This window comes from Bartonella sp. LJL80 (genome assembly GCF_054871565.1).
Map to the genome: position 1 here is coordinate 217501 of NZ_JBTXLM010000001.1, position 57671 is coordinate 275171.

General features: G+C 49.0%; 56 protein-coding genes and 3 tRNA genes (2 of these 59 only partly in view). 20 read left to right on the top strand and 39 right to left on the bottom strand.

What is annotated here, in order from left to right:
• Nucleotides 1-1487, top strand: the 3' portion of a protein-coding gene (locus ACYSNS_RS00890; RefSeq protein ID WP_461721243.1) for a M23 family metallopeptidase. The gene continues 487 nt to the left of window position 1, outside the view; 1487 of the gene's 1974 nt are visible here — the last part of the coding sequence; the start codon falls outside the window, past its left edge; it ends in the stop codon at nucleotides 1485-1487.
• Between the two features lie 3 nt (nucleotides 1488-1490).
• Here ACYSNS_RS00890 and ACYSNS_RS00895 read toward each other — a convergent pair whose 3' ends face one another.
• The 3 genes from ACYSNS_RS00895 to ACYSNS_RS00905 all read right to left on the bottom strand — a co-directional run bounded on the left by ACYSNS_RS00895 (nucleotide 1491) and on the right by ACYSNS_RS00905 (nucleotide 3922).
• The gene (locus ACYSNS_RS00895) at nucleotides 1491-2897 is read right to left on the bottom strand and encodes a sensor histidine kinase (RefSeq protein ID WP_461721244.1); all 1407 of its coding nucleotides are present in this window, start codon (nucleotides 2895-2897) and stop codon (nucleotides 1491-1493) included.
• A 259-nt stretch (nucleotides 2898-3156) separates the two neighbouring features.
• Complete coding sequence (locus tag ACYSNS_RS00900) at nucleotides 3157-3711, bottom strand: RNA polymerase sigma factor (protein ID WP_461721245.1); 555 nt, start codon at nucleotides 3709-3711, stop codon at nucleotides 3157-3159.
• Entirely contained in the window at nucleotides 3704-3922 is a 219-nt protein-coding gene (locus tag ACYSNS_RS00905) for a NepR family anti-sigma factor (RefSeq protein WP_461721246.1), read from the bottom strand. Before ACYSNS_RS00905 ends, ACYSNS_RS00900 begins: the two co-directional genes overlap by 8 nt.
• A gap of 163 nt (nucleotides 3923-4085) precedes the next feature.
• On the opposite strand from ACYSNS_RS00905, the gene ACYSNS_RS00910 reads away from it, so the two are divergent.
• The 4 genes from ACYSNS_RS00910 (at nucleotide 4086) to ACYSNS_RS00925 (ending at nucleotide 7340) form a co-directional block, all read left to right on the top strand.
• Entirely contained in the window at nucleotides 4086-4880 is a 795-nt protein-coding gene (locus tag ACYSNS_RS00910) for a response regulator (RefSeq protein WP_461721247.1), read from the top strand.
• Between the two features lie 21 nt (nucleotides 4881-4901).
• Complete coding sequence (locus ACYSNS_RS00915; RefSeq protein WP_461721248.1) at nucleotides 4902-5915, top strand: sensor histidine kinase; 1014 nt, start codon at nucleotides 4902-4904, stop codon at nucleotides 5913-5915.
• Between the two features lie 463 nt (nucleotides 5916-6378).
• Entirely contained in the window at nucleotides 6379-6705 is a 327-nt protein-coding gene (locus tag ACYSNS_RS00920) for a hypothetical protein (RefSeq protein WP_461721249.1), read from the top strand.
• Between the two features lie 113 nt (nucleotides 6706-6818).
• A complete protein-coding gene (locus ACYSNS_RS00925) occupies nucleotides 6819-7340 on the top strand; it encodes a hypothetical protein (RefSeq protein WP_461721250.1) in 522 nt (173 codons plus the stop codon).
• A gap of 116 nt (nucleotides 7341-7456) precedes the next feature.
• On the opposite strand, the gene clpB is transcribed toward ACYSNS_RS00925, so the two are convergent.
• From clpB to ACYSNS_RS00980, 11 genes are all read right to left on the bottom strand, one after another.
• Complete coding sequence (clpB, locus tag ACYSNS_RS00930) at nucleotides 7457-10063, bottom strand: ATP-dependent chaperone ClpB (protein WP_461721251.1); 2607 nt, start codon at nucleotides 10061-10063, stop codon at nucleotides 7457-7459.
• Between the two features lie 200 nt (nucleotides 10064-10263).
• A complete protein-coding gene (locus tag ACYSNS_RS00935; RefSeq protein ID WP_461721252.1) occupies nucleotides 10264-11064 on the bottom strand; it encodes a glutamate racemase in 801 nt (266 codons plus the stop codon).
• Entirely contained in the window at nucleotides 11061-11273 is a 213-nt protein-coding gene (gene yacG / locus ACYSNS_RS00940) for a DNA gyrase inhibitor YacG (RefSeq protein WP_461721253.1), read from the bottom strand. The genes ACYSNS_RS00935 and yacG overlap by 4 nt, the downstream gene beginning before the upstream one ends.
• Nucleotides 11274-11275: 2 nt before the next feature.
• Nucleotides 11276-11917, bottom strand: coding sequence for a Maf-like protein (locus tag ACYSNS_RS00945; protein WP_461721254.1), 642 nt, complete (start codon nucleotides 11915-11917; stop codon nucleotides 11276-11278).
• A 22-nt stretch (nucleotides 11918-11939) separates the two neighbouring features.
• Entirely contained in the window at nucleotides 11940-12158 is a 219-nt protein-coding gene (infA, locus tag ACYSNS_RS00950; RefSeq protein ID WP_461721255.1) for a translation initiation factor IF-1, read from the bottom strand.
• A 147-nt stretch (nucleotides 12159-12305) separates the two neighbouring features.
• Nucleotides 12306-12746 carry an arsenate reductase/protein-tyrosine-phosphatase family protein gene (locus tag ACYSNS_RS00955; protein ID WP_461721256.1) on the bottom strand — a complete coding sequence of 147 codons (441 nt, stop codon included), beginning with the start codon at nucleotides 12744-12746 and terminating at the stop codon, nucleotides 12306-12308.
• Nucleotides 12747-12748: 2 nt separating this feature from the next.
• Nucleotides 12749-13219, bottom strand: coding sequence for a UPF0262 family protein (locus tag ACYSNS_RS00960; protein ID WP_461721257.1), 471 nt, complete (start codon nucleotides 13217-13219; stop codon nucleotides 12749-12751).
• A 24-nt stretch (nucleotides 13220-13243) separates the two neighbouring features.
• Nucleotides 13244-14536 (bottom strand): histidinol dehydrogenase, encoded by a 1293-nt coding sequence (hisD, locus tag ACYSNS_RS00965; RefSeq protein ID WP_461721258.1) that lies wholly within the window; start codon nucleotides 14534-14536, stop codon nucleotides 13244-13246.
• 24 nt (nucleotides 14537-14560) lie between these two features.
• Complete coding sequence (locus ACYSNS_RS00970) at nucleotides 14561-15004, bottom strand: DUF2948 family protein (RefSeq protein WP_461721259.1); 444 nt, start codon at nucleotides 15002-15004, stop codon at nucleotides 14561-14563.
• A gap of 35 nt (nucleotides 15005-15039) precedes the next feature.
• Nucleotides 15040-16329 carry a UDP-N-acetylglucosamine 1-carboxyvinyltransferase gene (gene murA / locus ACYSNS_RS00975; protein WP_461721260.1) on the bottom strand — a complete coding sequence of 430 codons (1290 nt, stop codon included), beginning with the start codon at nucleotides 16327-16329 and terminating at the stop codon, nucleotides 15040-15042.
• A 104-nt stretch (nucleotides 16330-16433) separates the two neighbouring features.
• Entirely contained in the window at nucleotides 16434-16601 is a 168-nt protein-coding gene (locus ACYSNS_RS00980) for a hypothetical protein (RefSeq protein WP_461721261.1), read from the bottom strand.
• 167 nt (nucleotides 16602-16768) lie between these two features.
• Here ACYSNS_RS00980 and ACYSNS_RS00985 point away from each other — a divergent pair.
• The 3 genes from ACYSNS_RS00985 to ACYSNS_RS00995 all read left to right on the top strand — a co-directional run bounded on the left by ACYSNS_RS00985 (nucleotide 16769) and on the right by ACYSNS_RS00995 (nucleotide 18800).
• Nucleotides 16769-16843: transfer RNA gene (locus tag ACYSNS_RS00985), tRNA-Thr, on the top strand.
• Nucleotides 16844-17027: 184 nt separating this feature from the next.
• Nucleotides 17028-17360, top strand: a complete 333-nt coding sequence (locus ACYSNS_RS00990) for a hypothetical protein (protein WP_461721262.1) — start codon at nucleotides 17028-17030, stop codon at nucleotides 17358-17360.
• A gap of 180 nt (nucleotides 17361-17540) precedes the next feature.
• Nucleotides 17541-18800 (top strand): L,D-transpeptidase, encoded by a 1260-nt coding sequence (locus ACYSNS_RS00995; protein WP_461721263.1) that lies wholly within the window; start codon nucleotides 17541-17543, stop codon nucleotides 18798-18800.
• Between the two features lie 58 nt (nucleotides 18801-18858).
• Here the strand turns inward: ACYSNS_RS00995 and ACYSNS_RS01000 are convergent, their stop codons facing one another.
• A complete protein-coding gene (locus ACYSNS_RS01000) occupies nucleotides 18859-20856 on the bottom strand; it encodes a hypothetical protein (RefSeq protein WP_461721264.1) in 1998 nt (665 codons plus the stop codon).
• A gap of 89 nt (nucleotides 20857-20945) precedes the next feature.
• Here ACYSNS_RS01000 and ACYSNS_RS01005 point away from each other — a divergent pair, with 89 nt between their 5' ends.
• On the top strand, nucleotides 20946-21659 hold the full coding sequence (locus ACYSNS_RS01005; RefSeq protein ID WP_461721265.1) for an NAD-dependent deacylase: 714 nt from the start codon (nucleotides 20946-20948) through the stop codon (nucleotides 21657-21659).
• A 190-nt stretch (nucleotides 21660-21849) separates the two neighbouring features.
• On the opposite strand, the gene ACYSNS_RS01010 is transcribed toward ACYSNS_RS01005, so the two are convergent.
• From ACYSNS_RS01010 to ACYSNS_RS01020, 3 genes are all read right to left on the bottom strand, one after another.
• Nucleotides 21850-22941 (bottom strand): phosphatidate phosphatase App1 family protein, encoded by a 1092-nt coding sequence (locus ACYSNS_RS01010; protein WP_461721266.1) that lies wholly within the window; start codon nucleotides 22939-22941, stop codon nucleotides 21850-21852.
• 42 nt (nucleotides 22942-22983) lie between these two features.
• The gene (gene arsC / locus ACYSNS_RS01015; RefSeq protein WP_461721267.1) at nucleotides 22984-23352 is read right to left on the bottom strand and encodes an arsenate reductase (glutaredoxin); all 369 of its coding nucleotides are present in this window, start codon (nucleotides 23350-23352) and stop codon (nucleotides 22984-22986) included.
• A gap of 60 nt (nucleotides 23353-23412) precedes the next feature.
• Nucleotides 23413-23497, bottom strand: a tRNA-Leu gene (locus ACYSNS_RS01020).
• A 178-nt stretch (nucleotides 23498-23675) separates the two neighbouring features.
• Between ACYSNS_RS01020 and ACYSNS_RS01025 the strand changes: the two genes are divergently transcribed.
• From ACYSNS_RS01025 to ACYSNS_RS01040, 4 genes are all read left to right on the top strand, one after another.
• Complete coding sequence (locus ACYSNS_RS01025) at nucleotides 23676-24263, top strand: YqaA family protein (protein WP_461721268.1); 588 nt, start codon at nucleotides 23676-23678, stop codon at nucleotides 24261-24263.
• A gap of 21 nt (nucleotides 24264-24284) precedes the next feature.
• Nucleotides 24285-24818, top strand: coding sequence for a disulfide bond formation protein B (locus ACYSNS_RS01030; protein ID WP_461721872.1), 534 nt, complete (start codon nucleotides 24285-24287; stop codon nucleotides 24816-24818).
• Nucleotides 24805-25683, top strand: coding sequence for a tRNA glutamyl-Q(34) synthetase GluQRS (gluQRS, locus tag ACYSNS_RS01035; protein WP_461721269.1), 879 nt, complete (start codon nucleotides 24805-24807; stop codon nucleotides 25681-25683). Before ACYSNS_RS01030 ends, gluQRS begins: the two co-directional genes overlap by 14 nt.
• A gap of 88 nt (nucleotides 25684-25771) precedes the next feature.
• Nucleotides 25772-26272, top strand: a complete 501-nt coding sequence (locus tag ACYSNS_RS01040) for a GNAT family N-acetyltransferase (protein WP_461721270.1) — start codon at nucleotides 25772-25774, stop codon at nucleotides 26270-26272.
• Nucleotides 26273-26434: 162 nt separating this feature from the next.
• Here ACYSNS_RS01040 and ACYSNS_RS01045 read toward each other — a convergent pair whose 3' ends face one another.
• Nucleotides 26435-27154: a GH25 family lysozyme gene (locus tag ACYSNS_RS01045; RefSeq protein ID WP_461721271.1), complete on the bottom strand. Its 720-nt coding sequence runs from the start codon at nucleotides 27152-27154 to the stop codon at nucleotides 26435-26437.
• A 309-nt stretch (nucleotides 27155-27463) separates the two neighbouring features.
• Between ACYSNS_RS01045 and mbfA the strand changes: the two genes are divergently transcribed.
• The 3 genes from mbfA to ACYSNS_RS01060 all read left to right on the top strand — a co-directional run bounded on the left by mbfA (nucleotide 27464) and on the right by ACYSNS_RS01060 (nucleotide 30441).
• The gene (mbfA, locus tag ACYSNS_RS01050; protein WP_461721272.1) at nucleotides 27464-28450 is read left to right on the top strand and encodes an iron exporter MbfA; all 987 of its coding nucleotides are present in this window, start codon (nucleotides 27464-27466) and stop codon (nucleotides 28448-28450) included.
• A gap of 92 nt (nucleotides 28451-28542) precedes the next feature.
• Entirely contained in the window at nucleotides 28543-29013 is a 471-nt protein-coding gene (dut, locus tag ACYSNS_RS01055; protein WP_461721273.1) for a dUTP diphosphatase, read from the top strand.
• A gap of 141 nt (nucleotides 29014-29154) precedes the next feature.
• Complete coding sequence (locus tag ACYSNS_RS01060; RefSeq protein ID WP_461721274.1) at nucleotides 29155-30441, top strand: MFS transporter; 1287 nt, start codon at nucleotides 29155-29157, stop codon at nucleotides 30439-30441.
• 130 nt (nucleotides 30442-30571) lie between these two features.
• Here the strand turns inward: ACYSNS_RS01060 and ACYSNS_RS01065 are convergent, their stop codons facing one another.
• From ACYSNS_RS01065 to fdnG, 3 genes are read right to left on the bottom strand one after another with little or no spacing between them, the layout of a single operon-like run.
• Nucleotides 30572-31255, bottom strand: coding sequence for a formate dehydrogenase subunit gamma (locus ACYSNS_RS01065; protein ID WP_461721275.1), 684 nt, complete (start codon nucleotides 31253-31255; stop codon nucleotides 30572-30574).
• A complete protein-coding gene (fdxH, locus tag ACYSNS_RS01070) occupies nucleotides 31245-32192 on the bottom strand; it encodes a formate dehydrogenase subunit beta (protein ID WP_461721276.1) in 948 nt (315 codons plus the stop codon). The genes ACYSNS_RS01065 and fdxH overlap by 11 nt, the downstream gene beginning before the upstream one ends.
• Nucleotides 32189-35287 (bottom strand): formate dehydrogenase-N subunit alpha, encoded by a 3099-nt coding sequence (gene fdnG / locus ACYSNS_RS01075; RefSeq protein WP_461721277.1) that lies wholly within the window; start codon nucleotides 35285-35287, stop codon nucleotides 32189-32191. The genes fdxH and fdnG overlap by 4 nt, the downstream gene beginning before the upstream one ends.
• 312 nt (nucleotides 35288-35599) lie before the next feature.
• Between fdnG and selD the strand changes: the two genes are divergently transcribed.
• Both selD and ACYSNS_RS01085 read left to right on the top strand, forming a co-directional pair.
• The gene (gene selD / locus ACYSNS_RS01080) at nucleotides 35600-36643 is read left to right on the top strand and encodes a selenide, water dikinase SelD (RefSeq protein ID WP_461721278.1); all 1044 of its coding nucleotides are present in this window, start codon (nucleotides 35600-35602) and stop codon (nucleotides 36641-36643) included.
• 406 nt (nucleotides 36644-37049) lie between these two features.
• Nucleotides 37050-37724, top strand: a complete 675-nt coding sequence (locus ACYSNS_RS01085; protein WP_461721279.1) for a DUF4167 domain-containing protein — start codon at nucleotides 37050-37052, stop codon at nucleotides 37722-37724.
• A 237-nt stretch (nucleotides 37725-37961) separates the two neighbouring features.
• On the opposite strand, the gene ACYSNS_RS01090 is transcribed toward ACYSNS_RS01085, so the two are convergent.
• The 7 genes from ACYSNS_RS01090 to ACYSNS_RS01120 form a co-directional block, all read right to left on the bottom strand.
• Nucleotides 37962-38057 (bottom strand) — tRNA-Sec (locus ACYSNS_RS01090).
• Nucleotides 38058-38220: 163 nt separating this feature from the next.
• Nucleotides 38221-40179, bottom strand: a complete 1959-nt coding sequence (gene selB, locus ACYSNS_RS01095) for a selenocysteine-specific translation elongation factor (protein ID WP_461721280.1) — start codon at nucleotides 40177-40179, stop codon at nucleotides 38221-38223.
• On the bottom strand, nucleotides 40176-41561 hold the full coding sequence (gene selA, locus ACYSNS_RS01100; protein WP_461721281.1) for an L-seryl-tRNA(Sec) selenium transferase: 1386 nt from the start codon (nucleotides 41559-41561) through the stop codon (nucleotides 40176-40178). Before selA ends, selB begins: the two co-directional genes overlap by 4 nt.
• The gene (fdhE, locus tag ACYSNS_RS01105) at nucleotides 41561-42475 is read right to left on the bottom strand and encodes a formate dehydrogenase accessory protein FdhE (RefSeq protein ID WP_461721282.1); all 915 of its coding nucleotides are present in this window, start codon (nucleotides 42473-42475) and stop codon (nucleotides 41561-41563) included. The genes selA and fdhE overlap by 1 nt, the downstream gene beginning before the upstream one ends.
• An 89-nt stretch (nucleotides 42476-42564) precedes the next feature.
• Entirely contained in the window at nucleotides 42565-42996 is a 432-nt protein-coding gene (exbD, locus tag ACYSNS_RS01110) for a TonB system transport protein ExbD (RefSeq protein WP_461721283.1), read from the bottom strand.
• Between the two features lie 5 nt (nucleotides 42997-43001).
• Nucleotides 43002-43934 (bottom strand): tonB-system energizer ExbB, encoded by a 933-nt coding sequence (gene exbB / locus ACYSNS_RS01115; protein WP_461721284.1) that lies wholly within the window; start codon nucleotides 43932-43934, stop codon nucleotides 43002-43004.
• A 173-nt stretch (nucleotides 43935-44107) separates the two neighbouring features.
• Nucleotides 44108-45385: a glycerate kinase type-2 family protein gene (locus tag ACYSNS_RS01120; RefSeq protein WP_461721285.1), complete on the bottom strand. Its 1278-nt coding sequence runs from the start codon at nucleotides 45383-45385 to the stop codon at nucleotides 44108-44110.
• Nucleotides 45386-45554: 169 nt separating this feature from the next.
• On the opposite strand from ACYSNS_RS01120, the gene ACYSNS_RS01125 reads away from it, so the two are divergent.
• Nucleotides 45555-45872 carry an ElaB/YgaM/YqjD family protein gene (locus ACYSNS_RS01125; protein ID WP_461721286.1) on the top strand — a complete coding sequence of 106 codons (318 nt, stop codon included), beginning with the start codon at nucleotides 45555-45557 and terminating at the stop codon, nucleotides 45870-45872.
• 3 nt (nucleotides 45873-45875) lie between these two features.
• Entirely contained in the window at nucleotides 45876-46313 is a 438-nt protein-coding gene (locus ACYSNS_RS01130; RefSeq protein ID WP_461721287.1) for a phage holin family protein, read from the top strand.
• A gap of 141 nt (nucleotides 46314-46454) precedes the next feature.
• Here ACYSNS_RS01130 and ACYSNS_RS01135 read toward each other — a convergent pair whose 3' ends face one another.
• The 10 genes from ACYSNS_RS01135 to tolR all read right to left on the bottom strand — a co-directional run.
• Nucleotides 46455-47183, bottom strand: a complete 729-nt coding sequence (locus ACYSNS_RS01135) for an outer membrane protein (protein WP_461721288.1) — start codon at nucleotides 47181-47183, stop codon at nucleotides 46455-46457.
• 166 nt (nucleotides 47184-47349) lie between these two features.
• Entirely contained in the window at nucleotides 47350-48702 is a 1353-nt protein-coding gene (gene glmM, locus ACYSNS_RS01140) for a phosphoglucosamine mutase (RefSeq protein ID WP_461721289.1), read from the bottom strand.
• A gap of 218 nt (nucleotides 48703-48920) precedes the next feature.
• Nucleotides 48921-50891 carry an ATP-dependent zinc metalloprotease FtsH gene (gene ftsH, locus ACYSNS_RS01145; RefSeq protein ID WP_461721290.1) on the bottom strand — a complete coding sequence of 657 codons (1971 nt, stop codon included), beginning with the start codon at nucleotides 50889-50891 and terminating at the stop codon, nucleotides 48921-48923.
• A 93-nt stretch (nucleotides 50892-50984) separates the two neighbouring features.
• Nucleotides 50985-52346 (bottom strand): tRNA lysidine(34) synthetase TilS, encoded by a 1362-nt coding sequence (tilS, locus tag ACYSNS_RS01150; protein ID WP_461721291.1) that lies wholly within the window; start codon nucleotides 52344-52346, stop codon nucleotides 50985-50987.
• Nucleotides 52337-53341 carry a tol-pal system protein YbgF gene (ybgF, locus tag ACYSNS_RS01155; RefSeq protein ID WP_461721292.1) on the bottom strand — a complete coding sequence of 335 codons (1005 nt, stop codon included), beginning with the start codon at nucleotides 53339-53341 and terminating at the stop codon, nucleotides 52337-52339. The genes tilS and ybgF overlap by 10 nt, the downstream gene beginning before the upstream one ends.
• A 209-nt stretch (nucleotides 53342-53550) precedes the next feature.
• Nucleotides 53551-54084, bottom strand: a complete 534-nt coding sequence (gene pal, locus ACYSNS_RS01160; protein WP_461721293.1) for a peptidoglycan-associated lipoprotein Pal — start codon at nucleotides 54082-54084, stop codon at nucleotides 53551-53553.
• Between the two features lie 242 nt (nucleotides 54085-54326).
• Complete coding sequence (gene tolB, locus ACYSNS_RS01165) at nucleotides 54327-55637, bottom strand: Tol-Pal system beta propeller repeat protein TolB (protein WP_461721294.1); 1311 nt, start codon at nucleotides 55635-55637, stop codon at nucleotides 54327-54329.
• 65 nt (nucleotides 55638-55702) lie between these two features.
• The gene (locus tag ACYSNS_RS01170) at nucleotides 55703-56251 is read right to left on the bottom strand and encodes a cell envelope integrity TolA family protein (RefSeq protein ID WP_461721295.1); all 549 of its coding nucleotides are present in this window, start codon (nucleotides 56249-56251) and stop codon (nucleotides 55703-55705) included.
• Nucleotides 56248-57300: a cell envelope integrity TolA family protein gene (locus tag ACYSNS_RS01175; RefSeq protein ID WP_461721296.1), complete on the bottom strand. Its 1053-nt coding sequence runs from the start codon at nucleotides 57298-57300 to the stop codon at nucleotides 56248-56250. Before ACYSNS_RS01175 ends, ACYSNS_RS01170 begins: the two co-directional genes overlap by 4 nt.
• A gap of 20 nt (nucleotides 57301-57320) precedes the next feature.
• Nucleotides 57321-57671, bottom strand: partial view of a protein TolR gene (tolR, locus tag ACYSNS_RS01180; RefSeq protein WP_461721297.1) — the 3' portion only. Its footprint extends 111 nt past the window's final position; 351 of the gene's 462 nt are visible here — the last part of the coding sequence; its start codon lies beyond the right edge, outside the window; it ends in the stop codon at nucleotides 57321-57323.

The window sequence follows — 57671 nt, forward strand, 5'->3', positions numbered from 1 at the left end:
AAAGTAGTCTGCAGATTTACGGCACTAAAGTCGAATCGGAGATTACGCTCAGAAGTGTTGACTTCCTCGTCAACTCCGCCAAGCTTGATGGATCAGATACGCTGACATCTGACGAGGCGGAACAAAATATCCGATCTGCCGGTTTGGTACTGGGTAACAATGTCACCCGCGTTGCCGCTCTCCATTATATTGATCCTGCCCAATTTGGAAATTTCAACACTTCCGTCAAGTTTTCTGAAATGCCTGATGTCCGTATTATTCAGGAGAACGTTAGCATATCGCCACGGATCACCAGTGATGATGGTTCAGAAGGCTACGCAGAAGACATTATACCGTTCAGAAAAAAACAAACCATCATCGATGCGCTCAATGACGCCAATTACGGTGGTGATGAGGCTGATCGTCTTGCCGCAGCACTTTCGCGTTTCAATGGTTCTGACACCTTGAATGCGGGCAGCGTCTTACGCATCGGCATTGAGTCGAAAGCAGCAGGTGGCGACCACCTGGTGCGGGCGAGTATCTACCATGGTATGCGCCATGCCCTGTCTGTCGCTCTAAATGACAAGAATACGTTTATCGAGAGTGCCGAACCAGAAATGACACCGGTTCTGAAAACAGCCTTTGAAGGGGGTGTTCCTCTCACCCATGTCAATTCGTCGAATCTGCCAAGCGTATACGATGCGGTTTACCGCGCGGTGCTCAGCTATGACATGCCGAAAAACACGGCGCAGCAGCTGATCCGTGTTTTAGCCAATGATCTTGATTTGCAGAGCCGCACCTCCCCCAATGATACACTTGAAGTTTTCTACGCCGCACCTGAAAAAGAAGGTGACGAAGTCGCTGATCCGGAAATACGGTTTGTAAGTGCGACGTTCGGCGGTGTAACCCGTAAATATTATCGTTTCCGTTCGACCGATGGAACGGTTGACTATTTCGATTCACAAGGGCGCAGTTCGAAACAGTTTCTTGTGAGAAAGCCGGTACCAAACGGCATATTCCGTTCTCCTTTTGGCGGGCGTCGCCACCCAATCCTTGGTTATGTACGCATGCATACCGGCGTTGATTGGGCCGCCCCGCGCGGATCGCCTATCATTGCCGCTGGTGATGGCGTCGTCATCAAGGCGGGTGCGATGCGCGGTTATGGCAATCATACTGAAATTCGCCACGCGAACGGTTATGTGACTTCATATTCTCACCAGAACGGTTTTGCACCGGGTATCAAACCGGGTGTTCGTGTGCGCCAGGGCCAAGTCATTGGCTATGTTGGTTCGACCGGGCTATCAACAGGCCCTCATTGCCATTTCGAAGTGGTCGTCAATGGTACGAAAGTCGATCCGATGCGCATCCGGCTTCCTGATAATAAGGCGCTCAAAGGCAAAGATCTTGAGGCTTTCAAGCGAGATCGCAATAGAATTGATTCGCTCTTGAACGGACAAGGTGACCAGAAACTCGCGGCTGCAACAGTACCGCCGGAGAAGGGATCGTGAGCCTTATTGTAGGATCGTCAATTTCGGCAACGGAATAATTACTTTCGTACCGCCTGTTGACGTTTTTTCAAATATTGGCTTTTCACCAAACTGCATACAAAGTTGCTGGATTACCAGTTTACCCAATCCTGCCTGGCGCCCGTCATCCTTTTCATTCATACCGACGCCGTTATCTTCAACAATCAATGCATTCTGACCATCTGAGTCTTCGCCGAAGGAAAGATGTATCTTTCCTGATCTTTGGTCGGGAAAAGCATGTTTGATCGAATTCGTAAGCAACTCGCCCAAAATGATGCCGAGGGTCGTCGCGTCGCGCGATGGTAACCGGCAGTCTTTAAACTCCGTTTCGATCTGAACCTTTTCACGCAATTCGAATGGCAAACCGAGTTCGACATCGTGTACCACGGAACGCAGGAAGTCCGCCAAGGCAGTCGTTTCCATGTCATCGCTTAGTCTTAGTCGCCGATGGGCCGCGGATATTGTTTGTATTCTGTCTCTTGCAGCACTCAATGCAGCTCGAACCTCTTCATTCTTACTGCGATTGAGTTGCAAGCTAAGAAGCGATGATACAGTGGCCAGAGAATTGCCGATACGATGACTAGCGTCTTGCAAAAGCAATTCAACCCGCCGCCTTTCCCGCTCGGCATGATTGCGTGCGGACACTAACTCTTTCGTTCGCTCCTTGACGCGCTCTTCCAACGCGGCGTTTTCGCTATGCAGCAAAAGCTGATAGGTTTTGAGTTTGCGGATATCGCGGCGAAACCGATTTATGACAGAATATGCTAAAACAAATGTGCTAATAACTGAAACAATTGCGGCAAGAGTTAACGCTGCACGCATCATGGCGATATCTTCACGGCGTTTTTGCCGGTTATCACCATCACCTGCCAAAAAAGTTGTTATCAGTTTTGTCAGCTTATCCACACTGGGTGCATAAACTTCTCCGGCGATCATACGTGCGGCGTCTTCTTTCGGTAGACTATTGACGGTATGGATACGCCTTAACATATTGGAACGTCGCTGCTCGACTTCCTCTTTTAATGCACGGTACCAATCTTCCCAGTTTTGATGCCCGTGGGTGATCAAACCAATATAATCCAAAACGTCGTCGAGATTTTTCGATGCCTTTTGGAACCGCTCATAATCTTCACGATTGCGATTGACCGCATAAGAACGCTCCAATGTTCCCATTTCTATCAAATTGATGAGAACCAGATCCGATTGTTCACGCAGCTGCGAACTTGTTGCCATGCGCGCCATTTCCCGATCGACAGCGTTTGACAAAAGAAAAATAAAAAATGATGCGAGCAACACCATAAGAAGCGACACAATGATGGCCGCCCGTCGCCAACGGGATGTCGTGGACATTTGCTTTTGCAATTTGTCCGTTAAATCATTTGGTTCGCTCATTGCCTTCCTATCATCAACCTTTTTGGGCGGTATCCATACAAAATGGACCACTGGCTTCGGTCGCATTCAGCGAACCAAGCAGTCTTCACCATGACGGTAAATGCAGGTACTAACCCTGTAAAAAAGCGGGAGTTCGGCGTTATCTGCCAAAATCCCGCCTCCGTTTATAGCTAAGGCAATATAGAAAAAGACAAGAGCTGACGGTTTATTTTCGTCAGATTCAGATGCTGCCGCAGCGGCGCAGGGCGCTGGAGCAATCTCACATATTGAAAGAACGCATGGTTGTCCCTGCGGAGTGGGCGTCGGGTCCATAATCGGATTCACCATCTACGCCCAGAAGTTCTTGCAAACGATTGCGCGCGCGGCTTACGCGGCTTTTTATCGTACCGACGGCACAACCGCAGATTTCAGCTGCATCTTCATAAGAAAAGCCCGAAGCTCCAATGAGGATGATGGCTTCTTTCTGATCATCCGGCAATACATCGAGTGCTTTTTTGAAATCCTGCAAATCGAGAGAACCATATTGTGCCGGATGTATGGCCATATTCTCAGTGAATATGCCATCGCTATCTTGTATCTCGCGACCTTTCTTACGCATCTGACTATAAAATTCATTCCGTAAAATGGTGAAGAGCCAGGCTTTCATATTGGTTCCAAGCTCGAAGCTATCCTGCTTGGCCCAAGCTTTCATAATGGTATCCTGAACCAGATCGTCCGCTTTGTCGTGCTTACCGCTCAAAGACACGGCGAAAGCACGCAGAGCTGGCAAAATAGAAAGCAGCTCACGTTTGAAATCGGGTTTATGTTCACTCATGGGCGGTTTCACCTTTCCCATCCTGGTGCTGCAGTGCTTGCTCGGCTTGGTCTAATTTTTCCAACAAATCGAGGAATTTGTCTGGTATCGCTTCGTCTTGAATCGCTGTATAAAATTGGCGCAATTTGACCGCTATCTCGCTGTTGGAACCGAGCAGATCATCGTCCGAACCGAAATCGTCGGCGCGGTTCATATCGTTGCTGTCATCCATGGTGGAGCCCCTTAAAAACTGTATCTATCAATAGAATGAGCTTAGCGCGCGTTAGAGGATAAATATAGTGCATAATAAAAAGTTCCAAGAGGCTGGAACTTTTTTAATGTTTGTGGGTTAATACACCAATACACGCTTTCAGGGGCAGAAGGAGTACTTTAACATGCCATTATCTACGCGTATTGCACCGCACCTTCCCTATCTTAGACGTTTTGCACGTGCGGTCACAGGCTCACAAACATCCGGTGACGCTTATGTAGCTGCCATGCTTGAGGCTTTGATTGCCGATATTTCCATTTTTCCGAAATCATCCAGCGACCGCATTAGCGTCTATCGTTTGTTCTGCCAGCTGTTCGATCAGACCACGCCAAATATTGCAGAGCCAATGCCGCAATTCGGTATTGAACAAAAGGCCAATGCCAAGCTTTCTTATCTCACACCTAAAGCACGCCAGTCATTTTTGTTGATTGCTGTCGAAGGTTTTAATGAACGAGAAGCTATGGAAGTTTTGAATGTTAGTGCAGATCAGTTCAAGGCGCTGCTCAACGAAGCGTCCCGCGATATTTCAGAACAAGTTGCCACACGCATCATGATCATTGAAGATGAACCGCTTATTGCTATGGATATTGAACAGTTGGTCGAAAGTCTTGGCCATGAAGTTGTGGGGATTGCCCGTACGCGCGATGAAGCTGTTACAATGTACGGAAAAGAAAAACCGGGTATGGTTTTGGCCGACATCCAATTGGCTGACAATAGCTCGGGTATCGATGCCGTAAACGATATTCTAAAGTCTGATGCGATTCCTGTCATCTTCATTACAGCTTTCCCTGAACGCCTGCTGACCGGTGAGCGGCCTGAGCCGACATTCCTGGTTACAAAGCCGTTTAACCCCGACATGGTGAAGGCTTTGATTTCTCAGGCACTTTTCTTTCAGGAAAATGCATCGAAAGTGGCTTAACGAAAGGCATTCCACCCCACGATGGCCCTTGCTCCCAATTCCGCCCATTCTATGGACAAGTCCCATGTTAGCGCTCTAATGCAGGCTATCCATGGGGCCGACATCTGTGTGTTGTACCAGACTACGGATCTTGTACACCGGTGGGCGGAAAATCTTCCCGATATATTACAGGACAAGTGGCACGTGGGGTGCAGAGATAGCGACTTCATGACTGTCGATCTTTCCGACAGCATGGAAACCATCAAATTGCAGGTGCTTGCCACTGGCAAGATGCAGACAATGGAAGCTCGCTTCGAAGATACATTGAAGCAAGTCGTTTGGTATAAGTTTTCGATTGATTGCCACCGCGATGATCATGGTGAAATTGTTGGTGTGCTAACGACCGGCGTAAACGTGTCGGAATTGCGGCGTCGTGAGCAGGTCCTCAAAATCCTGTTGCGCGAAGTCAGCCATCGTTCAAAAAACCTTCTGGCTATCATTCAAAGCATTGCAAGCCAAACTGCACGACATAGCGATTCGATACAGGCCTTTTTGAAAAAATTTCAAGGGCGTATTCAATCCTTGTCTCACTCGCAGGATCTTGTCACTGATTCTGATTGGCGTGGCGCGCAGTTTCGTGAGCTCGTGCAAACACAGGCTTCGGGATATCTCGGCAAGGAAGGTGCTCGCTTCAATGTCGAGGGTGAAGATCCTTATCTCTTCCCCGGCGCTGCATTGCATATCGGGCTGGCTTTCCACGAATTGATTGTCAACTCCTTGAGTTATGGCGCATTGTCACAACCGAAAGGCTGCGTCATTGTGCGTAGTGAGGTTCAATCGTTTGAGGACAAGCCATCGCGGCTTATCATTACGTGGCAGGAAACGTTTGATCCCTCTCACGAAAGCACAAAAGGACATAAAGCGTGTTTCGGCAGCGCTGTGCTTGAGAAGATTGTGCCTATCTCTGTGAATGGCTGTGCAAGTTTAACCTTCACCGATGATGGCATCGTGTATCAGCTATCCTTACCGGATACACATTTCGATATTTTTGCCTGACACATCTGTTCAAGAGGCCAATCCGGCCGGCCCTTTTGGGCTGAAACTTCCAATAGGGTCAGGACCCATTCATTTGAATGATATCGCACAATAGAGCGCTTTTTGGAAAAGCAGATTGAAGCGGTTTTTGTGTCCCGCCGGGATATGGTCAATTCTGCTGATAATTTTGTCAAAGCACCTTGAAAATATTCATATATCCCGCGGCCACTCTCCTCGTTCTCAACAAAATTTCCTTATACCATTTCGTTCAAATGAATAGGTCCTGACCCTCGATTGCAGGTGCAGCTTGCTGGCGCTCTTGCCACCGTTTTCGCGTAAAAGCGGTTTCGCAAATTCGCGCCAAACAAACACATTATAAAATAACTGCCCCATTTGGGAACAAAAGCCCAAGTTAACGGTTTATTAACCATGGATAAACCGGCCAGAATGCGCAGTAGTCTGGCGTCAATTGCAGGGGTGCAGAATGAATTCCTTAGTCGCAGTCATGTTGCTTGTTTCTTGTACAGATGGTTTTTCGTCCTGTACGGCAGCTGATGATATGGTGCGTGTGTTTCCAACAGAAACAGCCTGTGAGGCTTCGCTTGTTCCCACCGTGTCCAAGATATCGACACGCGGGGAACAGATATTTGCAAAATGCCTCTCTGCCGATCCAAATTTAATCGAATCTGATCTCTCCATCTATTGGCGAGTAACAGCTTCGGGCGATCTTATCGTCGATCTAAGTGATGAGGACAGTGATGATAAGCCGCTATCTGTTTCTTTAGCTCATATTGGAAAACCGTCAGCTTGAACTTTAAGGTCATCTTCATAGAATAATAACCGAACTGGACGGTTTTGATATTTTACATTGAAACATCCGCGCGAACCACGTAAATGCGGGCCAACGTTAATGGAGATACCGCCATGCGCGACGATTATCAATCCGGATATGACAATCAGGGCTATCACGATCCTTACGAACAGCCCATGCAGCAGGACAAACCACTTGATCCGGCCGTTGAACGCGTAAGACGCAAACTCATGCGGCTAATGATTTTCTCTGTCGCCATAACAATGCTGTTGATCGTTGCCGTGCTTATCGCCGTAATATACAAAGTGATGTCGCCGGCGAGCGACCAGACACCTGCGACAGCCATACAGGCTGAGCAGCAAATACCTAGCGCCCCCGCTGAGGCGGTGCCTTCTGTCCCGATCATTCCTGAAGTGATCAACCGTGCTGTTGCTCTTCCTCAGGGCACACGCATTCTATCGCAAAGTTTATCGGGAGATCTCATCGCGCTTGAGACATTGACGCCTGAAGGCAAAACCGAACTGGTCATTTACGACTACAAGCAGGGGCATCTGATTGCAGGAATAACCCTTCAGACAACGCCGGATATTCAGCAGCCAGCTGATGAGCCAGTGCCGACCACGCCTGATGAATAATTGAAAAGCATACGAACCAAATTTAAAAGAAAATCTTCAATAGCAAAAAAAGGTCGCCAATTGGCGACCTTTTTTGTTAACTGATCGAATGTGTTGTCAACACAACGTCCTCATGCTCAGTCTTTAGCCTCATCGACCGGATGAACAGGCGTTGGCTTGAAATTCAAGCGATCTGATCCTCGTGTGATCTTCACCGTCGAGCCATCGAGGATGTCGCCCATAAGCAACCTTTCCGCCAACGGATCTTGAACCTCTTTCTGGATCACCCGTTTAAGCGGACGGGCACCATAAGCAGGATCGTAACCCTTATCAGCAAGAAATTCACGAGCATCGTCTTCGATAACAAGCTTGATTTTTCGATCAGACAATAAAGACTGCAAGCGTTCAAGCTGGATGTTGACGATAGCGCCCATCTCTTTTCTATGCAAACGATGAAACAGGATGATTTCATCAACGCGGTTGAGAAATTCCGGTCTGAAAGCTGCTTTCACAACGGCCATAACGTCATCGCGCGCTTTATCAGCTTCATCTTCATCGCCCAGCGCCGTCAAGAACTCCGATCCAAGGTTAGACGTCATGATAATCAGTGTATTGCGGAAATCAACAGTCCGCCCCTGACCATCGGTCAAGCGACCGTCATCGAGAACCTGTAACAAGACATTGAAGACATCAGGGTGTGCTTTTTCGATCTCGTCGAACAGGATGACCTGATAAGGACGGCGTCTGACGGCTTCTGTCAATGCACCGCCTTCTTCATAACCGACATATCCGGGAGGAGCGCCGATCAAGCGCGATACAGAATGCTTCTCCATATATTCCGACATATCAAGACGCACCATTGCTGTTTCATCTTGAAAGAGGAAAGATGCCAAAGCTTTGGTCAGCTCGGTTTTACCGACACCCGTGGGGCCTAGGAAAATGAAAGAACCAATCGGGCGATTTGGATCCTGCAAACCAGCACGTGCGCGTCGAACAGCGCGAGATACCGCCTGCACCGCTTCACCTTGCCCGATGACACGTTTGCCGATTTCGTCTTCCATCCGCAAGAGCTTTTCCCGCTCGCCTTCCAGCATGCGGTCAACCGGTATGCCGGTCCAGCGCGACACAACTTGCGCCACGTGATCAGGCGTCACGGTTTCTTCCACCATCGAGCCATGATTTTCTTGACTTTCTGCATCCGACAATTGTTTTTCCAATGCAGGAATAACACTGTATGAAAGTTCGCCCGCGCGTTGCAATTCGCCATTACGCTGGGCAATCGCCAAAGCATTGCGTGCGTCGTCCAACTGTTTTTTCAAATCAGCTGCATGACCTAGTTTCTGCTTTTCCGCCTGCCATTTCGCAGTAATTTCATTGGAAGCTTCTTCCAATTCAACCAGTTCGTCTTCAAGCTTCTCCAATCGGTCTTTTGATGCCGTATCGGTCTCGACCTTTAAAGCTTCCCGCTCGATCTTCAATTGCAAGATACGCCGATCAAGTTCATCAAGCTCCTCAGGCTTTGAATCGACCTGCATTCGTAACCGCGAGGCGGCTTCATCGACAAGATCAATGGCCTTGTCGGGCAAAAAGCGGTCGGTTATATAACGGTTGGACAAAGTTGCCGCGGCAACCAAAGCCGAATCCGCTACACGTACCTTGTGGTGTTGCTCGTATTTTTCCTTGATACCACGCAGGATCGAAATCGTATCCTCGACGCTCGGCTCGTTGACGAAAACAGGTTGGAAACGACGCGCCAAAGCGGCATCCTTCTCGACATATTTACGATACTCTTCCAGTGTCGTCGCACCCACGCAATGCAATTCACCCCGCGCCAAAGCAGGCTTCAATAGGTTGGAAGCGTCCATGGCACCATCGGATTTACCGGCACCCACCAAAGTGTGCATCTCGTCAATGAAAAGAATGATGTCACCATTGGCCGTCTGAACTTCTGTGAGAATGGCTTTCAGCCGTTCTTCAAATTCACCACGGTATTTCGCACCGGCTATGAGCGCACCCATATCAAGCGCAAGCAGGGCTTTGTCGCGTAAAGTTTCCGGCACGTCACCATTGACAATACGAAGCGCCAAGCCTTCAACAATTGCCGTCTTGCCCACTCCCGGTTCGCCAATCAGCACTGGATTATTTTTGGTGCGCCGCGACAAAACCTGAATCGTACGCCGGATTTCTTCGTCGCGTCCGATAACGGGGTCAAGCTTACCCTCGCGCGCATCTTCTGTGAGATCACGGGCATATTTTTTCAGTGCATCATATTGCGCTTCGGCGTTTGCCGAATCAGCAGTGCGGCCTTTTCTCATTTCATTTATCGCCTTGTTCAACGCAGCCGGTGTGACACCGCTTTTGGAAAGAATTTCAGATGTTTTCGCTGTGGGTTCCATCAGCAATGCTTGCAGCAAACGCTCAACAGTCACAAAGCTGTCACCCGCTTTTTCTGCCAATTCTTCTGCCTTGGTAAAAACCTTGGCCAAAGGCTGCGACATGTAAAGCTGGCCATTGCCGCCGCTGACTTTCGGCAAGGCAGACAAGGCTGTTGCCAAAGCGGCTTTTGCCTCTTTGAGGTTGCCACCGGACTTTTCAATCAATGATGCGCAAAGACCTTCATTGTCATCAAGCAAAACCTTGAGCAGGTGCTCGGGAACAAATTGCTGATTATCCGATGACAAAGCATTATTTTGTGCAGATTGTAAAAATCCCTGCACGCGTTCAGTGTATTTTTCCAAATTCATTATCGTCTCCTTTTTCCCATAACCCATTTCGGCATTACAGGCTTGCAGTGACAGGCTCCCATAATGGCAAGCCGTGTTCTGGATTTGATATGGTGAATGAAAGTTCGATGCACAAGATGTTGCAAAGACAAGATGGGACGTAAAAATGTTACCAATGGTTTTCAGTAGAAGGTCGCATCAAACCGATCGGTAGTGAAGCGTTACGAAACCGGCATATCACCAACAACTTCAAGCGAAATTGTCACGCCGATTTGATCAAGCATCTTGCGAAAATCATCAAGTCGATAGCTTGGACTTTCACTGACAAGCGCCTTTATCGTCCCCGTGCCTGCCTCGCCTGCATCAATGGCTTCAATGATACTTTCTGCCGGATCAAGAAAAAGACACTGAGGTGATGCCTTTTCAAAGAACGGTTTCAGCCAAGGAAGATGCGTGCTGGATAGGGTGCAGGTATCAACATTGGGATGAAGCGTCAAAAGATCGTGCATAAAGCAATTGACAGCGGCTTGTGTAGCCACGGGATCGAACAGAAAACACCCGTTTTCCACTAAATCAACCATGGAGGATGCGTTTACAAGCGCGACCTTTTGCGGCTCCTTGCTATGTTTTTGCACAAAATCCCTAGCCATGGCGCTATCAACCATTGAAGCTACGCCCATAATGGCAATAAAACCGGTGCTGCTTTTTCGTTCGGCCTCTTCCAAGGGAGGAAAAACGCCATAGAGGGGTACAGGACATTCATCCTTTATGCGGTCGAATACCATAATCGACGGCGCGTTGGATGCGATGATAATGGCGGACGGATCATAAACCATGAGGCGTTGAAATGTTTGCCGCATAATGGCGGCCAATTCATCTGCCGATTTGCTGCCATATGGAAAGTTTGCACGGTCGGCAAAATAAATAATATCGCGCTGCGGCTGCTTTTTATGGAGAAGATCGACAATAGCGTAAGAGCCTATACCTGCATCAAAAATCGCCACAGGCTTATTGGTTGTCATTCTTCTTCATCCGCATTGTCTAACGGCTTGCCTGGCAGCACATATGAGCCCGAAAGCCAGCGATTAAGATCGATGGCGCGGCACCGCGGCGAGCAGAAGGGATAATGTTCACGCGTAGATGCCTTGCCACATTCGGGGCAAGGATGTGGTGGACGCAAGGGGGTAACCTTGGCATCGGCTTTAGGAGAAATATCTTTCGGCTCTGCCATAATCAGATATCGCCTTTGGCCCAGCTTTCAAACACAGGATAGTTTTGAGCAGTTAAAAGCTCCACCGTCTCAGCAAGGGGAAGGCCGACAACATTGGTATAAGACCCGACAAGCTGGATCACGAAGCTGCCCGCGCGTCCTTGTATCGCATAGCCACCGGCTTTACCACGCCATTCACCTGATGCCAGATAGGCATCGATTACTTTGCGGTTCAAACGCTCGAACCGGACACGGGTTTCTACCAGTTTATGGTGACTTTTGCCTTTGCCGTTGATAAGACAGACACCGGTATAGACCTTGTGCGTCCGCCCAGAAAGAAGTCGCAGACATTCGCGTGCTTCGTCTTCACCATCCGGTTTTGGCAAAACTGTTCGACCCACAGAAACAACTGTATCGGCCGCCAACACCAGCGCGTGCCGGAAATCCGGCATAGTACGGATAATTTGTTCGGCCTTTTGCGCTTTACCGGCTGCGAGCCTCTTGGCCAAAAAGCGTGGATGTTCACCACGTTTCGGTGTTTCATCAAGATCGGCCGGGTGCAGATGATCGGGATCTATGCCAATTTGATGCAGCAATGCCAAACGCCGCGGAGAAGCCGAGGCAAGAACAAGATTTGGCCTTGCTGATGCACGATCATCCTGCATGATTGCTTAATCCGCTTCGAACTTACTTATATCGATAGGTGATACGGCCTTTGGTCAGGTCGTATGGGGTCATCTCGACCATGACCTTGTCGCCGGCAAGAACGCGGATACGGTTCTTACGCATACGCCCAGCTGTATGGGCTATAATTTCATGATCATTATCAAGTTTTACGCGGAACATTGCATTGGGCAAAAGCTCCGTAATAATACCGGAAAACTCCAAGACTTCTTCTTTGGCCATAAATTACCTGTTTTCTTTAACTGCTTATTTGCATAAGATTGTTGCAAACGGACATGATTTGACCCGTTCGGTTGCGCGGAACCTATCGCATTCCGCAGCATTTGTGAATAACCGATTGAAAAACACCTGCATTTTTACTGGATGTTACTATTTAAATCGTTCTGTTATCTTTTTTTTCAAGGCTTCTCTGACATCTCTATAGGCATCAAGGATCTGCTCGCGCGATCCGGTGGCAAGTGCCGGGTCGGGTGTCGGCCAATATTCCACATCGACTGAAAAACTGCGCATCTGTTCCAAAACAGCGTGATGGGCTTGCGGTGTGAGCGTTATGACCAGATCAAAGAAACCATCGGCCAACTCTTCCAAACCGCGCGGATTGTGCGCGTCCATCGATAGGCCGTCTTCCGCTATCACCGATGCCGCGAATGGGTCGCGCTCTCCCTTGACGACGCCGGCCGACGCCACATAGACATCCGGGAACATCTTGCGCGTCAGTGCTTCTGCGATTGGCGAACGGATAGAATTCATACCACAGACGAAAAGAACCGAACCTGGGTGCTGAGCATTTGAGGGTTGATCTTCAGACATATTCAACCCCTCCAATGCAGCACACAAAGGAGAGTAAAAAGGCGTCTTGCCGTTTTGAAATCAATATCAATCTTGCCACTCAATCGATCAAGTAGAGTATTGGAACCATCATTGTGCAAACCTCTTCGGCCCATGTCGATTGCTTCGATTTTACTGGGCGTGGCTGAACGAATGGCTTCATAATAGGTATCACATACCATAAAATAGTCTTTGACGATCCGTCGAAACGGGGTAAGCGACAAAATGTGGGTAGTAACCCACTCACCGTTTTCACGAGCGATATCAAAGACGAGCCGTTTATCAACGAGCGATAATTTCAACCGGTAGGGCCCATCTCCTGTGTCACCAACCGGCTTGAAACTGTTTTCTTCCGTCAGATCGAAAATGGCAACAGCGCGTTCGTGCTCAATCTCAGGCGTTGAACGACCGATACTTTCATCCAGCTCAACATCGATCAGCCTTGCGTGCTCCACTTCGCCTCCTACTTCACCCGTTTTTTAGAGGTTCAGCCTGAGCGCGACAGAACGCCCATGAGCTTGCAACCCTTCGGCTTCGGCGAGCTCGATGGCTGCCGGACCAAGTATTCGCAATTGCTCTGCATCGAGTTTCAATAGCGAGCTGCGCTTCATATAATCCAAAACCGACAGTCCGGAGGAAAACCGGGCCGAACGGGCTGTAGGCAGAACATGGTTTGAGCCGCCAACATAATCACCAATGACTTCGGGTGTATAGCGACCGATAAAGATTGCACCGGCATTGCGGATTCCCGGCAAAAGCGCATCAGGATCATCAACGGCAAGCTCCAGATGTTCTGCTGCAATGCGATTGATAAGCTCTAGCGCATCACAAAACCGGTCAACCAGAATGACCGCACCGAAATCATTCCAGCTTTTGGCCGCCGTTTCGCCGCGCTTTAGAATCTTGAGTTGCGCTTCAACAGCCTTGCAGACTTCGTCGGCAAATGCTTCATCATCGGTCATCAAAATGGATTGTGCAGCGGTATCGTGTTCTGCTTGCGCCAGAAGATCGGCAGCAATCCAATCCGGATCATTATTTTTGTCTGCAATAACAAGCACCTCGGAAGGGCCGGCAATCATATCAATGCCCACCTTGCCGAAGACTTGTCTTTTGGCCGCAGCAACATAAGCATTACCCGGACCGACAATCTTCACCACGGGGCGAATGGTTTCACTACCATAGGCGAGTGCTGCAACGGCATGCGCGCCGCCAACACGATAGATTTCGCTTACACCGGCAAGCTTGGCAGCAGCCAAAACCAGCGGGTTTAACTGACCATCTGGTGTTGGAACGACCATGACAATGCGTTCAACCCCGGCAACTTTGGCAGGCACGGCATTCATCAGCACCGAGCTTGGATAGCTTGCAGTACCGCCTGGCACATACAGCCCCACCGATTCAACCGCCGTCCAGCGCCATCCAAGTTCGACGCCCAAGGGATCAACAAAACGCTCATCCTGCGGAAGCTGTTTTTGATGATATGCTGTGATACGATCATGCGCCAGCTTCAGAGCATCAAGGGTTTTCGGTGCGACTTGCCGCACTGCACTGTCGACTTCATCGTCTGTAACACGCAGGTTTGCACTGGAAAGCTCAACGCGATCGAATTTTTGCGAATAATCGATCAGCGCCTCATCACCGCGTGTTCTGACCTGAAGGATGATATCGCGTACAGCATCATCGACACTTTGCGAAACCTCACGCTTCGAATCAAGAAACGTGCTGAATTCTGTTTCAAAATTGTTGGCAGACTGACGAAGAACTTGAACCATGAATTTTTATCCTGACCGATAGATCTATTTATGTTTTGGCTGCGCCTTCGCTTCCCAAACCGGGCCGAGATCAGTCAGCTGCGCCTCGATACATTCCACTTCAAGCCGGATGGCTGCATCACCGGCAAAAATCATCGTAACTGTCCCTGCCGGCGCATGCGTCATTTGAAACTGAACGGTCAGAAGGGAGAGTACATTTTCCGGCTTACTACGATCAATTCCACGGGTACTGACTTTTAAAACACGGTCAAACCGCAAAGCTGTGCGATGCCTCTCGCCTGTTTTTCGACGGGAGAAGATACCGCCACTTAACTGTTCTTCCCAAGCAAAGCGGTTGAGTGCGGCTACAAAGCGTTTTTCCGCGCAACGCCAATCGAGGTCGCCCACCTTGACCACAGCATCCTGCAAATGTGCAGAAAGGATTTCTAAATCCTCATCATCCATGGCCATTAATTTCAAAAGTGGCATCGCCCTACCTCATCTTATGTCTTACAGGTATTATATTATCCGCTGATACGTTCGATAGCCGCACCGCAATTTGATAGTTTTTCTTCCAAACGTTCAAACCCACGATCTAAATGATAGACGCGGTTGACCATTGTTTCTCCTTGTGCAGCCAAGCCCGCAATAACCAAAGAAACCGATGCTCGTAAGTCCGTTGCCATAACCTGCGCACCCTGCAAACGCTCCACACCTTCAATGGTCGCAGTTTGGCCAGAAAGCGAAATACGGGCACCAAGCCGTGCTAATTCCTGAACATGCATAAACCGATTTTCAAAAATCGTTTCGGTAATGTGCGAAGTCCCTTTCGCGCGTGTCATCAACCCCATGAACTGCGCCTGTAAATCCGTTGGAAACCCCGGGAAAGGCTGGGTCTCCATATCCACCGGCACAATATCATGACCATTGCGAGCAACGCGGATACCTTCGTCACCTTCTTCGATAGCAAGGCCGGTCTTGGCCAATATATCCAACACAGCGCGCAGATAAGTGGGATCAGCATCTTTAAGCAAAACATCACCGCCTGTCATGGCCACAGCCATGGCATAGGTCCCCGCCTCGATACGGTCAGAAATAACCCTGACACGCGCACCAGAAAGACTGCTGACACCTTCAATATGAATCGTTGGCGTACCGGCACCGGTAATCTTTGCACCCATGGCATTGAGGCAATCAGCCAGATTAACAACCTCGGGCTCGCAAGCCGCATTGTTTAAAACGGTTTGTCCGTGCGCAAGGCTTGCCGCCATGAGCATGACATGGGTCCCACCTACTGTCACTTTGGGGAAGGTATATTCCGCCCCTTGCAGTCCCTTGGGCGCACGTGCGTGAGCGTAGCCATTCTCAATTGTCATTTCAGTACCCAGAGCTTCCAGCCCTTGCAAAATGAAATCGACTGGACGGGTGCCGATCGCACAACCGCCGGGCAATGAAACGCAGGCTTCCCCCATACGGGCCAGAAGAGGGCCTATAACCCAAAAACTCGCCCGCATCTTCGAGACGAGCTCATAGGGCGCGCGCGTTGTCACGATGTGGCGCGCGGTAAAATGCACCGTACGGGAATAGGCGCTATCTTGATGCAAGCGACGGCCATTAACGGAATAGTCGACACCGTGATTGCTCAATATGCGGATAAGCTGTTCGACATCGGCGAGATGCGGAACATTTTCCAATGTCAATGTATCGTCGGTCAGAAGAGATGCAATCATCAAAGGCAGGGCAGCGTTTTTAGCCCCCGAAATCGGGATAACACCATTTAAGCGGTTACCGCCGGTAATTTTGATACGATCCATCCCGTATAGCCTTTCCTTGTTATATTCGCACCGTTTGCACAGTGACTTTGCAGCTTTGTTTAGAGCGGTTTATTGGCCTTAAAAAGGCTGTAAATATTCTTTTTCTAAACCTGCTCGGTCGAAGGTTTCCCATCATGCTGTTGTGATGGGTCTTCGTCCACTTCTGCTGCCTCGTCACGCTCGCGCGCCTGCGATTTGCGACGTAGAAGATTAGCGCGCAATTGTTTCGCAAGCCTATCCTTGCGGCGCTGTTGGGCGGTTGTATCTGCCATCCGTCAAACCTGTTGAATTATCTTTTAGAATGCAGGCCGTCATATCACCGTCATAGAAAAAATACCAGCCATATGGCATAAGCTTGATTTTTCTTCCGACAAACTCGATTGTCTGCTTGCCTAATCGGCCGCAATGTGGCAGAACGCCGCCCGAAACGCATTTTTAAGCTGCGGTAGCTCAGTGGTAGAGCACTCCCTTGGTAAGGGAGAGGTCGAGAGTTCAATCCTCTCTCGCAGCACCATCCCTTCTCCGTTTTTCAAAACCATTGCCTGTCAGTATGTATCGGCGACTTTCGCATCAAGGTAATGCCTTGTCGATAAAAGTCCTTGCATGTTGAATGATGTCAATTTTTGTGCATTTCTAACAAGGCAAGACAGGCTGCACAATGCAGCCCAACCGGGTCCTGTCTTACTGGGAGCATTCTAATGAAAAAACTGATTCTCTACGCAATGACACTATTCGCAATGTCGATCTGTTCGGCGGCAGCACAGGAATTACCGAAATTCGATCCGCCGGCACATTGCAAAAAAATTGCCGAATTTGGCGGTACATATTCAAGCAGCACCTATAATGGCTGTATTGAGCTGGAACAGCGGTCATATGATAAGCTCAAGGCTGATTGGGATAGCATACCCGCCGAAACGCGCAAACATTGCAACGAAATAGCATCATTTGGCGGGGGCGATTATTCAACTCTAAGCGGCTGCATCGAGCTGGAAAAAAAGGCCTCCACGAGCAAGCCGGAATTTAAATTCTAATATCGGTTTGAGAATTGCTTTGTTAAGCACTTCACCAAAACCATTCTGTCATCGTTATCATCGGGCATCGCAGATAGCGTTTGCGGGCCCCACACGGCTTACGAATGTTTTAGAAAAGTGGTCATCTTCTTGCCGTCAAGCTATCTTAACCCATTTGTTAACCATATGCGGCTAATCTTTATGAAATTGGGTTTAAGACGGTTTTCAATGTTTCGTTTGCTTTTATCTGTTTCTCTCGCGATCCCTGTCGCTTTGACCTGCAACAACACTGCCGCCGCCAGCGAGCCAGTGATGCAGCTGGCACAACTTTATGATCCCGCCGACGTTCCTCCACAACAAAGACAACAGCAACTTCGTCTTTATCAAGATCAATATGGCCGGCGTATCTACACAGATGATCGTGGACAGATTGTAAGGGTGGAAGAACCGCCTGCATATCCTGCCGGCGTCACTCCGCCGCCGCTCGGCATCAACAATCAAGGGCCGATCGATAGCGGATCACCCTATGACACCGATGTGCCGGAAGCGCCGAATGCCCCACCCTATCGTGCCGATGGAACGCCGAGTGACTATGCACCGGCCATACAAATGCCCAAAGCAAAAGAAAGCGTTGCCGCCATACAGATATTGATGGACCGTATCGGCGCTTCGCCCGGTGCTATCGATGGCGTCGCAGGAAGCAATTTTGACAAGGCTGCTGCTGCCGCAGGTGAAATCAGCGGGCGGTTTATTGATCCGAATGACAAAGCAGCTTTGGAAGCGGCTTTGCAGGCCACAGGCGGACCGGCTTTCACGCAATATACGATTACTGATAAGGATATAAACCAGCCCTATGCGGCTTCAATCCCTGCTGACTACGCGATGAAAGCGCAAATGCCTGCGATGTCTTATACATCGGTACGCGAAATGCTGGCAGAGCGCTTCCACATCGATGAAGCTTTTCTTCAGGAACTCAATCCGACAGCACATTTTTCCCGCGCGGGAGAAACAATCAAAGTACCCAACCTTCTTTTACCCAAACGGGAAAGCGTGACGCGTATTATTGCCGATAAAGCACGCAAACAGGTACGAGGCTATAATGCGGCAGGGCGCCTTGTCGCAGCTTATCCATCAACCATTGGCTCATCCGACAATCCCTCGCCTTCCGGCACCGTGCAGGTGGAACGGATCGCCATTAACCCGAATTATACTTATAATCCCAAGGTGAACTTCAAACAGGGTAGCAACGACCGCATTTTAACTATTCCACCCGGACCCAACGGTCCCGTGGGCACGGTTTGGATTGCACTTTCCAAGCCAACATACGGGATACATGGAACGCCCGAGCCATCCCGGATTGGAAAAACCTCCAGCCATGGCTGCATCCGGCTCACCAATTGGGATGCACAGGAATTGGCAAAAATGGTCAAGCCGGGCGTCGTCGTACACTTCACCGATTAAATCATACAGTTCGTTGCCAAGCGGCACCGAACTGTATCAATTTCTTGACGGCAAGTTTTTATTGGCGCCGAAACGGCCAGATTTGCCAAAACCGTTTGGGTTTTAGAGCGCGCTCTCTATCGTCGACCATGCGAATATCATTATCTATTTGCACAACGGACTTTTCATCATCTTGTCGTAGCGCATAAGCGCGCATTTCTTGCAGTAAATTTCGGGATGTTTCCAGATAGGCTTTCGCTTTTGCCGGCTTTTCCTTGTCTGCCCAGTCACGCAACATCAGAGCATAATTGTTCATCAGCCGCTGCAAATTGGCGGGATTGTCCTTCAAAAGCGGTATCAGCAAAAGCCGTTCATAGATGCTCTGCGCTTTGGGGAAAGCTTCCATAACGTTTCCAAACGATCCCATACGCCAAAGGATCAACGCCTGATGGGATAAAGCTGCGACATGCTCGTCATCGTCACAGGAGGCATCCGGCTGCATCAATGACAAAGCCGTCTCGATCGCTTCTAAAGCGGATTGCAGCAAAGCTAAAGGATCTTCCGAATCCGAACGTCGTGCCATTGCGTAAAGCAGATGCGCAAGGTTGGTATGAAGGCGTATGAGGTCCTGCTTATTGCGTTGCGGGTCGAGTTTGGGCAAAATCATACGGAAATCAAGTTCTGCCTGTTTAAGCTGCGTCAATCCATGATGAGATTGGTCGCCCTCCCCCAAATGCGCACGCGCCAAACCGCGCCACTGCATGAGTTTCGCAATCAAATCTGCATGCTGCGGTTCCGATATCGTTTTCAGAGCCTCATTATAGAGTTTTATCGCCTCCAAAAACAGATCATGTTTCTTGTCCGGCTCTTCTAAATTGGCCGCCGCTTGCAAGGCCGCTCCCAACTCAACAAAGTAGGATAGCCAGTCGAGCGGGCGGGTGTGGCGCAATTCATCACCGATTGCCTTACGCAGTGCGGCAATGGCTTCATAACGCCTTTTCAAACTTTGGGCCGGCATTGCCGACAGGTTTGCAAGCTGGGTTAAATCCTTGCCAAAATTTCCATAGACAACGGCCGTTGCTATCGGGTCATTCTTGTCGCCCAGAATGTCGATACTGCCTTGATAAAGCTCGATCGATTGCTCGAGTAGTGCTTCGGGATTCTTGGACTTAGGGTGCTGTGCCAAGAGCGAAAGTGTCATTGCCGTTTCATTCTGCAGGCGAACCAAAGCGATATCGCCGTTGCTGTCTTTAAAAGATGCTTTTGCATCTTGAAAAGATTTCAATGCTTGTTCCAGCAGATCGAACCTTTTGCGCTCATCAAGCACGGAAAGCTGAACCAAAGCCCGACCCATTTCAAATTTGAGATAGGACCAGTCTTGCGGGCGATCCTTGCCATGCTCATAAGCGCAGGCTGTCTCAAACCCGGCGATCGCTTTTTGAAAACTCTTGCGTGCGTCATCTGGCTTCTGCATACGCGCAAGCTCTGCGGCTGCCAATGCACAGGCTGAAACAGCAAGCGACCAATAGTAGAAATTTTCTTTTTCACGCATAATGGCCGCAGCACTATCAAATGCTCGGACAGCATCGGCTAGATGAATCACGCGCGCGCGCAAAAGATCGGTGTCGGCCAGAGCACGATAAACATGGCCTTTTTCGGTTGAAACAAGAGCGCGGTCAATCGCACCTTTATCATCGGGCAAAGCCAGATAAACATCATCAAGCAATGCGATAGAACGTTTCAAACGCAATGTCGCAACTTGACCGCCTTCCCGCAACGCAAAATTGCGCAGACAACGCACATAGGACACCACAACAGCGCCCCAGCGGGCAAAATGCTGCTCGCGCGTGAAAACCTGCAACGCCTTTTCAAAGCCGTCAGCACTCTCCTGATAGTGGTTAAGCGCAACGTCATCATTATCTTCAGCATCGGCCAGAGCCATCAGTGCTTCAGAAAGTTCTATATGGGCATCGGCCCAACCCACGTCCCCTGCAGCCCGTTTTTTGAGAGCGAGCGCAAGATCTGCATCCTCGACCTTCTGGCGAAGTGTTTTTTTGCTGTCACTATCCAAGGCCAAACGGTCGATTCCTTTTTTTAAAATAAACGATGCGCACCATACGCATTTCTGGCAAAAGAGAAACCATTCTTGTCACATGTGAGCGATAAATGAGCAAAAATCCTGATATTGTTATTTTGACCGGAGCCGGTATTTCCGCAGAATCCGGACTAGAAACGTTCCGGGGAGACGATGGCACATGGAATAAATATCGCATTGAAGACGTCGCAACGCCAGAGGCTTTCATAAAAAATCCGCAACTGGTCAATGCATTTTACAATCAACGTCGCCGAGATGCTGCTCTGGCCAAGCCTAACGCAGCACATTTCGCATTGGCGAGGCTCGAAGCAGAAGCGCAAGGCAGCTTTTTGCTTGTGACACAGAATGTCGATGATCTGCATGAAAGGGCCGGTTCCATTCATCTCAGCCATATGCACGGGACACTCAATAGTGTGCTTTGTCTTTCCTGCCGCCATCAAAGCATTTGGTGTGATGATATTGACGATGAAAGCGTGTGCCCGCATTGCTTTGTCAAAGGCTCGCTTCGGCCTGACATTGTTTGGTTTGGAGAAATGCCCTACCACATGGATCGCATTGAGCAGGCACTCCATTCTTGCGATTTGTTTATCGCCATCGGTACATCGGGATTGGTCTATCCCGCAGCCGGGTTTGTCTCATTGGCAAAAGCTGCAGGAGCCGAATGTGTCGAGATTAACCTTGCCTGTGACAATGCTATCAGTTCCCTTTTTGATACAGCGATTTCAGGCCCCGCCAGCATCAGCGTACCAGCCTTTGTCGACGAGTTACTTCAACAGCGGATATGATGTTGCAGCTTAAAGTTCTTCTATTGCATTAGGGCCTGTGGAGCATTTTCCGAAAAGTGTGAAGCGCATCCGTGGGGAAAACGATTCAAAGGATCGTTTTCTTAATCCCACTCCTATCGGACAAAAAATGCGGAAAAATTAAAACTTAGAGCACGTATTTGGTTCATCAAATACCGGACGTGCTCTAGGTTTAATCAAGCACTTTCATAAAGCTGCGCATTTCTTGCACCGAAGAAGAAACGATCCAGCTTTTGTTATCCAAGCCGTCAAAGATTCTATTGGTCTGCTCTGCCGACTTTTGCGGCGTGACATTTCTAATAATGATACCAGAAATGCGATCAGGATAGCGTCGCTTGAACTCTGCATAAATAGCAGGATCATTCTCGCTAGAATCACCAATCAGTATAAATCGCCGTTTTGGATAGGCTTGCAGAATGCGCTCGATACTTTTTGTCTTATGGCTGCGCGATGCGTTGGGAAGCGGGACAATATCACTCCAACGGGTTGCCTCGCGTAAATGCATCGAGCCTAGCGGATATCCGTTTTTTACCATGAAGTCATGAAGCACCGGATAAAGCTGGATCGGTGATGATGACACATAGTGATAGGCAACATTGTCATCGACATTCATATCGCGATAGAAATCTGCCATGCCATCAACAGCGACGAAATCCTGCAAGAAGGTGTTTATCAGCAGTTGCTTCTTATCACCTACAGACGAATCCTTAATCGTGTCGTCAATGTCTGAAATAATGGAAAGGCCCGTTTTAGGAGCAAAATTTGCCACTGCAATATCTGCATCAGCGGGTGTCCCGGCATTGGTGAGTTGGAACGTCAATTGTGCCTTGCGGTTTCTATTGTTCAGTGTAACGGTCGCGAGTATCTGGCTGCGGCCATTGCTGGCAGTCTTCGGCATTTGATGGACAATATCCGCCTCATCACGTACGAAAAGTTCTTTACCGCGTTCCGAATCAACACGAAAAAGCTGGGTACGGGCATAAAGCTGTTGTCGCTGCGGCGGTGTTAGGGCCGACATATCGATGCCCAAGAAAAGCGCTAACATATGTGTCAGTCCACGACGCTTTTCTTTTTCATAAACCCATGCCTGCACACCAGCCAAAATATTTCCTTTGTCGTCCTCATAGGCAATATCAGGCAGAAACATTACAAATTCGTCGTTCGTCAGACGGCTGTCAGCAGATGATGCACCGACAAGCGGAAATATCATTCCCAAGGCGATGAGGAATTTGCGCAATGTAGGTTTGTGCAGGCCATCGCTCATTAAACATAACTTCCAGACATTCCAACCAAGCTTGTTATCTGATTATTCAGGCAGAATAAGCAGTTCGCTCACCTTCTCTGCCGGGCGACAAAGGCTCACACCCTTTGGGCAGACGACTATCGGGCGATTTATCAATTCAGGATGATCATGCATGGACTGCGCGATATGCTCGTCCGACAATGATTCGTCATCGAGACCGAGAGCTTGATAATTGTCTTCTTTTTGTCGGACAAATTCGCGAATAGAAACACCGGCACGGTTGGCAAGCAGCAAAAGCAGTTCGGCAGTGGGCGGCGTCTTCAAATATTCTATGATATGTGGCTCATGGCCTATCGCCCGTACCATCGCGATAACATTGCGAGATGTTGAACAGCGCGGATTGTGATAGATAATAACGTCGAAAGCTGACAAAATACTTCCCCTTATTTGCCGCCTTTAGCAGCGGTTTGAGGAAATCCGACATTGCGGATTTGGTGCGGGTGGTCGGACTCGAACCGACACTCCTCTCGGAACCAGATTTTGAGTCTGGCGCGTCTACCAGTTCCACCACACCCGCATCGATGAAGTGAAGACACAAAGCATGTGTCAGGAATTGCTGGACTATATTAAGAACTAAGGTCTCGTCAACTGTTTCATGCTTATAATACAAAAAATTATTGTCATTTTTATGAAAGCGGCTGGATATCGCCACATCCTAAAGTTACACATAACGCGCATAACAGGGAAAGAGATGAATGTTAAAAAGGCTGAGTGAGTGGACAATTTCACTGGCGGGACGCAAATCAGCCGAATATTGGCTGGCCTTTATCGCATTCGTCGAAAGCTCGGTATTCCTGATCCCGGCGGATGTGTTGTACATCCCAATGGCGATGATCAAGCGTGAAAAAGCCTATCGCTATGCGTTTATTGCAACACTCTTTTCCGTGCTTGGCGGTATAGCAGGCTGGCTTATCGGTCATTTTGCCTATGAAACCATCGCCAAACCCGTGTTGGAATTTTACGGTAAGTATGAAGCATTCGAGGTTTTGCGCAGCAATACGAGTATGGAGATTATTTTGCTCTTACTCGTGACATCGGGTTTATCTCATCTGCCTCCCATCAAAGTGGTTACCATACTGGCCGGTGTTGCTGGCGTCGACATATGGCTGTTTATCCTATCGGCGATTTTGGCACGCGGTGCGCGTTTCTATCTTCTGGCATGGCTCATACGTAAATTTGGCCTGACGGTGCTTGAATATGTTATGCCGCGGCTCAAATGGTTTTTCGGCATTGGCTGCGTTGTGTTGATTATTGCCTATATCGTTTACAAGATGCTTTTGTAAGGACATTTTAACATGATTGCTTTGTCATCGCCGATCCGGCCTATTGATAGACTACAAACAGCATCGGCATTCTTTCTTGCCTTTGTAATGGCAGCGGCAATAGGGATAGCCTTGGGGTTTGAGCATATTGGCGGCTACATGCCCTGCAAGCTTTGTCTGGAAGAGCGCGTTCCTTACTATATCGGCATACCTTTAATGCTTTTCTCCGGCATTCTCTCCTATCTGCGTGCTCCGGGTTTTATCGTCCGGCTCCTTTTCATCATTGCCGGTCTTCTGATGCTCTATAATTTCGGCCTTTCGATATATCATGCTGGAGCAGAGTATAAGTTTTGGCCCGGCCCTACCGACTGCTCGGCTGCTACCACTGCAATTACCAACGATGCGGGCAATCTTCTTGGTAGTTTGAACAGCAAGCGTCCACCCACCTGTGATACCGCGGCTGGATACTTTTTGGGGTTATCTTTTGCAGGCTGGAACGGCGTTTCGAGCTTATTCTTGGCACTAGCCACTTTTATCACAGCATTCACACGCTTCAAAAAAGATGCACGGTCATAAACAAGCACGACTTCGCTTTGCGCCCAGTCCCAATGGGTATCTGCATTTGGGCCATGCTTATTCTGCTTTGGTTAATGCGAAAGCGGCAAAGCGGCTCAATGCCGAACTGTTGTTACGCATAGAAGATATTGATACAACGCGCTGTTCGGCGATTTTTGAAGACGCGATCGTCGAAGACCTTGCATGGATTGGTTTGAAATTCGAGCAACCGTTGCGGCGACAATCCGAACATTTCGATGATTATCATGCAGCGTTTTTAAAATTACGTGACGAAGGGTTGGTTTATCCCGCCTTCAAAAGTCGTGGCGATATCAAGATGGCTATCAGAACGGCGACGCAAGCGGGGAGCGTTTGGCCATGCGATCCTGATGGGGCGCCGCTTTATCCAACGAACGAACGCGCACTGCCAAGCGAACGTGCAACAGCGAAAATCGCAGACGGTCATCCCTATTCCTGGCGGCTCAATATGCAATTGGCTCTAAAGCGCTACGGCCAAGACTTGCATTGGCTGGAAGAGGAAAAGGGCGAAACAAAAGCAATCAAAGCCAAACCGGAATTATGGGGCGACGTCGTCGTGGCGCGAAAAGAAATCCCTACCAGTTACCATCTATCTGTTGTTGTGGATGACAGTTTGCAGGCAATAAGTCATGTTGTGCGGGGGCGTGATTTATACCAGGCGACATCCGTCCACTGTCTTTTACAAAATATACTGGGCTTACCTTCGCCCATTTACCGTCATCACAATGTTATACTGGATAACGATGGTCGTAAGCTGGCTAAAAGCAGCAATGCAACCAGTCTGCGCACCCTGCGTGAACAAGGGTTGACACCCGACGATGTGATTGCCTTATTGCCCGAGATTTGAACACAGCTTGTCAGTGGATTTGCTATGTTCAACGACCCCAAAAGCCATTAGGTTGGCAAAACCGTACAAAAAGAGGGAAGCCGATCAAATGACAATCATCAGAAATGCCGAAGAACGCGATCTCGATTCGATCAAAGACATCTACAATGACGCCGTTGAAAACACTTTGGCAATCTGGAATGAACAGACCGTTGATCGGGAAAACCGCAAACAATGGTGGGAAACCCGTCTATCGGTTGGTTTTCCGGTTCTTGTTGCAGAAGAAGACGGTAAAACCGCTGGCTATGCAAGTTATGGCGCTTTCAGACCTTTTGAAGGCTATCGCTTCTCGGCGGAGCTATCGATCTATGTTGATAAGATGATTCGAGGTAAAGGCATCGGCAAAATGCTCCTTGCCGCATTAATCGACCATGCCAAGGGCAACCACATCCATATGCTGATCGCAGGCATTGAAGCTGGTAATCAAACTTCGATAGCCTTGCACGAAGCATTCGGTTTTGAAAAGACCGGCTATATGCCGGAAGTCGGCTTCAAGAAGGGGCAATGGCTTGATCTGGTCATGATGCAAAAAAAGCTGAGTAATCTCTAGCTTGCATTAAGAATCAAGAAATGGCTGCGCCATAACGAAAATCGTATTGTTTTGAGGGCAGCGAAGGAAAATATGTCGTGCTTAGCTTGACGACACGAGATGCTAAACGGCGCAGTTTTAACATTGCCCTGAAAGCGTGAGACAAATATCTCAAACTGCGCTCTAATGACCAAATTCCGCGAAGACTGCATGTGAGCCATTGAACACATTCAGATCGATATACTTCTCTCGCCCCTCATACCCTTCAAGAACGCCGCGTGGATTATACTGCCAAATGGCCCAGCTTTTTCCTTGCGGTAGATCCGGTTTACCGAAGATGGAACGATACCAAAGCGGATAGTCGTCAAACTGTGGTGCGACATAGACCGGATAGGCTTCTGCATCGGTATAGATAAGCGGCCTCATACCATAATAGGCCTCGACGCGCCGCAATAAGATGCCCAATCGATCACGGATTATCTGCTGCTGCGTTGGATCAGCGACGATCTCGTTCTCCACATCGATCACAGGGGGTAACATACCGACTTCGCATGGAACCGACTGGATGAAGTTATCCGCCTGCAAAGCGCCATCGGTTTTTGATGTAAAGAAATGATAGGCTCCGACCCTCAAGCCTGCGCTTTTTGCGGCTTGCCAATTTCTCTGAAATTGCCGATCTTTGAAATCGCCACCTTCTGTAGCCTTTATATAAGCAAAATGAATACCTTGCTGTCGAATTCTTGCCCAGTCGATTTCACCTTGATGATGCGATACATCGACTCCCCGAACGGGAAATTCTTTGAGTGATGGCTCTACAAACCAGAACCAACCACGGCTGGCACCGACCAATCCAATGACCGCTATAATGACAAGCACGGCAAATGCGACCAACGATCTCCTCATCGTTTTTCCCCTAAATCTTCGTAACCACTTCAAATGCCTTGCATATGTGTGACATATCAAGCTTTCCAACCAATAAAACGCGCAATTCGGTCTAACCTCATACCAAGATTGTTCGGCAAGAGAGAGGCATTACAACAATTTAACAACCAACGTGATTATTTTAGCTACGTTGAAGACAAATGGGAGAGCCCATAGGACCAAGCACGCGCATTCTGATTATGCCCATAATGTTCTATGTTCATAATTTAAATTTGACATTGGAGGCGTGACTGTCATATTTAGAACTATTCTAAACTGTTAGAGATTCATATGCTTTCCCGTTTTACAAATGCCCTGTCGCGCCGACCATTCACATCACTGTCTGAAGAAGAAATATTGGCTTTGGCCATTTCTTCGGAGGAAGATGATGAAAAAATCTATTTGAATTATGCAGAAGGCTTACGGGAACAATTTCCTGACAGCGCCAAAATATTTGAAAAGATGGCCGAGGAAGAGAGTCGCCATCGCGGTCGCCTGATTGATATGTTTGTTAAGCGGTTTGGCAAACATATTCCGCTTATCCGCCGCGAACATGTCAGCGGCTTCTATCAACGCAAACCGGATTGGCTTGTTCGGCCACTCGGCATTGATAAGGTCCGTGAAGCTGCAGCCGCTATGGAAGATCAAGCGGCACGGTTTTATCAGCAAGCTGCTGAACGTACGAGCGATGCTGAGACACGGAAATTGTTGGGAGACCTCGCGATGGAAGAAAAGGTCCATGAAAGGACTGCCATCGCCTTGCAAAAAAAATACACACCACAATCTGTCGAGGAACAAGAGCGTGAGCACGAGCGCAAACAAACGCTTCTGACCTGGATCCAACCCGGCCTTGCCGGTTTAATGGACGGCTCTGTTTCTACCCTAGCTCCTATATTTGCAGCGGCTTTTGCGACGGGGGACACGCGCCAGACCTTCTTGGTCGGTCTTTCCGCTTCGCTCGGTGCCGGCATTTCCATGGGTTTTACAGAAGCGGCCCATGATGACGGCAAGCTATCAGGCCGGGGCTCACCGCTTAAACGCGGTATTGCCAACGGTGTCATGACCGCACTCGGCGGATTGGGGCATGCCTTGCCCTACCTCATCCCCGACTTTCACATTGCAACGACCATCGCTTTTACTGTGGTTTTTTTCGAACTCTGGGCCATCGCTTGGATTCAGAACAAATTTATGGACACACCTTTCTGGAGAGCGTCATTGCAGGTTGTCGTCGGTGGGGCTCTGGTGTTTGCCACCGGCATTCTCATCGGCAGCGCCTGATTGGAACGGAAAAAGGGTTTATGCTTGTTTCATAGGCCTAATACCTCTAAAGACATGGCCGACCACCTTTAGTTACAAGCAAAGGCGATATCATGTCGACAGAACCCGTCCCTACAATTCTTTCAATCCGACGCCTCCCCCATTCAGAAGGCTTAAGCCTTCCTGCCTATGAAACATCCGGTTCTGCCGGATTGGATTTACGAGCTGCGGTGGATCAGGATTCGGAAATAGTTGTTCAACCGGGCAAACGGGTATTGGTGCCGACGGGTTTGGTTTTTGAATTGCCAGAGGGATACGAAGCGCAGATCAGGCCACGTTCTGGCTTGGCCTTCAAACATGGAATGACCTGCCTGAATACACCCGGTACGATCGATAGTGATTATCGTGGTGAAATACAGGTTTTGTTGATTAACCTTGGCGACGAACCTTTCCATATCACACGCGGCATGCGCATTGCGCAGGCCGTTATCGCTGCAGCACCACAGGTCTCAATTGTCGAGACTGTCCAAGTCAGTGAAACAACGCGCGGCACAGGCGGGTTTGGTTCGACCGGCCAACACTGAGTGCATTTATTTTCACAGCATACTGGATCAATTGAGTCAGCTTTTGACAAAGCCTCATGCATCTGTATAAAAGTTTTCGCAATTCACAATAACATTGCGAAACGGGGATCACCTATTCTATTTTAAATAAGAGGGACATTTATGGCAACAAGTCAAAAACCGAATCCTATGAATACGAGGGTACTTGCCGCCAGTTTGATTGGAAGTGCAATCGAATGGTTTGATTATTTCCTTTATGGCACAGTCGCTGCCTTACTTTTCAATAAACTGTTTTTTCCAGAATTCGACCCTGTGGTCGGCCTGATGCTCAGCTATCTTTCATTCTCGCTGACATTCTTTATCCGCCCTGTCGGCGGTTTTATTTTTTCCCATATCGGCGATAAGATCGGTCGCAAACGCACATTGGTCATCACTCTTACTCTGATGGGTGCATCGACATTCTGTATCGGCCTCCTACCGGGCTATGACACGATTGGTGTTTGGGCGCCAATTCTGCTGGTTACTTTGCGTATCATTCAAGGACTTGGTATTTCAGGGGAATGGGGCGGCGCTTTGTTGCTCGCTGTGGAATACGCCCCATCCAACCGCAAAGGTCTTTTCGGCAGCATTCCGCAGCTTGGTGTGCCTTTGGGTCTCGTTATGGCAACGCTTGCCATGTCACTCGTCTCATTGTTACCTGAAGCACAATTTGAAAGCTGGGGGTGGCGCGTGCCATTCTGGATGAGCGCATTGCTCGTATTTCTCGGCTTATGGATCCGCAAGGGTATTGACGAAACACCCGATTTCAAAGCTGCAAAAAAACGCGGCGATGTCGCAAAAATTCCGTTTGTAGAAACTTTCCGTGATCATTGGCGTGAAGTCATTATCGCAACCGGCGCAAAAGTGGTTGAGACGGCGCCATTCTATCTCTTCACCACCTTTATCGTCAGCTACGCGACGGGAACGCTGCATGTTGAAAAGCTTTTCGCGTTGAACGCTGTCACGATCGCATCGGTTGTCACCATTCTTGTGGTTCCATTCATGGGTCTGCTATCAGACGTGATTGGCCGTAAGAAAGTATTCTTGGGCGGTTGCGTGCTCATGGCTTTGTTTGCCTTTCCATATTTCCAAATATTGAGCATTGGAACAGGATGGGCCGTCATTCTTGCAACAGTTCTGGCTGCCGGCATCGTTTGGGCGCCACTGACAGCAACTCTCGGAACATTGATGTCGGAAATCTTTTCCACGCGTGTGCGTTATACCGGCATTACAATGGGCTATCAAATTGGTGCAGCTGTCGCTGGTGGAACGGCGCCTCTTATCGCAACGGCCTTGCAGGCAAAGTTTAACGGCGCATGGCTTCCTATCGCTATCTATATTATTATTTGCGCAGTTATCTCATTTGTTTCCGTCATGCGGGCTCAGCCTTTTGTCGAGCATCACAAATGAGTAAGATCGCATGACGCAAAAGCACGATCATGCGGTCGTGTCCATGCATCTGAAAACAACAAAACCCGCAAGGCCAGTTTCTGGGCTTTGCGGGTTTTCTTTTTATCCGAAAATAGCTTCGAACTGAATACTATTCGCTGTCTTTCACTTGTTTTGCCTTTATGATGGCATCATACCATTTACGATGATGAAGCCAGGCAAATCCGCCTGTTACTTTTCCTTTGGTCATCGCTGTCAGACAGCCTCTGATCCAATAAACGGCATACATATGGAAAATCCAAACCGCTATAATTCCAGCAGCTACCATTGAATGCGTTATCAACGCATAACGCTGCCATTGAATGGGAACATAAGGCGCAAAATAGGCTTGCCAAACCATCAAGCCCGACACAATAAGAATAATCAGGCCAATTGACATGACCCAGAAAATGCATTTCTGACCAAAGTTATATTTGCCGATCGAAGGGAGGTTTTCTTCATTGCCTTCCAGCACATCTTTGACCTGCATTGCCCATTGCAGGTCGGAGTTTTCCCAGATGTTCAAGCGCCAAAAACGGAAAAACAGCCCAAAGAAACTGACCAGCATCACAACCCCGATATACGGATGAATGGTGCGCACCACCTGCCCGCCACCAACGAGGTGGGCAAGTGGAAAAAGCGGAGGCCAATACATGATGAGGCCTGTAAACGCCAAAAGAATCATCGATCCCGCGGCAATCCAATGGTTGATACGCGCACCCACCGTATACCGATCGACAATGATCGGTTTGCCCTTACGGATCGCATCACCTTTTTCGTAAAGCTTAGTTTTCATGTTCGCTTTCCTCCAAGGTCTTTTGCGCTTCATCCTCGTCCTTCTGTTTCACACGGCTTGGCCCAAAAATCAAAGCATGGGCTGCGGTGCCGGCAATAGCAGCGGCAATTGCACCCAGACCGAGATATTTCGATACGCCCTTCCAAGTTTTCACGATTGGTGAAATGCTTGGATTTTCCGGCAAATTTGCATAAATGCTTGGCTGATCGGCATGATGCAAAACATACATGACATGCGTTCCTCCGACACCCTGCGGATCATAAAGACCGGCATTGGCATAACCACGGTCGTTCAAATCGGCGATACGATCTTTAGCGTGTTCTTGCAATTCTGCCTTGGGACCGAACATGATGGCTTCCGTTGGGCAGGATTTCGCACAAGCAGGAATTTGTCCGACTGCGATACGATCGGAACATAGGGTGCATTTGTAGGCTTTATGATCTTTTTTAGATACGCGGGGAATGTTGAACGGACATCCCTTGATGCAATAGCCGCAGCCAATGCATTTATCATGGACAAAATCGACGACGCCGTTTGAATATTGCACAATTGCGCCCGGTGAAGGACACGATGCCAAACAGCCAGGCTCTGCGCAATGCATGCAACCATCTTTACGGATCAACCATTCAAACGTATCCGTTTCTGGATTGACCCATTCGGTAAAGCGCATGATGGTGAAAGCTTCCGGCGAAAGATCATGGGGATTGTCATAAACCCCGACATTCTCGCCAATTTCAGGACTAAGCTCATTCCATTCCGAACATGCTGACTGACATGCCTTGCAACCAATGCAGCGTGACACATCAATCAGCTTTGCCACCTCTTCCAGCTTGCGTTTTGGTTCCGCAATCGTCGAAGCAGAGGCACGGATGTAATCATCCGGGCCTATCTGCGGCGTTATCGTTTCTTGGGTTGGTGGGTTGATATTAATCGTCATGCTTCAGGCCTTCCTTCTGCATCAACCGGCGCTCTGGATTTTTCCATATTGACCAGAAATGCCTTAAATTCAGGTGTCTGAGAATTCGCATCACCAACAGATGGCGTCAGTGAATTCGGCCCGAAACCTTTCTTGGCTGCACCAATAAAGCCCCAATGAAGCGGAATGCCAATGACGTGAACCGGTTTGCCATCACAGATGAGCGGCCGAATGCGTTTGGTTACCAGCGCCTTGGCAAAGACTTGACCACGCTTGTTCCAAACCCTTACCCAGTCACCTTTGGCAACACCTTTTTCCTCAGCCAGCTCTTCTGATATTTCAACGAAGAACTGAGGCTGCAATGCTGCATTGATGCGGTTGTTTTTGGTCCAATAATGGAAATGCTCCGTCAGGCGATAAGACGTTGCAGCATACGGATATTCCGCACTTGTTCCCAGATTGGCCAAATCGGCCTCAAACACACGGGCAACCGGATTACCTCTGATGTGAGGAGCAATCGGATTAACCACAGGCGATTCAAACGGTTCATAATGGACCGGGAACGGCCCATCACGTAAACCGGCCAGCGTGAACAGTCTTGCCGAACCTTCCGCATTCATGATGAAAGGGCCGACATCGCGTGGTTTGGAAGCCGGTGGGATATCGGGCACATCAAAGCCTGTCCACTTCGTTCCATCCCACTCGATAATTTTACGGGTTGGATCCCACGCCTTACCATCCAGATCAGCTGAAGCCCGGTTATAGATAATACGGCGATTGGCCGGCCAAGCGAAAGTCCATTTCGGATAGAACCCGCTTTCATCATAATCGGTATTATCGCGCAGAGCCATGATGTTACCGTCTTCGGTGTAGCTGCCAGCATAAATCCAGCAGCCCGAAGCGGTTGTCCCATCATTACGCAATGCTGCAAAGCCCGCAACCTGTTTGCCTTTTTCCAAGAGCTTTTTGGTCGGGTCTTTCGGATCATAAACATCCTCCAGCACATAACCGTTCATTTCCTTGGCAAGTTCTGCCGGTTGCGGCTCATTCTCATCCTCATAAGGCCAATGTAAATTGACAATTGGATCAGGATAGACACCGCCCTCGGTCTGATAGAGCTTTTTCAAGCGCAACCAGATTTGTGCCATGATCCAGCTGTCCAACTTGGCATCACCCGGCGGTTTTTGCCCCGGCCAATGCCATTGCAGCCAACGACCTGAGTTAACGACGGCGCCTTCATCTTCTGCAAAGCAGCTTGTTGGCAATTGGAAAACCTCTGTCTGAATTTCAGATGCCTCGACATCGTTGAAATCACCATGATTTTCCCAGAAACGCGCTGTTTCTGTTTCCAACGGATCCATGACCACAAGATATTTTAATTTACCCAAGGCCCGCTGCACTTTTTCACGGTTGGGGAAAGCCAGAACCGGATTAAAGCCCTGACAGAAATAACCGGTCATCTGGTTATGATCCATCAAGTCTACCGCCTTTAGAATATCGTAATTGGCGATATCCAATTTCGGCAGATAATCATAAGCCCAGTTGTTTTCTTTTGTCGCAGCTTTGCCCCACATGGACTTCATGAATGAGACGAAGAATTTGTCGTAATTCTGCCAATAGCTTACCTGATTAGGGCGCAGCGGTTTGAATTGACGTGTCGATAGATAAGTTTCCAGATCTATCTCGTTTTCCATCGGAATATTCATATAGCCGGGCAGCAGATTGGACATCAGTCCAATATCTGTTAGGCCCTGAATATTGGAGTGGCCGCGCAAAGCATTCATGCCACCACCGCGAACACCGATATTGCCCAGGATGAGCTGCAACATTGCCATGGTGCGGATATTTTGCGAACCCTTGGAATGCTGGGTCCAACCAAGCGCGTACATGGATGTCATTGTTTTGGTCGGCGTGGAACATTCCGCAATCATTTCACACACTTTCAGGAACTTTTCCTTAGGTGTTCCACAAATGCGCTCAACCAATTCCGGGGTGTAAACGGCCACATGCTTCTTCAACAATTGCCAGACACAACGCGGATGGGTCAACGTTTCGTCAATCTTGGCAAAACCATCATCGCCCATTTCATAGGCCCAGCTTGACCGGTCGTAATCACGCTTGCTTTCATCATAGCCGCTAAACAACCCCTCATCGAAGCTGTAGCCTTCTTTGATGATCAAACCGGCATTGGTAAAATGCTTGACGTATTCATGCTGAACTTTGTCATTGGTCATACAGTAATTGATGACACCGGACAGAAACGCAATATCACTTCCCTGCCGGATCGGTGCATAATAATCCGCAACCGAAGCCGAACGTGTGAAACGCGGATCGACAACGATCAGCTTGGCGCCGCGCTGTTCCTTTGCATGGGTCACCCATTTGAAGCCGCAAGGATGCGCTTCAGCGGCATTGCCACCCATAATGATAACAAGGTCTGTTGCACGGATATCTGTCCATGCGTTCGTCATTGCACCACGACCAAATGTTGGGCCCAGACTGGACACCGTTGGGCCGTGTCAAACGCGCGCCTGATTATCGAATACAAGCATACCGCTGGAACGCACAACCTTATAGGTCGCGAAAGCGGTTTCGTTTGTCGTTGCCGAAGCTGCAAGAAAACCTGTTGTCAACCAACGATTGACGGTTTGGCCTTTCGCGTTTTTTTGAACGAAGTTGGCATCACGATCGTCTTTCATGTAACGGGCGATCTTATCCAGTGCTTCATCCCAAGTCGTTTCCTCGAAACGATCAGAACCGGGACGGCGAACCTTCGGCTTTGTCAAACGGGTCTTGGCGTGGATTGTATCCAGAAGCGCCGCCCCTTTCGGGCACAATGTGCCGCGATTGGTCGGGTGGTCGACATCGCCTTCGACATGCATGACTTTTGCGCTGCCATCTTCAAGCGATCCTTTGGAATAAAGGATAATGCCGCAGGCAACGGAACAATAAGTACAGGTTTGACGCGCTTGTGTTGTGGAAGCCAGCCGGAAAGGTTTAATTGCCGAAACAACCGCTGCCTCTGCAGCACCAAACCCAAGCGACCCCAAAGCCGTTGCGCCAACACCCGCACCCGCACCCTTTAAAAAGGTACGACGCGAGATTTCTATATTCATCGGGCAATCCTCCGATATGTTCTCATTTATTGCAATAGAATAGAATTATTCTAATCCCATGTCAAAGCAAGCGGGCATAATTTTGCGTTACTTCTCGCATCCTGACAGTCCGTTCCGACAGGCAGACGCGACAACACAACCCATTGATTTGATCTGTAAACTCTGCGAGTTTCGGTCGTTATGGATCGCAAATGACCTTATGACAATCCCAAAACGGGTAGAATCTGGTTTTTTGCGGTCAACTTTGCCGATTTGTATTTCTTTGCGCTTCGGCATGTTTTCTTTTGAAACAATGATTAAAAGGACACATCAATGACACCCATCCGCTTGACAAGTCTTGCTCACGGTGGGGGTTGCGGTTGTAAACTGGCACCCTCCGTTTTGCAAAAAATGCTCGCTCATCAACCCGAATTCGGCCCGTTTGAACACCTACTGGTTGGAACAGAAACCAGCGATGATGCCGCGGTCTACGAATTGGACAATGGTACCTGTATTATCGCAACCACTGATTTTTTCATGCCTATGGTGGATGATCCGGCAACATTCGGACGCATCGCAGCAACCAACGCCATTTCCGACGTCTATGCCATGGGTGGCAAACCGATAATGGCTCTCGCAATATTGGGCATGCCGGTTGACAAGCTTGATCCAGATGTGGTTGCGAAAATTCTTTATGGAGGACGTGAAAAAGCTGCCGAAGCCGGAATTGCCGTCGCCGGCGGTCATTCCATCGACTGTCCAGAACCGGTCTATGGCTTGGCCGTCATCGGCATTTGTGACAAAAAACAAATACGGCGCAATGCGCAAGCGAAAGTGGGAGATAAGTTGTTGCTCCTTAAAGGGCTGGGCGTTGGTATTTATTCTGCAGCGTTTAAGAAAGATGCACTTGAAGCCGAAGCCTATGAGGAAATGGTTGCATCAATGACGCTTCTGAATAAAATTGGGGCTGAATTGAGCAACGATCCAGATGTTCACGCATTAACCGACGTAACAGGTTTCGGCATTCTAGGGCATGGTCTCGAAATGGCACAGGGATCGAATGTAGAAATTGCCATGCGCTTTTCTAGCCTACCTTTTTTAACCCAGACCCAACGCCTTGCGGAAGCAGGGTTTGTTACTGGCGCCTCGCATCGAAATTGGGCGAGCTATGGTGAACATATCGTTCTGCCCCTAGGATTTGCGGAATATAAACGGCATATGTTGACCGATCCGCAGACATCGGGCGGATTGCTCGTTTCAGTAAGCGCCGAAAAAGCGGATGAGCTCGTTAATTTTGCAAGAAACAACCACTATCCTTTGACGGCAATCATTGGTGAAGTCAGGAATGGTGCAGCAAAAATCGTTATATCCGAGTGATTCGACAAAGGCTGTCCAAGCTATCAAAACAGCACCATGGACAGCCGGATATTTTGAATATTGAACGCCTTACGATGCCCGAATAAAGCTTATTTGACCGTTCAAACATGATTTGAGAAAAAAAATGCTTGTTCAATTGACTATGGTGTGATTTTTCAAAAAAAAGCTTGGCAAGCCACACGAACATCGTTAGGTTCTCGGCTATCGGCAGACTTGTTGCGGAGCATTGGTGTTAGAGCCTTTCCGTCTGCTGCTTATGATTTTCAAAAAATTTGATTTAGCTTGATAGGATATCAACTGGCATGATCAAAAAACGGATATCGGCTTTAGGCCGTCATATCCCTTGGCCGGAAATCAACCGAATTACAAATAGACCAAAAAGAGAAGACATCCAAAAGAGATTATTATGAGGCCACAACAAAATAGGCGCATGCGCGGCAGAAATAACAATAACAACAATAATAATAACAGCAATAACAATAATAATAACAATCGGCGCGGCCCAAACCCACTGTCCCGTAATTATGAAAGCAACGGGCCAGATGTGAAAATCCGCGGTAATGCACAGCATGTAGCAGACAAATACACAGCGCTCGCGCGCGATGCACAAGCTGCTGGCGATCGTGTTATGGCTGAAAATTATCTCCAACACGCCGAACATTATGTACGCATCATTCTGGCAGCGCAGGCCCAGATGCCGCAACCGGTCCAGCGTGATGAAGCGCTTGACGATGATAGCGAAGAAAATAATAACAGCGACAATGCAGAAATGCATACACAGCAGGAACCCGCTGGCAGCGGCCCGCAGCCTGATATTGAGGGCGTACCCGCCGAGGTCGCTCTTTCTGAAAATGCTGCCGCACCAGAACAGGTAGAAGAGCCTAAAAAAATGCGCCGGACACCAAGGCGCCGGACACCACCGACACAGAGTGTAGAAGGTGAAGAAAAACCTGCGACACAAGTCGAAGAAACACCGGCCGTTGCAGCAGTTGATGATTCTGTCGAACAAGCTGTAGAGGCGAAGCCGCGGCGGAGGCGTACGGTTAAGCCAAAAGTGGAAAAAGCCGCAGAGGAAGCTTGATCATTTTCCTGCTGCTGGTGAAAACACGAATTTCCTGACACCAATGCAAATAATGTGACGGGCGTTAGAGCGCTTTTCGACCTGATTACATCAGGTCGGGGCGTCTCAAACTTTTGATTTGTCGCGGTATCTTATCCGAGTGACGATTTACATCTATCGGGAACCGCTCTAGCCCGTCATTTTCTTGCCTGGCTTTTGACAGCCAGCGACAAAATTTAGCGGATAATTGATGTTGGATGGCGGAAGAGCATGGGAGTCGAACCCATCAAAGACCGTCTCACGGCCCCTTACGGCTTTGAAGGCCGCACCCATCACCGGATGAAAAGCCCTTCCGATTTCTTTATGCGGCTTTTGAAAAAAAATCGCAAGCTTAACTGCTGCATAACCGGTAAGAAGGGTAAACAGTGTTTCAGATGAAGGCAGGCTTCAAAATGAGCGTATAGAGGAGCGGTATAATCTCAATCGCTTGTCTACCGGCCAAGAAAATTTGCTCTCATCAGCGATCAATGCCATCGGATAAATCGGAAAAACTCTGATCGCTGAAAAGATCAAGACGATGAGGATTCAAGCGGCGTATATCGCCTTTGCGGATTGTAACACCGTGGCGATCAAAAAATTCCAAAAGCAATATCGCGACCTTACGACCATTGTCCAAACGATCCCGCAAATCAGCGGCAACGAATTCGCCTTTTTCTTGACAAAAAGCGATTTCACGCATGATCGAGATGATTTCCGCTAAGACCTCACGCGGGAAATAATAGTCCCGTGCAATTTCATAGACACGCCCCATCCGCGCCACTGATTTGAGGATTTGGCGCATATGCGTTTCTTCAACCGAAAGCAGCAGAGCAAAATCTCGGGTTCGTGGAGGACGAAAACGTTCATCACCCTTCAGAACCGTGTAGACATCTGTCCAAATGCACTCGTCTGCAGGTGATAGTCTTGCTTCATGCGCGGCAAGGCCGATCCATGCCCCACGGATTTTCAGCCGGCCTTCATCAATCTCCCCCTGTAGCAAATCACGAAATGCAGGTGTGCGGATATCGCGGGCAACTTCACGACGCAGCTTCTCCAACCCAACCCCGAAAAGATCAGGTTCGGTTTCATGAAAGTCTTCAAGGTAAGAAATAATGGCTTGCCGCAAGCTCTCACGCTGGTCAACGGCCATGACGAAGCGTTCGCGACCATTTCCCAGAATGGCAAATTGTTGACCAAGCACTTGGTCTGCCTCGGCCTCAGTCAGGTTGCGGGCGAGGCAAAAATATGCCCAATCAATACCATAGGGAGGTATAGAAAGAAGCGCTGAAAGTGCGGCACGATGGTTCGTCAGTTCCATGGCCTGCAAAAACAGCAATCGTTCTGGCCGACGCCTGCGTCTTTCAGGCGCATAAGGATCCAAAATCGTTCCGCCACCAAGGGTGCGGCTGGCCGAAGTATCGCGAATAATCAACCGGTCGCCTGTGACCGCAATGAGAGGACGCTCGGTTATAACTTGCACAAACGCATTGTCACCGGCATTCATAGTCTCATTTTCCAACAACACCAGTCTGGCATTCATGTCTTGTGCGCCATGGTGAAGCCGCACTGGAAACCATTGGCCGAGCGGCTTTGTTTCCGTTGGCAATATGGTGATACGGGCATCAAAACGCTGGGTAGGATGATCCAGGAACGGATCGATAACCATCATACCGCGCTTGATAGCGTCTTTTGTTATTTGATCGCCAACTATATTCAGCGCTGCGCGATCGCCGGTTGTCGTGCTTTGTGCTTCTTCGTCCTGCACATGGATGGAGCGCAAACGCGCTGGAAAGTGATGCGGCGCCACAATCAACATATCGTTTCGCGCCGCACTTCCCGACATAACACTGCCGGTTACAATGGTTCCCGCTCCCGCTAAGCTGAAACAGCGATCTATGGCATGGCGAAAACGCCCATGTGAAGGGCGTTGACCATGAGCCAGTGCAGCCTGTTCTATCACTTGCCGCAAGGTGGCAACACCCTCTCCGGTAATTGCTGAAACACGCAATATCGGCGCATTCGCAAGAAATGAGCCGGATGCAAATTGCTGCAATTCCAGTTCAAGCATATCCAAACGGTGCGTATCCACGGTATCGCAACGCGTGATAACGATAACACCATGACGGATAACGGAAAGTTTGAGAATGTCGAAATGCTCGCGGGTCTGTGGCATGATGCCGTCATCGGCAGCAACAACCAACATCACATAGTCAATACTTCCCACACCGGTCAGCATGGTGTGAATAAGCTTTTCATGCCCGGGTACGTCTACAAAGCCAATCCGCTGCCCGTTTGCCAAAGTTTGATAGGCAAATCCGAGCTCGATCGTAATGCCACGCTGTTTTTCCTGTGGTAGACGGTCAGTATCGACGCCTGTCAACGCGCGGATAAGCGTTGTCTTTCCGTGGTCGATATGTCCTGCTGTCCCGATAATCATGACGATAGACTATCAAGATTGGCAACAAACTGATCGCCATCATCCAAACAACGCAAATCAAGCAGCAACCTGTTGTCACGCATGCGTCCGATCACTGGAATCGGCAATTGACGCATGCGATGTGCTAAAACGGTCAGCGAATGATCGGCATGAGCACTGCTTATCGCAAGACTGGAGCTTGGAAGGGTTTGCGATGGCATCGCTCCTGAACCGACCTGACTAAAACATGTACAAACTTCCACATGATAATGGGGAGCAAAAAACGGCTTAACCTTGTCACACAGTTCATTGGCCTGATGTGCGATGTCGGTTTGTTTACGCGCCAAATACCGTAATGTCGGTATCGTGCGGTTGCGCCTTTCTTCGTTGCGGTAAAGCCTCAACACTGCTTCAAGAGCTGCCAAGCGGATTTTATCAACCCGCAAACTTCGCTTTATCGGGTTCTTATTGATAGCAGCGATCAGATCGGCCTTTCCAACGATAAAACCGGCTTGTGGCCCGCCTAGAAGCTTGTCTCCGGAAAAAGTAACAATATCAGCACCCGCTTTTATGGCGTCTTGAACGGTTGGTTCGTGAGGAAGACCATAATCAGCAAGATCCACCAATGTTCCCGAGCCCAAATCTTCAGCCAATGGCAGGCCTGCTTGATGCGCTACATTTGCGATGTCTTTGGTCGAAACAGAACTGGAAAAGCCATCAATCCTGTAATTGGATGTATGAACCTTGAGAAGCAGAGCTGTGTCGTCACTGATAGCTTTTTCATAATCGCGCATATGCGTGCGGTTGGTCGTTCCAACTTCTACCAGGCGGCAACCAGCACTTTCCATAATATCAGGCATACGGAAAGAACCGCCGATCTCGATCAGCTCTCCCCGCGAAATAATCGTGGGGCCATCTTTGCCTGCCAGCGTGTTTAAAACGAGGAAAATTGCAGCTGCGTTATTATTGACCAATGTCGCATCTTCTGCACCGGTCAATTCGCAGACGAGCTCCCTCAAATGATCATCGCGTTCACCACGCTCGCCAATTTCTAGATCATACTCCAGGGAAACAGCATGTCGCATAGCACTTGTTGCAGCCACGATTGCCGCCTCAGGTAATTGTGCACGACCCAGATTGGTATGAAGAATTGTTCCGGTTAAATTAAAAACAGCTCTCAGTGATGACACCGAATCCGCCTGCAACCGTTCCAATGCTATCGTAGCCAATATATTGCCATCGCGGGCTAAACAACCCGCTTTAATCAGCAAGCGTTCGTCAGCCAGTGTGGCCCGTATAGCATCGACTGTAGCGACCCGTCCGAATGTAAGCTCTGCTTCACGCGCTGCCTTTTCGCGAAGGATATCATTGACGGGCGGAAGTGAGGAGAAGTCATTAGCCATTAATAGCCTGCCAAGAACGGATTAAACGTACCTCTTTTGAAAAAACCATCTTGCTTCATCATAAGATCGAGCGCAAGTGACCCTATGTCATCCGCAAAAACGTCAAATGATGAATCCTTTTGGTGGTTCATCTGTTTGCAGTATTTGCCGCAGCTTTGACAGGTTTCTGCCAATATGGTTCCTGGGCCACCTTCAATTTCGCGATAACCGATACCGCCGGTTTCTTCGCAAAATGTACATTTTATCCGAACAAAGTGCCACAGCGAACCACAATAGAGACAAGAGCAAAACCGTGTTCCCTCAGATGATGGCCAGCCAACAACCATTGAGGCAGAATGGGTACCGCCGCAGGCCGGACAGAGGTTGCCCTCAATCGGCTGCAGCTTTTTTGCATCAATGCGCGATGCAGCAAGCGTCAAGATAATCTGTAGCACGCCTGTAATATAGATGTGCTGCGCAAGCTTTTGTTCGGGAAGTTTTCCCAAAATCACGTTAGATGCCCAGCTTGCCCATTCACTGCGATTCGCAGACATATCATCCAAAGCAAGCAAACTTTGTCCGGAAAGACCAGCCTCGCGTAGATTTTTGAAAAAGTCATCGGCAAGTTCACCAAAAGCGGGAGATGCTATCAGCGTTAGCCGATCCAAAGGTGGCATTTTGAAGGACGCAGCCTTTTCTGCATCGGTCACCGGCAGTTCTAATGCCGAAAAACGCTCACATGTCGCGTGCTGCGCGTTTGTAAACAAAGCGAGGAAATCGATATAGTCTTTAACCGGACTAGTGGCAGACAGGCGTTCAAAACGGCTCTTTCGCCCTTCAAACAACGTATTGATATCGGGCAATTTGACAAAGGGCGGTGTGCGCATCTGGCCGACATCTGTCATGTCGCCTTCGAATTTTTTATTGCGCGGCATATTCAGGCAAACTCCATATTAGAACCGGTTCAATTCTATAACCGGAAAATGGAACTTGTCCAACACACCGCGAGATTTAAACCGTATGCCTATTGCGCGACGCCGGTTTTTTCCAAACCTACCAATCCTATTTTCAAATAACCGGAGGCGTGCAATGCGTTGAGTAGGTTCATCAAACCACCATACTCCACACCTTCATCACCGCGGATGAAAATTTTGGCTTCTGGATTGTTTTGCGTCAGACGATCCAGCACAGGCTTAAGGTTATCCAAAGATGCACGCTCTTCACCAACATAAAGCGACTGATCCTTCTGCAACGTTACATAGACCGGTTTGTCAGGCCTTGGCTGGGCTGGTGCCGCCGCTGTCGGCAATTGCACCGGTATGTCGCTCGTCGCCAGAGGCGCTGCAACCATGAAAATAATCAGCAAAACCAGAATCACGTCAATAAAAGGCGTGACGTTGATGTCATGGTTGACGTCGAGCTCATCATTATCAAGATCACCCAGCTTTACAGCCATCTGCCTTACTCCGCAGCGATCGATAGATTAGGGTGAGATGTTGCCTTGCGGCCAGCTTTACGAAAATCAAGGTCGCGACTGACAAGACGTTCAACACCGGCCGACACATCAACCAATTGTTGACGATATCCCGTAATTGAGCGAGCAAAAATATTATAAATGACAACGGCAGGAATCGCCGCAACAAGACCAATAGCTGTTGCCAGCAACGCCTCGGCAATACCGGGAGCGACAACCGCAAGATTGGTCGTTTGTGCTTGCGATATACCGATAAAAGAATTCATAATCCCCCAAACCGTCCCGAAAAGACCAACAAACGGCCCGATGGCACCGATTGTTGCAAGCGGCCCGGTACCGATAGACATGCGGCGGCCAGCTGCAGAAACCATACGCGAAAGTACCGAACTTAGTCTTTCCTTCAAACCATCGGCGCCAGCGGCATCCACGGCTGCTATGGATGACTGCACTTCATTTTCCGCAGCGATAACAAGAAGTGGGCCAATGCCCTTCTGCCCTTTCATAGCTGACGAAAGCTCCGAAAGGCTTCCAGCCTGACTAACGGCACGCAATGCATTACGGGCCTGCCGTTTTGCCGATGAAATCTCAATCGTTTTCACAATCCATATTGTCCACGTCGCGACAGACGCAAGCGCAAGGCCGATCATGACAGCTTTAACAACCCAGTCGGCCGCTAAAAACATTCCCATTGGTGAAAGATCATGTGGGATGGAAGCAAGAACCTGCTGCGCCGCAGTTGGCGCGGTTTGGGCAACGGATCCAGCCGCTTGTGCCGTCGGAGCCAACGTAGTAGCCGCATCCCCAATCGGCGCTGCACCGTTTTCTATTGCTTGGGAAACAGCCGATTGGGCCATGACCCATTGACCCGTCATCAAAAACATTGCTGCCGAAGCCGCGATTTTCTTTGAAAGTCGTACCATGCTGTTTTGCCTTCCAAACTGTCAGATTTTATTCGGCTTTGTTTAAGCAAGATTAACATGAGAAATCAAGTCATGTTTTAAAAAAGCGTTTTATTTTCTTATCCTGTCTGGTTGATTTCCCATATTTCTGTAACCGACTGACCACTTTTTTAGTCCGGTTGTGTGCCTAACTTTCACATATCAATCAATATGGCCCGGAAATCATTGACATTCGTTCCCGTCGGGCCCGTCATGAAGATTGAACCCACCTTATCAAAAGCTGTCCACGCATTATGATTGGCGAGCATACTTGTCGGGTCACAACCATTCTCTTTCATTTGGTAGTATGTATTACCATCGCAAAAAGCCCCCGCATTATCTTCTGATCCGTCGATACCATCCGTATCGGCGGCAAGCGCCGTGATCTTGTTTTCGCCCTTAATCAGCATGGCGAAAGCTAGTAAGAATTCACTATTGCGCCCACCTTTGCCACCTGATTTTCCCATGGTTACAGAAGTTTCGCCGCCGGATAGGACAACGACAGGCTTTTTAAACGGTTGATCGTTCAATGCTATATTGCGCGCTATCGCCGCATGCATCATGCCGATATCCTTCGCCTCGCCTTCAATCGCATCTGACAGGATATAGGCACCGATGCCATATTGGCGTGCATATTCTGCGGCCGCGTTCAGTGATTGTGACGCTGATGCAATAATGTAGGCTTTGTTGTTTTTGAACTCTTCGTTGTCACATGACGGAGCATCCGCGTTCGGGCTGCGCAAAATCTCCATAACGCTTCGGGGTAAAACAACATTATATTGCGCTATGAGTTGAAGCGCATCATGTCTGCTTGACATGTCGGGGACCGTCGGGCCGGATGCCACCTGCGACGCGATATCGCCGGGTATATCCGAAACGATAAAGCTTATGACCCGAGCCGGTGCTGCCATCGCAGCCAGGCGCCCACCCTTGATCGATGACAGATGTTTCCTGATCGTATTCATCGCACCTATTGGCGCACCACTTTTAAGCAGCGCTTCATTAACCGCTATCTCGTCTGCAAGCGTCATGCCCGCAAGCGGTGCCGGCAGGAGCGCTGAGCCACCGCCACAGACTAAGGCGATCACGAGATCATCCTCCGTTAATCCGTTGACCAACTGCATCAAACGCGCTGCGCCTTTCATTCCATTTTCGTCAGGGACAGGATGCGATGCTTCCAAGACTTCGATATAACGTGTTTCCGCTCCATAACCATAACGCGTCACCACAGCACCTTCCAGATGTCCATATCCGGCCTCGGTCCAAAGCCTTTCCAATGCCGCTGCCATTTGCGCCGCACCTTTTCCGGCGCCGACCACGATTGTTCTGCCTTTTGGTTTCATTGGCAAAAACTTTTTCATAGCGAGTTCGGGATTCGCGGCATCGACCGCTATTTTGAAAAGTTGCGCTAAAAAGGCGCGCTTATCTTGCATGACCACCGAAAAATCCTCCGCCGTTAAGGGTTGAACACATCGTGTCTCGACGTTGTGATCGCCAATTTGAATAAAAAAATTGGAAATTGGAACCTATCTCCCTATCTTAATGTTATAGTTATGTGTGGGGCAAGTCGTCCCAACACGCTTTAACGAAAAGCAGGGAGTCATGATGATGGCAAAAGAAAATGCAACACCAGCCGAAAAAGATCTGCAAGCACAAGTAGAACAATTGCGCAAAGAATTGTCTCAACTCACAGCGACATTGGGCGAGGTTGGCTCAGAAAAACTGAATCAGGCTAAGGGAAAAGCAGAGCAGCTTTATGCGTCCGCAAAAGAAAACAGCCAGGAAGCGGTTTCGCAGGCTAAAGAAAAATTCAACGATATGGAACATCAGCTCGGTGAATGTGTGCGCAACAAACCAGCCACAAGTTTGGCTGTTGCAGCCGGTATCGGTTTTGTACTTGCTATGCTCGTACGGCGCTAAGCTATGTTGCGGCTTCTCGCGCCGCTTCTAGGCGGCATCGCCAGCGGTAGTGTCAAAACGGCGGTCAAGCGCACGCGTGATCAGGCTATCAGCTATGCGTTAGTGGGTTTCGCGGTGTTTATGGCGCTTCTGTTCCTGTGTGTGATCGCTTTTATTGCGCTTACGTGGATCATGAGTCCTATCTGGTCGGCGGCTATAATTTTTGCCTTCTGGATTATCGTAGCTCTTCTGGCTTTCCTCATCGGTCGTTCTATCTCGGCCAAACGACAAAAGATTTATGAGAAACAGATGCAAGAGGAGCGTAGCAATCTCATGGCAGCTTCCGCTGTCGCAGCCATACCAGCGTTGTTGGGCAACAAGAAGATCCTTGGCATCGCGGTACCGCTTATCGGATTGGCAGCAATAATGCTTTGGAATAAAGACAAAAACGACAAGCAATAATGTCGTTGCTGGAATGCCGAAATATCGGTTTCGCGAAGCATAGTAACAGGTTATCTTCTTGCGTCATCATGGAAAGCCGGTATCCCGATGCGGATAGCCGGCTTTTTATTGCTAAAAAAGCGATTGAAAGCTTAGGGGCAATCAGCGAAAAGCATAGCGGATACCAATCTTGACATCGTGTGAGGTCAGATGATCCAGTTTGATGCTTCCCGCATCATCAAAAGTTCCTGTTTTTGCATCACCAAGATCAGTGTAACTATACCCGATGTCGAGCGTAAGTGTTTTGCTCAACTTCACGCCCACGCCGGCATGGAGCGCCCAGGCAAGATCCCAATTGGTATTAGATGATGCCTTAAGGTCAAGTCGTTGCGCGCTTACACGAAAATCCTTTGCCCGATTGCCTGAAGCACCAAGACCGGCACCAAGATAGGGCGTGATATTACGGAATGTAGCGATATCCACATAGGCATTTCCCATAATAACGAGGGACGATACATCGCCATCATATTTACGCGTATCAAGCGCGGTGACATCCCGACCGGTTACGCTGTTTTTTGCCCGATACTCAATCGTACCGTCAAACCGGAAAAGATCGTTAACACGGTAGCCTAATCCAACACCGCCGAGAAAGGCTTTGTCCATATCGCCTTTGTTTTTCCAATATGCATCGGGATCCAGATAATTGCCGCCAAGATGACCCAGCCCAGAGATATCCGCTATGGCCAAGCCCGTATAGGCTTTGAAATAGACCGGTTTACTCTCAGTAGCGATAGCAACTTCGGGCACTTTGTCCAAATCGATGTCTGCGGCCGATGCCAGATTGCTCGTTGCCAAAAGCACTGCCAAGAACAGTCCTGCCCGATATTTCATAATAGCCTCATAGAAAAAAGCGAAATCCGCCTATTCGTCTTATCAGGCTTTGTAAACGTGAATGGTTAAGACACGCTTAACCATATTCATTAACGAAAAATTTCCGATAAAATAGAAAAGGCAACCTTGTGAGGTTGCCTTAGAATTCAATTTTATTCTGTGTATTTTAGACAGCGTTACGGACTGTCACGATCGCATCAATGATCTCGTCTACGAGCGTCTCTATCAGCCGTTGATCATCACCCTCTGCCATAACGCGGATAAGCGGTTCTGTACCGGAGGGCCGGATAACCAAACGGCCAATTTTCTCTAGGCGTTTCTCGGCGGTTTTGATGACGTCTTTTACATGCTTGTCTTCCAGCGGTTTACCACCAGAAATACGGACATTTTTCAATATTTGCGGAACCGGATCAAACCGATGGCATAGTTGGCTCATCGGTAAGCGTGTTTCTTTCGCGCAGCCAAGAATTTGCAATGCCGATACCAATCCGTCACCCGTCGTCCCGTAATCCGACATCACGATGTGTCCCGATTGCTCGCCGCCGACGTTGAAACCATGTTGGCGCATGTGCTCAACAACGTAACGGTCGCCAACCTTGGTACGGGCCATAGTTAGCCCTTTTGTTGCCAGAAACCGCTCAAGTCCGAGATTGGACATAACGGTCGCCACGATGCCACCTCCGCGCAGCAAACCACTTTCATGCCATTGCTCGGCGATAACTGCCATCAGCTGGTCGCCATCAATAACCGTACCAGTTTCATCAACCATCAAGACGCGATCTCCGTCACCATCAAGCGCGATACCAGCATCGGCGCGCACCTCATGCACCTTGCGCATCAAGGAAACCGGATGTGTCGACCCACAATCTTCGTTGATATTGGTACCATTTGGCTTGTCATTAATGGTGATGACTTCAGCACCCAGTTCCCAAAGCGCTAAAGGGGCTGCTTTATAGGCGGCACCATTTGCGCAATCGACAACAATCCGCATATTGTCCAGCCTTACATCGCGTGGCAATGTTCTTTTTGCAAATTCAATATAACGATAGATATCGCCTTCGACACGCTTTGCCCTGCCAACCTCAGACTGGCTGGCAAGCTCCTCTGTCATATCCGTCTCGATCAATTTCTCGATCTGTAGCTCGATATCGTCGGAAAGCTTAAAGCCATCGGGACCAAATAATTTTATACCATTGTCATAAAATGGATTATGTGAAGCGGAAATCATGACGCCGACATCGGCACGTAGTGAGCGGCATAACATGGCAACCGCCGGTGTTGGAATAGGCCCCAGGAGAAAGACCTCCATGCCTGCCGCTGTGAAACCGGCAACCATTGCATTTTCCAACATATATCCAGAAAGGCGCGTGTCCTTGCCGATAACAACCCGACCACGTCTACCCTTGCCGCCAAACAGGATGCCGACCGCCATGCCAACTTTCATCGCGATTTCCGCAGTCATGGGGAACGCATTGGCTTTTCCGCGAATTCCGTCTGTTCCGAAATATTTACGCGCCATACTCAACTTCCTTCTGCTGTCAGTGCCCCCAGCAGGCATTGGTTATCATTTTGTCTTCGTCCACTTAGCAATTATAAAGCCGGAAACCAAGATCAAGTCCACAAAAGCTGTTACTTGCCGGTTTTATTATCGCTCAAGGTTAATGCGTGAGTGAGATAGCTATATGTAAAAAAGCGGCCCAGTAATCTGGACCGCTTTGATTTGTTTTTTAACTGTATTCATGCATCTGACTGAGGCTCATCCTTGGACGACTTCTTTTCATCCGCCTTTGCCTTAACGCTGCGCGTCTTTTTTGGTGCGGCCTTTGGCTTTGCACTGGCTTTACCGGTTTTTGGAACGCTCGATGCCCGCGCATTGGGTGAATCATTCCCCATATCACGTGATGGCGGCTTACCCTCAATCACTTCCTGAATCTCGGCACCTGATAAAGTTTCATATTCCAGCAACCCTTCGGCCAAAGCAATCCATTGCTTTTTCTTTGTAGTCAGAATTTTTGTTGCTGTCGCATAAGCTTCATCAATCAACCGACGAACCTCGGAATCGATCACTTTCGCTGTTTCTTCAGAAACGACCTGACCGCGCCCACCGCCATGGCCCATATACATATCGTCCTGGTTATCGCCATAAGCGACGTTACCAAGAGCATCTGAGAAACCCCAACGTGTCACCATGGCACGAGCAAGCTTTGTTGCTTGTTCAATATCGGAAGATGCGCCGGATGTGATGTTTTCTTTGCCAAACTTCAATTCCTCGGCAACGCGTCCACCCATCATGATTGCCAGACGGGAAATCATCCAACGATAACTCATTGAATAGCGGTCACCCTCGGGTAACTGCATAACCATTCCAAGGGCGCGTCCGCGCGGAACAATTGTCGCTTTATGGACAGGATCGGCGGCAGGCACATTGATTGCAATAATCGCGTGACCGGATTCGTGATAGGCCGTCAATTCTTTTTCAGCCTGCGTCATGGCGGTCGAGCGCCTTTCCGCACCCATCATCACCTTATCCTTGGCGTCTTCAAATTCCTGCATCGTCACTAAACGCTTGTCGCGGCGCGCTGCCATTAAGGCCGCCTCGTTGACAAGATTCATCAGATCAGCACCTGAAAAGCCGGGAGTACCGCGGGCCATAACCTTAAGATCAACATTCGGTGCCAACGGAACATTGCGCACATGCACTTTGAGAATCTGCTCTCTGCCAGCAACATCAGGATTTGGCACGACGACCTGACGGTCGAAACGGCCCGGACGAAGCAAAGCCGGATCAAGAACATCCGGACGGTTTGTCGCTGCAATAAGAATAATACTCTCATTGGGCTCAAACCCATCCATTTCAACCAGCAACTGGTTCAATGTCTGCTCGCGTTCGTCATTGCCACCGCCAATGCCTGCACCGCGATGGCGCCCAACAGCATCGATTTCGTCGATAAAGATAATGCATGGTGCGTTCTTCTTGGCTTGTTCGAACATATCACGGACGCGACTTGCGCCGACACCCACAAACATCTCGACAAAGTCAGAACCCGATATGGTGAAAAATGGAACATTCGCCTCACCGGCAACAGATCGCGCAAGCAAGGTCTTACCAGTTCCGGGAGGACCTACAAGAAGCACACCGCGCGGTATACGTCCGCCAAGGCGTTGGAACTTCTGCGGCTCACGCAGAAATTCGACAATCTCCTGCAAATCCTGTTTTGCTTCGTCAACGCCGGCGACATCCTGAAAAGTCACGCGCCCATGGGCTTCTGTCAAAAGCTTGGCCTTTGATTTTCCAAAGCCCATCGCACCGCGCGACCCACCCTGCATCTGACGCATGAAGAATATCCATACACCGATAAGAATGACAACGGGAAGAAGCGAAAACAACAGATTCATGAAAGTGCTGTTACCGGTACTCTCCGGCTGCGCTTTAACATTCACATTTTTGTCTTCCAGCCGTTTGACAAGACCAGGGTCGTCGGGCGCAAACGACAAAACCGTTTTGTTGTCGGCTGTCACACCGGTCAAACGCTGACCTTGAATGGTCACGGTTTTGATGTCGCTATTATCCACCCGTTGAAGGAAGTCGGAATAGGATATTTCACCTGTCCCACCTTGCTGGCTGTTACCATTAAAAAGGGAAAATAAGGTAATCAGCAGTAGTGCAATGATCCCCCATACCATGAAGGAACGATAATTCGGATTCATATTAGGTCCATTCAGTCAATTACGCTTGCTCAGACAAATTTAAATGTAACATATGTGCTCGCCCTGCTATTGCCAAGGCATGGCGGAGCGTTTTCATGCGGATTCGTTCAGGTTTTTTCGGATTTGCCGCTTAAGCGGCGGGATATAGGCCTCGAAAATCGAACCCAGCGCATCATAAAGCGGATAATCATCAGACGAAACCAGCCAACCAAAGGGCCGCATAAACCGATGGCAGCTTATATTTTCGGCATATACGAGCTTGCCGGTTAATGCGGGAATATCAACACCATCTCGTGTAAAAATAGCCAAGGCCGTTTGCAGTGAAGGAAAATGGATATTTCGACTTTCAATACCGGCAAGTGCTGCTGACGTTTTGATATCGCATAGCGAAGGCGTGGAAACTCTGATAGACCGTTTGTCGTGATTATCAATACGATAACGACCATCCCATATTGCACTTGCGCTTGGCGCAATGACCGAAGCTGTCTGGTTTCGCGCCTCCCGCCAAAGACGGATGGTATTTCCGTTTTTCTCGATAACTGCCCCTAACAAGGTAAAGCGATAGAGGAAATCATGCGGCTTTTCCAACTGTTCCTGCAAATATTGCACCTGTCTGTCGGTTGCCAGATGCGACGCTCCGCCGACAATTGCTGCAATTGTACTAAAGGTAAAGAAGTAATCTGGATGCTGGGTCGACTCCACCGAAGACTGCCTTACAGTGCACAAAGCATGCGACATGACAATGCCGAGTTTGCCAACAAGTGCTGCCGAAGCCTTTGACTGTTGGCGTCTTGCCGTTGCAGCTTCTTCAATATTTTTTCGAATAATATCAATGTCTTCGTCATTAAGGCTTTTACGAACACGAACACGCTCGTAATCAAGATTGTCATTGCTTGGATCATCGATCCAATCTTGATCAAGGCTCTTGAGATATTCGCGTAATTGCTCTCTCTTCACATCCAACAATGGTCGGATCAGCCGGACTTTGCGCATGAGCAAAGATTCGCGCGGCATGCAAGCCAATCCCCTACGGCTTCCACGATGCAGCCGCATCTGATAGGTCTCTGCCTGATCATTCAACGTATGTCCGGTCATTATAACGGTGGCACCGACTTTCTCGGCTTGTGCAAACAGCAGACCATAGCGTGCAATACGTGCCTGATGGGAGAGTGCTGTTTGCGGCTTGGCATCTGCCCAGCACACGGTCTGATGCTGAATGCCAAGACGGGCGCATAATGCGGCGACTTTCTGCGCTTCAGCCGCAGATTCAGGACGTAGGCGATGGTCGACAGTCACCGCAAGCAAGCGGGGCGCATTGTCAATTTTGGCTAGATGATCGCGCAATAAAAACAACAGTGCCGTTGAATCGCTACCGCCTGATACTGCGGCAATGACCGTCTCGCAGTCTGAAAAATCGGATTCTTGAAACAGCTTGGTTTGAAAATCTACTGACACTTGTTACGGCTTTGCTCGTCCTTGACACGCTTTAAAACTGCAGGTTCAACAGTTTTGTATCGTTTTGTCACTTCAGCAAATGTTGCGCAAGCGACTTTTTGTTCGTCAAGATGTGACATGCTCATGCCAAGCTTCAACAGGTTTTCAGGTCCGCGGGGTGAGTCCTTGTAGTTTCTCTGAACATCGATATAAGCTTGTGCGGCCTCACGATACCGGTTTTGTCCAAATAACGCCTCACCCAGCCAGAAGCTGGCATCCGCAATAAGCGGGTCTGATGGATAACGTTCCTGAAATGCTCTGAATACCGACTCGGCGGCCCGATAATCACCTGCCAATATGTTCCGATAGCCGATGTCATAAAGTTCCTTAGCCGACGCGGTTTGCGGGACATCGGCAAGCGCGTTGCCTCCCTGCGGCGTGGGCTGGATGGCATCCGGATTAAGATTTCCGTTGAGGATGTTACCATTTTCATCAAACCGGATAGAACCTAGATCTTTTGGTGCCTCGGAAGGCACGGTCTGGTTAGCATTGCTTTGTTTGCCAATCTCGACTCCGGGCAAATGGGAGTTGTCGCTGGGTGGTGGAGGAAAACCCTGCCGACCGTTATTTTCAACAGCCGCTGGCGGCTGTACAGCGGGTTTGGAAGGTTCTCCTGCACTTCCTCCCGATCCAGCCTGTAATTGACGAATCTGTTCCTGCATTTGCAAGACCATAAAATTCAATTCTTCCACCTTGCCGGTTAATTCACGGACCTGTTGTTGCAGGTCTGTTACGCGCGTATCCGGACTTTGTGTCAGTTGCACATTTTGGCTTTCTGGCTCTTTCTTTTTGCCGAATGGAAAAAGACCGCCCAGCAAAGCGGAGCCGCCTTGATCACCTGATGCACTATGAGCAGGCGTCATCGCACTCAATGTCAGGGCTGGCAGTAGGACGGTGGCCATCAACGTTGTTTTAAATGAACGTGTAACCAATTTTGTGCTTTTACCCATATGCATGACGATATCCTTGCATTTTCGCTTGAGTGGCATGTCTAATGCACAACTTCGGCATAAATTTGTCGCAAAAAAAAGCGGCCCCTGAGGGCCGCTTTTCAACCTTTATTCATGCACAAAATTGTTAGCCTCTAAAAGCTTCGAATTTTTTTATGCAAAACCGGCATATCAACCAGCAATCAATGTGTTTCCACATGGATTGCTGGAGACTATCAGCTGCCAGCACCATTGTTTAAAACGGTCACTGAACGGCGGTTCTGGTTCCAGCACGAAGCGGCATCACAGACAGCCACCGGACGTTCTTTACCGTAAGAGATTGTTCTCATACGATTGGCAGCAACACCCTGCGAAATCAGATAGTCACGGGCAGCAACAGCACGGCGTTGACCGAGCGCAATATTGTATTCGCGTGTACCACGTTCGTCGGCATGACCTTCAACAGTGATCGTATATTGCGGATAACGTTGCAACCACTGGGCCTGACGGGCTAGCGTCTGCTGAGCATCGGCGCGAATGCTGGAGGAATCCAGATCAAAGAAAATACGGTCTCCGACATTCACGGTGAAATCCTGCGGCGAACCCGGCTTGGCATTGTTAAGACCGAGTGCGTTTGGATCGTTCAGACCATTTTTATTTGCGCAGCCTGCGAGGGTCAGCGAAAGGAAAAGTGCCACGGCGAGCGGATTGCGAGCAAGTTTTTGGATACGGCCCATGTGCCGAGACTCCTTAAGGTTAGCGGTTGACATAAAAAGCTTTTAAACGATTTTGATTAAAACGCTCTCAACGCGCATGGTTAATTTTTACTTACATATCATTTTTTATGCAGAATATATAGTCTGCCGGATGCTGGATAAATAAGGCGTAAAGACGACAAAACCCGCGAAATAACGCTTAAAACAAGCGGTAAATACGATTTTTGTCCCATGATGAACAAATAGATAATAAAAAAGCGGCACAAGTGCCGCTTTTTCTTGAATGCGATTATAACTCAGTCAAGCAAGGGTGACCATGCCGGGTCTGACGCATCATTTGGCGTGGGAAGTTGGCGTTCATTACGTCCGGTAATGTCGATTGTATAAATTTTTGGCCCTTGCCCCTGATTCTGTCGAAAAAACATAATCACTCGACCATTCGGTGCCCATGTTGGCCCTTCATTGTGAAAACCGGAAGTAAGCAAACGCTCTCCCTGCCCATCGGGACGGATAACGCCGATCGAGAATTGCCCCTGCGATTGTTTTGTAAACGCAATATAGTCCCCACGCGGCGACCACACCGGTGTGGAATAGCTGCCATCACCAAAGGAAATACGCTGCTGATTGCTACCGTCGGCATTCATAACGTAGATTTGCGGTTTGCCGCCACGGTCCGATTCGAAAACGATTTGACTGCCATCAGGAGAAAAAGACGCAGATGTATCAATGGCGGTCGTCGTGGTCAGGCGTGTTGTTGCACGTGAACGCAAATCCATCGTGTAAAGGTTCGCACTGCCATTGTCTTGCAGCAGGCTCATGATGACCTTCTGCCCATCAGGCGAAAACCGCGGGGCAATAGTCATGTTTGGGAATGTCCCTACAAGTTCACGCTGTCCCGTTTCGATTTGTTGCAGATAAACCTGCGGAACATTATTTCCCGCATAGGCCATATAAGTGATTTCCTGCTTGCTCGGCGAAAAACGCGGCGTCAAAACAAGTTCACGACCGTTCGAAAGATAGGTCAGATTGGCACCATCTTGGTCCATGATTGCCAGACGCTTGACGCGGGCGTTGCGAGGCCCGGTTTCGTCAACGAAAACGATACGAGTGTCGAAATATCCTTTTTCACCAGTCATTTTTGTATAGATCGCGTCAGCTATGATGTGGGCGACACGACGCCAGCTTTGCGGGGTGGTATAGAATTGACGGCCTTCAAGTTGCTTGCCACCAAATACATCCCACAACCGGAACTCCACCCGCAGACGACCGTCCGGCTCTTTATTAACGCGGCCCGTTGCCAAACCTTGCGCACCGATTTGTTGCCAGTCGTTAAAGCGTGGCTGGACGTCGGGATTAGATATCCGTTCGAGAAAAGACGCTTTATCGATCGGTGCAAACAAACCGGAACGTTCCAGATCTGCTGCGATAACCGAAGAAATCTTCTGTCCCATATCGTCACCGGCCAAGAAATCCGTGACAGCAATAGGAATGGGATTGAAGTTGCCGCCTGTCACATCCACTTGCAGCTGCGCATGCGCCGGAAGGATGTTTCCAATCCAAGCAAGGGCCAAAACAACCAGTAATTTAAGCTTAGGTTTCACGGTCATCTGTTTTTTGAACCTGTTTCTGTAAACTTTTCATAAATTCTTATCATTCCATTTGCCGCTTATAACTATTTTGCTGCAAAGGGATTAAAGTCTATATCGATTTCACGCCACTTTTCGTCTGTATCGGCTGGTAGCGGAAAAGGTGAACACTTGGCAATTGCCGCCTTAAATGCTTCGATACCGCTTTGCTGTTGAAGCCTGTTGCCATCAGCTGCGGTAACATCTGGCGTTCCTTTTACCGTGCCGTCTTCATTCAAGAAAAAATGCGCGCTAATTTTGATAGCGCCTACATCTTCATCCTTGATAGATCTTTCAAAATTCGCGCGTAAACAAGACGATAAAGACATTTGGAACAGTCTGACACGTCCATCATCAGTGACTTTGCTTTCGTGAGCAGCGGGCGTCTTTTTCTTGTCCGCCTGTTGTGCTGCGTCAACGACCATAAGCGCGCTTTGGAACTGATGATTACGCGGTGGTTCAAGAAGTTCCGCTGATAGGGTATTCACCTTGGCATAAGAAGGAAAACCATAGCAAAGAATGGTTGCGATGATGCCCATATGCACAAGGCGATATTGTTTCAAAACCGGAGCATGTGTAGGCCGTTGATCATTCATCGCATTTCACCCAAAGGATCGAAAACCATATTGATTTCTCGCCACATGCCATGCTTATCCGCAGGCAGTGGATAGGGTGAGCATTTTGCAATGGCTGCGCGCGCCTGATTGATACCGATCTCTTGCTGACGATTATCGCCGCCGGTCGCAGAAAGCTCCGGCGTGCCATCAAGCGTTCCGTCAACATTCAGGAAGAAATGGGCCTGAATTTTTAGATCACTCGTAGTACCACCGCCTATGGCTATTGCGTCAAACCGGCTTTTAATACAAGTCGCAACTATATTGCCGAAGGTTTGCATCAATTGCTGATTGTTACCAATATTCTTTTGTCCACCAAACGCAGCCGGTCCCTCTGAGCGTGCCGCACCACCGCCCGATGTACGCGTTTTGTCAATCAAGGCTTTTTCATTCATTGCCAAAATATCATCAACGCTTTCCTCACCCTTTGGCTTTTCCGGAGGTTTTGCAGCGACAGGTTTCGGCTTTGCAGTCGGAACAGGCGCTTTTTCAGGTAGCACCGGCATAGGGTCTTTAGCCGGCTCAGCCGCCGGCTCTCTCGCGTTGGCTGTTTCCGCGGGCTTTGGCTCTGCTTTATCGGGTTTTGCGCTTTCTTCCTGTTTGGCAGGTTCATCAACCTTGACCATATCATCAGGCTTTGGCGTTTCATTCGGCTTGCTATCTGTCACTTTAGCTGGCGGCACAAGCATCGGTTTTGCCTTTGGGTCACCTGCGGGTGTCGGTGTCACATCGACATCACGGTCTTTTTCCTTTGGCTTTAGCGGCGCTTCATTATCCACCTTGCCATCACCGACATGCTCAGCATCCGGTTTTTCAACCGGCTTGGTTGTGGGTTTTGGTGCGGGTTTTTCTGCCTTGGGCGCTGTCAGATCACCTTTTTTTACCGACATTTCTTCACCGATCGGCACCAAGGAAACCGGTAAGGCTTCAGTCATTTCAGCATTAAAATTTGCTGGCGACGAAAGACTGACCAGTCCCCATCCGAGAACCAGTACGTGCGCTGCTACCGATGTTGCCAGACCTGCCTTCATGATATCAGTATATCGCCATTTTACTGTTGTGGCAGACTTGCCAATGCAACATTGGTAAAGCCCGCTTTTTGTATGGTTGCTAGAAGATCAAGGATCTTCTGGTATTCAATCGTCTTTGCGCCGCGCACAAAAATGCGCTGTTTAGAAGCATCACCGCCCGTTGCGGTAACGGCTTTCAATTTGGCTATCACCTCATCCGGTGTGGCATAGAATTCTTCATTGACCGCCAGTTTGCCCTCATTATCGATTGAAACTGTCAAAGGCTGTGTATCGGCATTGACGGGGCCTGCTTGCGTCTGCGGCAGGTCAAGCGGCACACCATTGACCAACAAAGGCGCCGACACCATGAAAATGATCAGAAGAACCAGCAT

Bases quoted from the DNA above. Each gene is read 5' to 3' on its own strand.
- ybgF (WP_461721292.1), bottom strand. From the start codon at position 53,341: ATGCATATGGGTAAAAGCACAAAATTGGTTACACGTTCATTTAAAACA.
- ACYSNS_RS00980 (WP_461721261.1), bottom strand. From the start codon at position 16,601: ATGGCAGATACAACCGCCCAACAGCGCCGCAAGGATAGGCTTGCGAAA.
- ACYSNS_RS00995 (WP_461721263.1), top strand. From the start codon at position 17,541: ATGAAATTGGGTTTAAGACGGTTTTCAATGTTTCGTTTGCTTTTATCT.
- gluQRS (WP_461721269.1), top strand. From the start codon at position 24,805: ATGCACGGTCATAAACAAGCACGACTTCGCTTTGCGCCCAGTCCCAAT.
- dut (WP_461721273.1), top strand. From the start codon at position 28,543: ATGTCGACAGAACCCGTCCCTACAATTCTTTCAATCCGACGCCTCCCC.
- pal (WP_461721293.1), bottom strand. From the start codon at position 54,084: ATGTCAACCGCTAACCTTAAGGAGTCTCGGCACATGGGCCGTATCCAA.
- ACYSNS_RS01010 (WP_461721266.1), bottom strand. From the start codon at position 22,941: ATGAGCGATGGCCTGCACAAACCTACATTGCGCAAATTCCTCATCGCC.
- fdhE (WP_461721282.1), bottom strand. From the start codon at position 42,475: ATGCCGCGCAATAAAAAATTCGAAGGCGACATGACAGATGTCGGCCAG.
- tolB (WP_461721294.1), bottom strand. From the start codon at position 55,637: ATGACCGTGAAACCTAAGCTTAAATTACTGGTTGTTTTGGCCCTTGCT.
- ACYSNS_RS01065 (WP_461721275.1), bottom strand. From the start codon at position 31,255: ATGAAAACTAAGCTTTACGAAAAAGGTGATGCGATCCGTAAGGGCAAA.
- ACYSNS_RS01060 (WP_461721274.1), top strand. From the start codon at position 29,155: ATGGCAACAAGTCAAAAACCGAATCCTATGAATACGAGGGTACTTGCC.
- ACYSNS_RS01120 (WP_461721285.1), bottom strand. From the start codon at position 45,385: ATGCAAGATAAGCGCGCCTTTTTAGCGCAACTTTTCAAAATAGCGGTC.
- ACYSNS_RS01170 (WP_461721295.1), bottom strand. From the start codon at position 56,251: ATGAATGATCAACGGCCTACACATGCTCCGGTTTTGAAACAATATCGC.
- yacG (WP_461721253.1), bottom strand. From the start codon at position 11,273: ATGGCAGAGCCGAAAGATATTTCTCCTAAAGCCGATGCCAAGGTTACC.
- ACYSNS_RS01125 (WP_461721286.1), top strand. From the start codon at position 45,555: ATGATGATGGCAAAAGAAAATGCAACACCAGCCGAAAAAGATCTGCAA.
- ACYSNS_RS01085 (WP_461721279.1), top strand. From the start codon at position 37,050: ATGAGGCCACAACAAAATAGGCGCATGCGCGGCAGAAATAACAATAAC.
- ACYSNS_RS00900 (WP_461721245.1), bottom strand. From the start codon at position 3,711: ATGAGTGAACATAAACCCGATTTCAAACGTGAGCTGCTTTCTATTTTG.
- fdxH (WP_461721276.1), bottom strand. From the start codon at position 32,192: ATGACGATTAATATCAACCCACCAACCCAAGAAACGATAACGCCGCAG.
- selD (WP_461721278.1), top strand. From the start codon at position 35,600: ATGACACCCATCCGCTTGACAAGTCTTGCTCACGGTGGGGGTTGCGGT.
- exbD (WP_461721283.1), bottom strand. From the start codon at position 42,996: ATGGCTGTAAAGCTGGGTGATCTTGATAATGATGAGCTCGACGTCAAC.
- ACYSNS_RS00955 (WP_461721256.1), bottom strand. From the start codon at position 12,746: ATGTCTGAAGATCAACCCTCAAATGCTCAGCACCCAGGTTCGGTTCTT.
- ACYSNS_RS01005 (WP_461721265.1), top strand. From the start codon at position 20,946: ATGAGCAAAAATCCTGATATTGTTATTTTGACCGGAGCCGGTATTTCC.
- ACYSNS_RS00905 (WP_461721246.1), bottom strand. From the start codon at position 3,922: ATGGATGACAGCAACGATATGAACCGCGCCGACGATTTCGGTTCGGAC.
- murA (WP_461721260.1), bottom strand. From the start codon at position 16,329: ATGGATCGTATCAAAATTACCGGCGGTAACCGCTTAAATGGTGTTATC.
- ACYSNS_RS00895 (WP_461721244.1), bottom strand. From the start codon at position 2,897: ATGAGCGAACCAAATGATTTAACGGACAAATTGCAAAAGCAAATGTCC.
- ACYSNS_RS01175 (WP_461721296.1), bottom strand. From the start codon at position 57,300: ATGAAGGCAGGTCTGGCAACATCGGTAGCAGCGCACGTACTGGTTCTC.
- exbB (WP_461721284.1), bottom strand. From the start codon at position 43,934: ATGGTACGACTTTCAAAGAAAATCGCGGCTTCGGCAGCAATGTTTTTG.
- ACYSNS_RS00915 (WP_461721248.1), top strand. From the start codon at position 4,902: ATGGCCCTTGCTCCCAATTCCGCCCATTCTATGGACAAGTCCCATGTT.
- selA (WP_461721281.1), bottom strand. From the start codon at position 41,561: ATGGCTAATGACTTCTCCTCACTTCCGCCCGTCAATGATATCCTTCGC.
- clpB (WP_461721251.1), bottom strand. From the start codon at position 10,063: ATGAATTTGGAAAAATACACTGAACGCGTGCAGGGATTTTTACAATCT.
- ACYSNS_RS00990 (WP_461721262.1), top strand. From the start codon at position 17,028: ATGAAAAAACTGATTCTCTACGCAATGACACTATTCGCAATGTCGATC.
- ACYSNS_RS01045 (WP_461721271.1), bottom strand. From the start codon at position 27,154: ATGAGGAGATCGTTGGTCGCATTTGCCGTGCTTGTCATTATAGCGGTC.
- ACYSNS_RS01135 (WP_461721288.1), bottom strand. From the start codon at position 47,183: ATGAAATATCGGGCAGGACTGTTCTTGGCAGTGCTTTTGGCAACGAGC.
- ACYSNS_RS00945 (WP_461721254.1), bottom strand. From the start codon at position 11,917: ATGCAGGATGATCGTGCATCAGCAAGGCCAAATCTTGTTCTTGCCTCG.
- ACYSNS_RS00935 (WP_461721252.1), bottom strand. From the start codon at position 11,064: ATGACAACCAATAAGCCTGTGGCGATTTTTGATGCAGGTATAGGCTCT.
- ACYSNS_RS00920 (WP_461721249.1), top strand. From the start codon at position 6,379: ATGAATTCCTTAGTCGCAGTCATGTTGCTTGTTTCTTGTACAGATGGT.
- mbfA (WP_461721272.1), top strand. From the start codon at position 27,464: ATGCTTTCCCGTTTTACAAATGCCCTGTCGCGCCGACCATTCACATCA.
- ACYSNS_RS01130 (WP_461721287.1), top strand. From the start codon at position 45,876: ATGTTGCGGCTTCTCGCGCCGCTTCTAGGCGGCATCGCCAGCGGTAGT.
- ftsH (WP_461721290.1), bottom strand. From the start codon at position 50,891: ATGAATCCGAATTATCGTTCCTTCATGGTATGGGGGATCATTGCACTA.
- ACYSNS_RS01025 (WP_461721268.1), top strand. From the start codon at position 23,676: ATGTTAAAAAGGCTGAGTGAGTGGACAATTTCACTGGCGGGACGCAAA.
- ACYSNS_RS01040 (WP_461721270.1), top strand. From the start codon at position 25,772: ATGACAATCATCAGAAATGCCGAAGAACGCGATCTCGATTCGATCAAA.
- glmM (WP_461721289.1), bottom strand. From the start codon at position 48,702: ATGGCGCGTAAATATTTCGGAACAGACGGAATTCGCGGAAAAGCCAAT.
- selB (WP_461721280.1), bottom strand. From the start codon at position 40,179: ATGATTATCGGGACAGCAGGACATATCGACCACGGAAAGACAACGCTT.
- ACYSNS_RS00925 (WP_461721250.1), top strand. From the start codon at position 6,819: ATGCGCGACGATTATCAATCCGGATATGACAATCAGGGCTATCACGAT.
- ACYSNS_RS00910 (WP_461721247.1), top strand. From the start codon at position 4,086: ATGCCATTATCTACGCGTATTGCACCGCACCTTCCCTATCTTAGACGT.
- hisD (WP_461721258.1), bottom strand. From the start codon at position 14,536: ATGGTTCAAGTTCTTCGTCAGTCTGCCAACAATTTTGAAACAGAATTC.
- infA (WP_461721255.1), bottom strand. From the start codon at position 12,158: ATGGCCAAAGAAGAAGTCTTGGAGTTTTCCGGTATTATTACGGAGCTT.
- ACYSNS_RS00970 (WP_461721259.1), bottom strand. From the start codon at position 15,004: ATGCCACTTTTGAAATTAATGGCCATGGATGATGAGGATTTAGAAATC.